Raw genomic sequence first — 56,046 nt, 5'->3', positions numbered from 1 at the left:
GCGTCGCCCCCGGCGGCCAGCTCCGCGAGGTAGCGCGAGCGCGCCATCGGCTCCGCCCCCAGGCTGCGCACGTGCGGTCCGTCCCACTGCGCGTCGAGCAGCCGCCCGCCGGCCGCACCGAACCGCGCGCCGAGGTCGGCGACGGCGACCCGGGCGGCGTCCGGGCGGCGGTGGAACATCGAGTCGAGGCTCAGCACCGGCCCGACCGCCACCCCGAACACCCCGCCGATCAGCTCCTCCCCCTCCCACACCTCCGCGCTGTGTGCCGCCCCGAGCGCGTGCAGCTGTGCCATCATCGACGCCAACTCATCGGTGAGCCACACCGGTTGACGCCCATCGGCGCAGGCCGCCAGCACCTGCCCGAAGGCCCGGTCCGCGCTCGTCCACCACGCCGACCGGTTGCGCAGTCGCCGGGCCAGCCGGCTCCCGAGCCGTACGCCGTCGGCCGCGATCACCGGCCGGGGGTCGGGCGACCACCACGCCAGCGCGTACGGGTCCTCCGCGCCCGGCAGCAGCGGCAGCTCCCCCGCTTCGACGGCGTCCCCGTACACCGCCTCGTTGTACGCGCTCGCGTACATGTCCGCGGCCGGCAGCGGGAACAGTCCGCGCCGGTACGCCGCCAGCAGCTCCCGCGGCCCGAGTGCGCCGCCGAACGCCACCGGGCCGTCGCCCGGGGCGAGTCGGAGGTCCAGCGCGTCGAAGGTGGCGGCGGCGTCGGGGCGGCCGCTCATCGCGCCTCCCCCAGATATCCTTCCGCCTCCAGCTCCGCCAGGTAGTGGTCGATCAATTCATCGCCCACCGGCGGTAGTTCGATGCCGCTCCCGACCAGCGCCGCGTCCGTGTTCGCCCGGTCGAACAGGGGGAACGTCGGCCGGAAGTACATCTCGCTGATCGACAGCTCCGACCCGGGCGCGCGATCCACGAACAGGGGGACGAACGGCGCGATCGGATGGGTCGGGTTCCCGGCCGCGAACCGGACCAGGCCCTGCACCCATTCCCCGTAGGGCAGTTGGACGATCCGGTGGCCGCGCGCCCGCAGCCGGTCGGCGAGGTCGGCGAGGACGCCCGGCTGCGGCGAGGTGAGGTGGTAGACCTCTCCGTCGGCGGGCGCGTGGGCGGCGATGTGGGCGATGGCGTGGGTGAAACGGTCGGCCGGGACGAAGTCGAGCAGCAGCTCGACGTCCGGGCATGTCCCGCTGTCCGCCAGGTACTTGATCAGCGCGCACAGTTCGGTACCGGTGTTCATCACGCCGTTGGTCAGGTCCCCGGTGACGTCGTTGGTGCGCAGCACGGTGACCGGCAGCCCGACGTCGGCCGCGTTGTGCAGCAGCTGCTCGGCCACCCATTTGCTCTCGACGTAGCCGACGCCGATCCGTTCGGGGTGGGCCAGCTGGGTCCGCTCGGTGACCTTGCCGACGCCCGCCGCTCCGAAGCCGGCCAGGACGGCGAGGGTGGAGAGGTAGTGCACGGGGATGCCCCGACTGTGCCCGGCGAGCCGGACGATCTCGCGGGTGCCGCCGACGTTGGAGTCGCGCAGCTGGCGGTACGGGTAGAGGAAGTTGACCTGCCCGCCGAGGTGGTGGATCGCGTCCAGGTTGCCCGCCATCCAGTGGAACCGACGTTCTGTGAGCCCTATTCGGTCCTTGGTGAGGTCGCCCACCAGCGGCACCACCCGGCTGTCGGCGAGGTCGTGCCGCAGGAAGCGCTGCTGGGTGGCCCGCAGCCGTTCCAGGGCGTGCTCCTCGTCGGGCGCCCGAACCAGGCAGTGGATCCGGGCCCGGGTGGTGGCGAGCAGCGCGTGCAGCAGGTGCGCGCCGCAGAAGCCGGTGGCGCCGGTGAGCAGGATCTCGGCGGGTTCAGCGCGGGAGGGCGCGGGGCTCCAGGACTGGCCGACGGGGTCGGTGAGCCGGGCCTCCGCGAACCAGTCGACCGGTGCTTCCCTGGCGCTCGGGCCGCCTCCGCCCGGTTCCGTGTGCGCGCCGCCGCCCACGCCACCGCCGCCCCTACGCGCCTCCTGCAGCGCCGCCGCGAAGGGCCGCAGCTCGGGCTCGCGCAGCAGCGCGCGGGTGAGCGTCCGCACCCGGCCGACGTCGACGCCGAACATGATCCGGGCGCGCGCCAGCATCTCCATCGCCAGCAGCGAGGTGCCGCCGAGTGCGAAGAAGTCGTCGTCGGGGCCGACGGTCTCGACGCCGAGCAGCTCCGCCCAGAGGTGCCCGACCGCCTCCTCGATCGGATAGCCCTCGCCACCGCCCGCGTCCGCCGCCTTGGGCGCCGTCCGTACCGGGGCGTCCGGCAGCCGGCGCCGGTCGATCTTGCCGGCCGCCGTGAGCGGCATCGCCTCCAGCGGCACGAACTCGGCCGGCACCAGGTACTCCGGCAGCCGCTCGGCCAGGAACGCCCGGATCCCCGCGGCGCCGTCCACCGCCCCGGCCGCGAGCGTGTAGTAGGCGGTGAGGGCCCGGCTGCCGTCCGCCGCCGTCCCGCCGGCCGAGACCCGGGCCTGCCGGACGTCCGGATGCGCGGCCAGCACCGCCTCGATCTCCGCCGGGTCCACCCGGTGGCCGCGCACCTTCATCTGGTCGTCGAAGCGCCCGAGGATCTCCAGCTGGCCGTCCGCCCGCCACCGTCCGGCGTCGCCGGTGCGGTACATCCGCTCGCCGGGCAGCGGCGCGTACGGGTCGGGCAGGAACGTTTCGGCGGTGAGCCCGGGGCTGCGCCAGTAGCCCCGGGCGAGACCGGGCCCGCCGAGGTGGATGTGTCCCTTCTCGCCGGGCCGGACCGGGCGCAGCCGCGAGTCCAGCACGTGCACCCGCACGCCCGGCAGCGGCCGCCCGATCGGCACCGGCGCGGCCGGGGCCCCGCCCGTGCCCGCGCCGTCCAGCAGCTCCGCCGTGACCTCGCAGAGCATCGAGGTGACGGCCGCCTCGGTGACCCCGTACGCGTTGAGCAGCCGCGTGCCCGGCAGCCGCTCCAGGCAGCCTCGGCAGTCGGCGGCGTGCACGACGTCCCCGCCGACCACCACCAGGCGCAGCCTGTCCGGGCCGCCTCCGCCGGACGGGAGCAGGTCGAGCACGTGGTGCCAGTAGGCGGGGGTGAAGTCGGCGACGGCCAGGCCGAGCCCGGGCAGCCGGCCGACCAGCTCGGTGGGCGCCCAGGTGCCGCCCCCACTGCCGCCGCCCAGGACGACCGTCGCGCCCGCGAGCAGCGCGCCCAGCACCTGCTCGAGCGCGGTGTCGGAGCCCAGTGCGGCCAGCTGAAGGACGCGCTCGCCGGGCGCGAGCCGGTATGCGTGGACGATCCGGTCGAGGGTGAACACCAGCGCACGGTGGGTGACCGGGACGCCCTTGGGGCGGCCGGTCGTGCCGGAGGTGTAGATCAGGTACGCGAGGTCGTCCGGTACGACGCCGTCGCCGAGCCGGGCTTGCCCGACCTCGGTCCCGGTCCTGGTGCCGGTGCCGGTGCCGGTCCCGCTGAAGTCGTCGGGCCGGGGCTGCCCGGGCCCGGCGCCGCCCTTCGACGGGGACGGGGCCGAGGCCGGGGCGTCCCCCACGCCGCCGCCGTCCACCCGCACCGCCGTCACCCCCGGAAACTCGTGACCGTCGGTGATCACCACCCGGGCCCCGCTGTCCTCCACCAGCCGCGCCAGCCGCCGCGGCGGATGCGCCGGGTCCAGCGGCAGGAAGGCCCCGCCCGCCTTGAGCACGCCCAGCCAGGCGGTCACCAGCCCGGCCCCGCGTTCCAGGCAGATCGGCACCACCTGCTCCGGCCCCGTTCCGTACGCCCGCAGCTCGGAGGCCAACCGGTCGCTGCGCAGGTCGAGTTCGCGGTAACTCAGCGTGGTGCCCTCGGCGATGACGGCGAGCGCCTGCGGGTCGTGCGCCGCCCGCGTGCGGAACAGCCCGTGCACCGTGTCGGCGAACCCGGCCGGGGCCCGCCGGACGCCCTCGGAACCCGCGAACCCCAGCTCCGCCGGCCGCCACTCCCGCTCCACCCAGGCCCGGCAGTCGGCCCGCTCGGCCGGGCCGTACACCTGCCGCCACCCGCCGGGAACGGTCAAGTCCCCCGGCCAGACCGCGTACTGACCGTTGTCGTTGCGGACCACGGCGTGACGTCCGGAACTCGCATCCGTTCGTACGCCCTGTGCGCTGTCTGCTGCGTCATCCACCGGCTTGACCTCGTGCTGTGGCGGCAGAATGCTTGGGGGTGCGACATTTCCGACTATACGCACTCACGGCACATTGAGTAACGTCCGGTCGCCCACCGACCGGACGCCGCGCACGTGCGCGAAGAAGCGCCGGTCCGAGCACGAGTACGCGCCCGGTCCCGACCGCCGACACGCGCCCAGTCCCCAGCCCTCGGACGCCCGGTGACACCCGGACCGCCCGGGCCCCGCCCTCGCCCGAACTCCCCCGCCCGACCGGCGGGGCGATGTCGCGGAGGAGGTAGCCTCGTTGACACGCCGGCGACAACGCCTGATGGCCTGTTACCTGCTCTGGATGGTGCTGTTCACCGGCATCTACTACACCAACCCGGGCCAACGGATCATCTGGTGGACGGGCATCGGCCTCGGCGGCGTCGCCGCCATCGTGGTCGGCATCCGCCTCAACCACCCCGCGCACGCGCGCTTCTGGTACCTGCTGGCGCTCGCCAACCTGAGCTTCACCGCAGGCGAAGTGGTGCAGGCGGTCCAGCTGGACATCCTGCACCTGCCCAACCCGTTCCCCTCCGTCGCGGACGGCTTCTACCTCGCCGAGTTCGTGCTGTACGCGGCCGGCGTGCTCGGCTTCATCCGCTGGCGCACCGCCCGTCAGGACCGCGCCGGACTGCTCGACGCGCTGATCCCCACCATCGGCCTGGCCCTGCTCTCCTGGATCTACCTGATCCTCCCGTACACCCACAGCCCCGACCTGACCTGGTTCCAGCGGGCCGTCTCGATGGCCTACCCGCTCGGCGACGTGGTCGTCCTCGCCCTGCTGCTGCGCCTGCTGACCCCGCGCGGCGGCAACTCCCGCTCGCTGCAGCTGCTCGCCGTCGGCACCGTCGGCCTGCTCGTCTCCGACGTGCTGTACGGGCTGATCCAGCTGCACGGCACCTGGCGCATCGGCACGCCCGTCGAACTCGGCTGGGCCGCCTTCTACACCGCCTGGGGCGCGGCCGCCCTGCACCCGTCGATGGTCGAGCTGACCAGACCCGTCCCCACCCAGCAACCGGACCTCAGTGCCGCCCGGCTCGTCCTGCTCACCCTCACCTCGCTGATCGCCCCGGCGATCCTGATCATCGAATCGCTGAACGGGAACACCGGCAACGCGGGCGTGATCGGCGCCTTCTCCGCGCTCCTCTACCTGCTCGTACTCGCCCGGCTCGCGGTGGTCGTCTCCGCCCGCAGACAGGCCATCGCCCGCGAACGGGCGCTGCGCGAGGCGGGCGCCCGGCTGACCGCGGCCGTCACCGTGGTGGAGGCCGCGGACGCCGTCCAGTCCGCGGCCTCCACCCTGATGCCCGCCGAACCCGGGCACGTCGCCCTGCTCGCCGTCGCCGAGGCCGGCGTGCTGCACGTCCGGCACGCCGAACACGACGCGGCCGAGCATCGGCTGGGAACCGCCTCCGACTCCGACCAGGTGCTGGCCCTCGCCGCCTACCGCGAGAGCCGACTGCTGCCCGTCGAGTCCGTCGACCTGCCCGGCCACGAGCTGACCGGGCACCTCGACAGCCTGACGTACGCCCTGATCTGCCCGCTCACCCTCGCCGAACGCCCCTCCGGCGACCCGCTGATCGGCGCCCTCATCGTCACCGGCACCGAGCAGGAACTGGCCAGCCTCTGGAGCTCACTGGAGATCCTCGCCGCGCAGGCCGCCCTCGCCGTCGAACGGGTCGTACTGAGCCAGGAGGTCAACCGCCGCAACAGCGAGCTGTACTTCCGCACGCTCGTCCAGAACGCCAGCGACGTCATCCTGATCCTCGACGCCGACGACGGCGTGCGCTACGCCTCCCCCTCCGCCGAGTCCGTGCTCGGCAACCCCGCACTGGAAGGCACCCTGCTCATCGACCTCGTCCCGCCCGAGGACAGCCGGGACGTCAGCAAGGCGCTCGCCCGGATGCGCGGCTCGACACCCCCGCCCCGCGGCGAGCAGCCCCGCGAACAGTCCAGGGAACAGCTGCGCGAGCACTGGCGGCTGCTGCGCCAGGACCGCACCCCGATCGAGGCCGAGGTCCGCTTCAACGACCTGCGCGCCGACCCGACCGTCGGCGCCCTGGTGCTCACCCTGCGCGACGTCACCGAGCAGCGGCAGATGGAGCGCGAGCTGACCCACCGGGCCTTCCACGACTCCCTCACCGGCCTTGCCAACCGGGTGCTGTTCCAGGACCGGGTCGGGCACGCGCTGTCCCGCGGCGAGCGCAGCGGGTCCGTCACCGGGGTGCTCTTCATCGACCTGGACGACTTCAAGGTGGTCAACGACACCCAGGGTCACGCGGTCGGCGACGAGCTGCTGGTCGCCGTCTCCCTCCGGATCTCCACCACGCTGCGCTCCTCCGACACCGCCGCCCGGCTCGGCGGCGACGAGTTCGCGGTGCTGGTGGAGGACGCGATGCGGACCTCGGACGTGGACACCATCGCGGCCGGCGTGCTGGAGGTCTTCACCGAGCCGTTCAAGCTCAAGGCGGGCGCGGTCCGGGTGAACGCCAGCATCGGCGTGGCGACCACCGAGGACAGCGTCGACGCCGCCGAACTGCTCACCCACGCCGACCTCGCGCTCTACTCCGCCAAGGCGGCCGGCCGCCGCCAGTGGTGCCACTACCGGCCGGCCCTGCAGGCCGGGCTGGTGGAACGGCACGAGATGAACGAGCACCTCGACTCCGCGATCGCGGAATCGGCGTTCCAGCTGTACTACCAGCCGATCGTCGACCTGCGCACCGGCGACCTGGTCGCCTTCGAAGCCCTGGTCCGCTGGCCGCACGACCGGCGCGGCATGGTCCTGCCCGACGAATTCATCGCCCTCGCCGAGGAGAGCGGCCAGATCGTCCCGCTCGGCGCCTGGGTCCTCGAACGCGCCACCCAGGAGGCCGCCGCCTGGCACGCCGCCAGCTCCACCGCCCGCACCACCGCCGGCCGCCTCCCGCTCCGGGTCAACGTCAACGTCTCCGCCCGCCAGTTCCGCGACGCGGGCTTCGTCGACGTGGTCCGCCACGCCATCGCCACCTCCGGCATCGACCCGCACACCCTCGTCCTGGAACTCACCGAATCCGTCCTGATGCGCCGCGACGACCGCATCCACGCCGACATGGCCATCCTCTCCGGACTCGGCGTCGGCATCGCCATCGACGACTTCGGCACCGGCTACTCCTCGCTCTCCTACCTGCGGGAGTTCCCGATCTCCCTACTCAAGATCGACAAATCCTTCATCGACGGCCTCGGCCACTCCCACCAGCAGTACGCCCTGGTCGAGGGCATCGCCCGCATCGCCGACACCCTCGGTGTCCAGGTCATCGCCGAGGGCATCGAACACCCCGAACAGCGCGACCTCCTCGCCGCCATGGGCTGCCCCCTCGGCCAGGGCTACCTCTTCGCCCACCCCATGGACTCCCCCCACGCCCGCTCCCTCGTCCGCAACACCACCTACGAACCGGCGTGAGGGGCCCGCGTGAGGGGAAGGCTCGTCGGGAGGCCCGCCCGGTGATCCTCGTGCAGCGCCCTCGACAGCACCGTCAGCAGCGCGAGCGTCGGCATCGCGTGTCCGGCCTCGATCGCGCGCAGGTGGGTCTCGGGCAGACCGGAGCGGGTGGCGAGGTCGGCGAGGGTGAGGCCGAGGGCGGCACGGCGGTCCCGGACGGCGCGGGCCAGGGTTGCGGCGGGATCGCCGTCGGGATGGGCGGGGAAGTCCTCGATCAGGGGGCGCGCGTGGTCCACCGGGGTCTCCTCATCGTCCTGTGAGGGCGCACAGTTTGACACACCGTCACCAGCAGGAGAGGCCAAGGGGCGGTCAAGGTTCCTTGACCGCCCCTTGGTTCCGGACGCCCGCCCGGAGAGCTCAGGGGTTCGCGCGGCTCAGGGGTTCGCGCGGCTCAAAGATTTGCGCGGCTCAGGGATTTGCGCGGCTCAGGGATTTGCGCGGATCAGGTCGAGCAGTCCGGGGAAGCGCTTGTCCAGGTCCTCGCGGCGGAGGGTGGCCGCGCGACTGTTGCCGCGGTCGACCTGACGGACCAGGCCGGCCTCGCGCAGGACGCGGAAGTGGTGGGTGATCGTGGACTTGGAGACCGGAAGGTTGAAGGAGGCGCAGGTGCGTGCCGCCCCCTCGGCTTCCTGCAACAGGGCGGAGATCACCCCGTAGCGCAGCGGATCGGCGAGTGCGTTCAGGACCATCCGCAGATCCATCTCCTCGGTCGAGGGGTGGCCTTCCGGGTCGGGCATCGGATCCTCCTTCCTCAGACATCCTCAGGTATGGGTTGCATCGTACCTCGCCCGCATGGCACCGTAAGGTTCGAAAAATTCCTTACCTGGCCGTTCCGCGGTCGGGCCGAGCCTGGAGTTGTGCCCCATGAGTACGCAGACCACGTCGTCTGCCACGCCGCCGGTGGTAACGGAAGCGCAGCAGCCCGGCCGAACGCTGACACTGGCCGCGGTTCTCCTCGCAGTGTTCGTCGTGCCCATGTCCATCTCCGGCACGGCGGTCGCCCTCCCCGACATCGGCACCAGCACCCACGCCGACCTCGCCCCGCTCCAGTGGGTGGTGAACGCCTTCAACGTCGCGTTCGCCTGCTTCACCCTGGTCTGGGGCTCGATCGCCGATGTCATCGGCCGGGTCAAGGCCTTCGCCGCCGGTGTCGCCGTCTACGCCGTCGCCTCGCTCGCCAGCGCCGTCGCCACCGACGTCATCTGGCTGGACGCCGCCCGCGCCCTCACCGGCATCGGCGGCGCCGCGATCTTCTCCTGCGGAGCGGCGATCGTCTCCACCGTCTTCGACGGCCCGGCCCGCGCCAAGGCCTTCGCCATGTTCGGCACCATCGCCGGCATCGGCGTCGCCATCGGACCCTCCCTCGCCGGCGTACTGGTCCAGGGCCTCGGCTGGCGCTGGGTGTTCGCCGTCCACGCCGTCGCCCTCGCCGTCGTCCTGCTCGCAGTGCCCGCGATCTCCCGCGCCATGCCCTCCGACAGCGGCAGCGGCGGACGGATCGACGTCCCCGGCAGCGCACTGTTCGTCGTCGCCATGGTGCTGCTCACCACCGCCATCGTGCAGGGCTCCCAGTGGGGTTGGGGCAGCGTCGGAGTGATCGGCCTGTTCGTCGGCGCGGTCGTCGTGCTGGCCGTCTTCGCGGCCGTCGAGAACCGCAGCGCGCACCCCATGCTGGACCTGAGCGTGCTGCGCAACCGCCGCTTCGTCGGCCTGTGCCTGGTGCCGGTCGCCGCCTCCTTCGGCTTCGTCACCATGCTCACCTACCTGCCGAGCTACCTGACCGCCGTCACCGGCCGCAACACCGGCGCCGCCGGCGTGCTGATGCTGCTGCTCACCGCCCCCGTGCTGGTCTTCCCGATGCTCGCCGTCAAGCTCGTCACCCGCGGCGTCTCGGCGCTCACCCTGATCTACGTCAGCCTGGTCTGCCTGGTCGTCGGCGACATCGCCCTCACCCTGCTCTCCCCCTCCGTCACCGTCCTGGTGCTCGCGGCCCCGATGCTGATCACCGGCGCCGGCATGGGCCTGTCGGCCGGCCTGGTCGACGGCCAGGCACTGGAACTGGTCGACCCCGCCAAGGCGGGCATGGCGGCCGGCTTCCTCAACACCCTGCGCCTGGGCAGCGAGGCCGTCGCCGTCGCGGTGTACGGCTCCGCGCTGGCCACCGTGCTCGGCACCCGCATCACCGACGGCATCGGCGCGCACGAGGGCGCCTCGCAGGCCGACAAGGTCGCCGACCAGGCAGCCGGCGGCGACCTCTCGGGAGCGGCCGACCTGTCCGGCGCCACCGACCACAAGGGCTTCGTGGACTTCCTCGCCAGCGCCTACGACTACGCCTTCCACTCCGTCCTGTGGGGCCTCGCGGCCGTCGGCGTGGTGCTGATCGTCGTGATCGCGGCCATGCTGCGCGGCGGCGGGCAGAAGGCTCAGGCCTGACGGTCCGGGCCTGACAGCCCCCGATGACCACGGCCGTGAGGCCGTTCCGAGACGCGGGAGGGCGGCTACCCCCGGGCCGCCCTCCCGCACCATCGCCCCGAGACCGGGCCCGGCGCCGACACCCCCGAACGGCGCCGGGCCCTCACCCATGCGCCGACCGCCATGAGCTCCGCTCATGCGCGCGGCCATGAGCGGAGCTCATGCAGTTCGCCCATGAACGCCACTCATGTCGCCTTGCCCATGAACGCCACTCATGTGGACCCGCCCATGAACTCCGTTCATGCCGCCCACCCATGAGCGCCGCTCATGTCCGCGCCTACCCCACCCGGAAAGGACCTCCGCACCCATGGATCCCGCCACCACTTCCCGTGCCCAAGTCGTCGTCATCGGGGGCGGCCCCGTGGGCATGCTCGTCGCCGCCGAGCTGGGCCATCACGGCATCTCCACCGTCGTTCTGGAGACGAACCCGGAGACCGTCGACCAGCCCAAGGCCGGCACCCTGCACGCCCGTACCGTCCAGGGCCTGGCCCGCCGCGGCCACCTGCGCGCCCACCAGGCCACCGACACCGGCCTCGCCCGTCCGAACGCCGACGCCTTCCACTTCGCGGGCTTGCCCGGCCTGGTCATCACCGCCCCCGGCACCGAGCCCGCGCCGATCTACGGCCGCTCCCAGGCCGACCTGGAGCGGGACTTCGAGGCCCGGGCCCGCGCCCGCGGCGTCACCGTCCTGCGCGGCCACACCGTGACCGACCTCGTCCAGGGCCCGGCCACCGTCGAGGTCGTCGCCGAGGGCCCGGACGGCGTACGGCAGCTGACCGCCGAGTACGTCGTGGCCGCGGACGGCGCCCGCAGCACCGTGCGCGACCTGCTCGGCTTCGCGAGCGAGACCCACCCGGCGACCGTCTCCGCCCTGCTCGGCCTGGTCCGCCTCAGCGACCCCCACCGGGTGCCCTCCGGCTGGAACCGCACCCCGCGCGGCTGGACGATCGCGGGCGTGAACCCGTACGGGCACAGCCGCTTCTTCACCATCGACTTCCGTGGCCCGCACCGCGACCGCCACGCCCCGCTCACCCTAGGCGAGCTGCGATCCGAGGCCGAGCGCATCCTCGGCCACGCGGTGCCGATGACGGACCCGGTGTTCTTCTCCAAGTTCAACGACTTCTCCCGCGTGGTGTGCGACTACCGCAAGGGCCGGGTCTTCCTGGCCGGCGACGCCGCCCACGTGCACTTCCCGGTCGGCGGCCAGGGCCTCAACCTCGGCCTGCAGGACGCGCTCAACCTCACCTGGAAGCTCGCCCACACCCTGGCCGGCACGGCGGGCAAGGACCTGTTGGACACCTACAGCGCCGAGCGCCGCCCGGTCGCCCGCCGGGTGGTCGACAACACCCGCGCCCAACTCGCCCTGATGCGGCCCGATCCGGGCCTGGACCCGCTGCGCGACCTGGTCTCCGAACTGCTCGGCGTCGAGGGTGCCAACACCCACCTCGGCAACATGATCAGCGCCCAGGACACCGTCTACCCGGCGCGCATCTCGGACGGCTCCCCCTGGGAGGGACACTTCCTTCCCAACCTCCCCCTCACCACCGAGGACGGCCCCACCGACGTCATCCGTCTACTGCTGGACGGACGCCCGGTGCTGCTCCTGCTCGGCGCCGACGAGGAGGCGCACCGCAAGCAGGCCGAGGGCTGGTCGCACCTGCTGCGCGTGGTCCGGGCCGAGGGCAACCGCAAGCTGCCGTGGGACGCCGTCCTGGTCCGCCCGGACGGCTACGTGGCCTGGGCGTCCGACGGCGGTCCGCTGGCCGGCACGCTGCGCGAGTGGTTCGGCGAGCCGTAGCGGACGCCGGCCCGACCGGCCATGCCCGAAGGGCGGGTACGGCTTCCCGTACCCGCCCTTTCACGCACCTACCGGACCGCCACCGCGACTACCGGCGCGGCTACCACCGCACCGGCAGCGAGGTCGGCCGCCGCAGCACCGTGCCGATGTCCCACGGCACGTCCGCCGGCTCGACGGCCAGTGCCAGCGTCGGGAACTCCTGCGCCAGGCGGGTCAGCACGGACACGATCTCCATCCGGGCCAGCGCCGCGCCCATGCAGTGGTGCATCCCGTACCCGAACTGCAGGTGCCGCTTGGCCGGTTGGCGGTCGGGGTCGATCACCAGCGGGTCCGGGAACACCTCCGGGTCGCGGTTGGCGGCGAAGGCGTCCGGGTAGACGACGCTGCCCTCGGGCACCAGGCCGACGCTGGTCTCCAGGTCCCGGCCCGCGATGCGCGGGAAGGCGGAGATGGTGCCGAGCGGGATGAGCCGGATCAGTTCCTCGGCCAGCCGCGGCGCGATCTCCGGTTCCTCGGCGAGCCGGCGCCACAGCGCCGGGGCGGCCAGCAGGGTGTAGAGCGACTTGGTGAGCACGGACACGATGTTCTGGTCCGCGCCGAGCAGGGAGCCGAAGAAGATGCCGGTCAACTCGGCGTCGTCCATGGCGGGTTCGACGCGGTCGCGGTTGGCCCGGAACTGCTCGATCAGGCCGCCGGGCAGCACCGGCCGGGCGCCGGTGACCAGGTCCTGGACGTAGCCGTAGACCTGGTAGAAGTGCTGGACGAGGTCGGGCACGTTCTCGTGGGAGGCGATCTGCACCACCCGCGAGGACGGCCGGAAGTAGTCGACGTCGTCCAGCGGCACGCCGAGGAAGTGGCAGTTGACGGTGATCGGCACGCGGTCGATCAGGTCGCTGAACAGGTCCGGGGATTCGGCCGTGCGCAGCCGCGCGATCCCCTCCTCGATCACCCGGTCGAGCACCGGGCGCAGCCGCTCCACGCCGGTCGCGCTGTAGTCGGCGGCGACGAAGCCGCGCACCCGGGCGTGGTGCGGGGCGTCCAGGTTGAGCAGCAGTTCCTTCGGCATCACGGTGGGCAGGAAGCTCGGCCCGCCGTCGACGTTGGTCTCGGTGCGGCCGGAGGCCGGGTCGGTGAGCAGCTTGTGGACGTCGGCGTAGCGGGTGAGGTGGACGGCGGAGTGGCCGCTGGGCAGCTCGATCAGCGGCACGCCGTTTGGTCCGGGCTCGGTCAGCGGGGTGAAGGCCGGGACGGGGTCCAGGTGCGGGATGTCCGTGACGGTGGCGGTCGCGGACGGGACGACGGTGGTCATGCGTTCTCCGGTGGGAGGTGGGGGTGAGGGAGCGCGGCCGAGGACAGCCGATGAGCGGTCAGGTGAGCGCGGGCAGTCCGATCAGGCTGGTCAACTCCCGTACGGCCTGGGCACTGTTGCGGAAGTGCACCGCGCGCCAGCCGCAGCGGCGGGCGGCGACGCAGTTCTCGGGGAGGTCGTCGATCAGCACGCACTCCTCGGGCGTCACCCCCGCCTGCTGCTCGGCGAGGCGGAAGATCTCCGGGTCGGGCTTGCGGAACCCGACCTTGCAGGAGTCGACCACGCAGTCGACCTCCCCGGCGGGCGCCACGATGGCCTGCCAGTACGGCTCCCACTCCACGACGTTGTTGCTGAGGATGCCGACCCGGAAGCCGTTCTCCTTGGCGTGCCGCACGGTCGCGGTCATCACCGGGTTGGCGTTGACCCCCTCGAACCACTGCTCGCCGAAGCGCTCGAAGCGGGCGCGGGTCAGGTCGATGCCGGGGTTCTCGTCCCGCAGGACGCGGACCATGGCGTCGCCCCACTCGGCCTCGGTGAGCATGGCGAGTTCGATGGGCGCGAGCGGTTCGACGCCGAGCTCGCCGGCGACGGTGCCGAGGGCGGTCTTCAGCTGGCGCGGGGTGATGCCGGTGCGGGTGTGGTACGAGTCGAAGAGGTCGTCCAGCGGCGGCGAGAGCACACCGCCGAAGTCGAACCAGATCATGGGCTTGGACATGGCGGTGTCTCCTTGCGGTGCCGTGACGTGGCGGCGCCGTGACATGGCACAGTGACGTGGCGCCGCGACTCGGGCTGTTCGGGCTGTTCGGGCTGTTCGGCTTTTTCGCGCTGCTCAGGCTTCTCGGGCTGCTCAGGTTTTTCGCGCTGCTCAGGCACTGGCCGCGGCATAGGCGAAACGATTCTCCAGAGCACCCGTGATCGGGCTGGTACGGGCGAGGTGCACCCGGGCGCGGGCGATCTGCTCGTCCTCCTGCACCATGCTGATCTCGAACGCGACGGTGTCCGCCGCCGGCGACTCCACGACCCGCACGACACAGTCGGTCGGCAGCTCGAACTCGCCGAAGCGGGTGAAGTCCGTCTCCACCCGGGAGAGCAGCAGGCTGCGCGACGAGAGTCCGAACAGCTCCTGCGCCGCATACATCGCGGACTGGCGGAAGCCCTCGAAGATCAGCGCGCCCGGGATGTGGTCCAGCGGGTGGTCGAACAGCGCCGGGTTGCCCTGGTCCACGACGACCTGGGCGCGCAGCTCGTGGCCCCCCAGCTCGACCCCGGCCAGCACGACGTTCTGCCCCGAGGCGCGGCCGACGGAGATCGACGGCACCCGGCGCCCGGTGTGGTGCGGCCGGGCCGGGGCCAGGGTGAGGGCGGCGCGGCCCTTGTCACGCATCCGGTCCCAGGCGGCACCCGGCATCCACTGGCACACGGTGCGCATGGTGGCGGCCTCGTCGCCGTCCACCGAGAGGACCAGGTCGAGGGTGCTGCCGGTGACGACGCCGTCCCGGCGCTTCAGGTCGACCTGGTGGGCCCGGATCTCGGCCTGGCCGGGGCGGGCCCCGATCCGCAGAGCCTCCGGGTCGGTGATGTTGAGTTCCCCGCTGACGAAGATGAACTTGTTGTCCAGCGGCGCGTCCAGGAAGGTGTGCGCGGCGTAGATGGACGCCTGGCGGAAGACCTCGACCAGCAGCAGCGGGTCGTAGGCGGCGGGCGCGGTGACGTTGTCGCTGTAGTAGCTGTGCACCCGCGGCAGCTGCGCGGCGATGAGGTACTCGCCCTCGGCGACCCGGGCGGAGTCGGTGAGGAAGACCTCACAGATGGCGGCCCGGTGGACGGTGGCACGCGGGACGGTGTTCGAGTAAGTGAGAGTACCGTCCAGGATTGCGGACATGACTGAGCTTCCCCCTCTGGGCTCTTGCATGTAGGTACCCCTCCGATCGGAGGTGCGAGCGTGATCGTACCTCTGTTCGCGGCGAGGTTACTGTGGCGTAGGCCACGTGAAAGCGAACAGGTGTGTTAAAAGTTCGCGTGGACCTTGTTGCGGGGATTGCCCAGGTCAGCGGCCGATCCAGGACGGCGACCAGGAGAACGCCAACGGCCCGCCGCAGGTTGGCGACGGGCCGCTGACGGAACAACGGGTCAGCCGAGCGGCAGCTCCAGGCTCGCCTCGCCGCCGGTCTGCGAGCTGATCGTGGTGGTGCTGCCGTCCACGCTCGCGAAGGAGTACAGCTGGTCACGGCTGTTCACGACCAGGGCGAGGCGGTGCCCGGCCGGCAGGTCGTAGGCGGCCGGCTGCAGCTCCCAGCTGACGGCACTGTTGACGTTCGGGGTCAGGTTCGTCGCCGTGTACGGCTCGTGGGTGATGATCCGCGCGGTGCCGTCCGGCGCGACGTCGTACAGGTAGGCCACCAGCGTGGTGGCGTCAGCCGTGCTGCGCACGGTGAGCTTCACGGTGGCGGCGCCGCGGATCCGCCGCGCCACCTCGCCCTGGCCGGTGAGCGGGTCGGTCGACCAGACCAGCAGCTGCGCGCGGTCGAACTTGGCGACGTCGTAGACCTTGGGATTGCCGAACCACTCCTGCTGCCCGGTCGCCATGAGGGCGTTCACCGCGGTGGCCTCGGTCAGGTTCCCGGCGGTGAAGTCCCGCGACCACCCGGCGGTCGGCTTGTCGGACAGCGCGCCGTCGCCCGCACCACCCGTGCCGGTGAGATACCAGGACTCGCTGCCGGTGGTGACGTCCTCCCAGGCCCCGTGCGGCTCGCGGCGCGCCGGGACGGTGATCAGCTTGGTGCCGCCGGGGATGACGATGGTCCGGTAGGTGAACATGGTCTGGTTGTTCACCGCCGTCCAGCTCGGCACGTCGTTGTCCGCGCCGAGCAGGTGGCGGTCCAGCCACTCGTAGGCCTCCCGCATCGGCACCGCCAGACCGGGGAACGGCAGGCCGCCGACCAGACCGGCCAGCCCCGGGCCCTCGGGGGCGCCGTGGTCGCCGATCCACAGGTTGAGGCGCTTCGGGACGGTCAGCCGGGTGAACGTGTCGATCACCGAGGCGACCGGGAACAGCGTCTCGTGCCAGGTGTTCGAGACGAAGGTCGGAATGTCGCGCTCGTTGGTGATGTCCAGGTAGGCCTCCGGGGAACGCTCGGTGCCCCAGGCGACCACGCCCTCCAGGTTCTGCCCGCTGAGGAAGTCCTTGAGGAGTTGCTGGGTGGCCTCGTCGAACTTCTCCTCCAGCGCGCCGCCGGTGAAGCCGATCAGCGCCTGGACGGCCGAGAGGTGCCGGGTGTCGTTGTGGAACAGGCTGGTGGCCAGGTTGCCCCAGGTGCTCAGCGCGACGACGGCGTCGACCCGGTCGGCCGGGTCGTGCGCGGCGACCAGCTGGCTGATCCCGGAGCCGTAGGACTCGCCGAGGAAGCCGATCCGGGAGGGGGTGAAGTGCTCCTGCGCGTAGTCGATCACGGCCGAGCCGTCGGCCCAGTCGTTCGGCCCGGCCACGTCGATGAAGCCCTCGGAAGTGGACAGCCACCCCGCGATGCCGATGCCGCGCGGCGAGTAGGCCAGCACGTGGTAGCCGCGCCGCGCCAGCGTGAGGTACGCGTAGAGGAACGGCAGCCAGCCGTACGGGTTCCAGCCGGCGGGCACGATCACGACGGGGTGCGGGTTGCCGTCGTTCAGCTTGATGCTGAGCGCCGACAGACGGACGCCGTCGGGCGCCGTGATGCGGGGCAGCTCGACCGTGGCGGCCTGCCGGATATCGGCCACCAACTCGGAGAGCTCCGACGGGAGTTCGCCGACGGGCTCCCCCCGGAGGGCCGCCAGCAGCGCCTGGGCCACTTCGACGACGGACGGGTTGACGGTGAGACCGGCGCCCCAGATGCCGTTGGTGGCGATGTCAGTGAGTGTCGCGTCGGTGATCGACGGGGTCTGGTCGGTCATGCGGAACCACCCTCTCGTGAACGGATACCGAAGCGCTTCTTGGCCACAAGGGACGTATCCAAACTGATGGCATGGCAGCTTCGCCCGAACGAATGAGCCGCAGAGACCCTCACCCACGGACCTCCCCGGCCTGTGGTAGTCGCCGCCTCCGAGGCCATGCCATCCGCATGCCTCATCCGCTGCCGCGACACTCGCGGTCACTCGTGCGAGTGAGATGCCGTGCCGTCGCCCCGAGTCGTCCGCCCGGTCGGAAGACTGGCCCGCGCCAGTAGGACCGACCGAAGGATGTGCCATGGCAGAAGAGCTGTACGCGACGCTGAAGACCAACCAGGGCGACATCGTGATCCGGCTCCTGCCGCATCACGCCCCCAAGACCGTCCGGAACTTCGTGGAGCTCGCCAAGGGCGACCGGGAGTGGATCAACCCGGAGACGGGGCAGAGGACGACCGACAGGCTGTACGACGGCACGGTCTTCCACCGGGTCATCGAGGGCTTCATGATCCAGGGCGGCGACCCCCTGGGCAACGGGACCGGCGGGCCCGGCTACAAGTTCGCGGACGAGTTCCACCCGGACCTGGCGTTCACCAAGCCGTACCTGGTGGCGATGGCCAACGCCGGGCCGGGCACCAACGGGTCCCAGTTCTTCATCACCGTCACGCCGACCACCTGGCTCACCGGCAAGCACACCATCTTCGGCGAGGTCGCCGACGAGGCCGGCCGGAAGGTCGTCGACGGCATCGCCGAGGCGGAAACCGGCCGCAACGACCGCCCGGTGAAGGACGTGGTCATCGAGTCGGTCGCCATCGAGGCCCGCTGACCGGCGGAGGCCCACCACCGCCCGGAGTGGGAGGTCGACCCCGCCGACTTCCCACTCCCACCGCCGACGGCTGATCGGCGACCGGCTGCGCGAGCGTGAACCCGGCCCACTGCCCCGGGGGGACTGCCCCGGGGGGACACTCCTGCCTCAGCACATCACCGGGTCGGTAGTCGTGACTCATGGGCGGGCCCCTCGTACAGTGGACCCGCCGACGCCGAGGCCGCGTTCGGAGCAGCGACAGCGCACGTCCCAGCCGATCCGAAGGCCGAAGGAGCCACGCCATGGGCATCGCACGTCGTGATCTTCTCAAGTGGGGCGCGGGAGTCGGCGGGGCAGCCGCCCTGGGAGGCGGCCTCGTCCTGCCGTCCACCACCTGGGCCGCCGCGCGGACCACTCCACGCGGACTGCCGACCGACAACTGGATGAGCCGCCTGGACGGAAACGCCTCCCTGCTCGGTCTCACCATCCCCGGCACCCACGATTCGTGCTGCGAGAACCCCGGCTACGGCACCGAGTGGTCGCACACCCAGAACTGGGGCATCCCACAGCAGTTGCAGGAAGGCGTTCGCTTCCTCGACATCCGCTGCAACGGCCTGCAGGGCGCGCCCGACGAACTCGGGATCTACCACTCCGACAACTACCAGCACATCCGGCTGCAGGACGTCCTCGACCAGTGCCGGTCCTTCCTGCAGGCACACTCCGGCGAGACCATCGTGATGCGCCTCAGGAACGAGCGGGCGGGCGGACAGGCCCTCGGCGACGACGAGTTCATGCGACGGGTCAACTACTACTTCAACGAGTTCGGCTTCCGGAGCCTGTTCCACCTCTACGGCTGGCCGACGCTCGGCACCGCGCGCGGAAAGGTCGTCCTGCTCGCCGACTTCGCCAACCCCTGGGGTCTGATCGACTGGTCCAGCGGCCAGAACGAGTACCTCGACACCCAGGACGTCTGGGAGATCGGCGGCAGCGACCCGCTGGGCAAGAAGGGCCAGTACATCGTCACCCAGTTCGACAAGGCGTTCCTCAACCCGAACTACTCGAAGATGTTCGTCAACTTCCTGAGCTACGCCGGTGGTTACTGGCCCAAGAGCAGCTCGCAGAGCCTCATGGACCGCACCGTCTACCCGTACCTGAACGCCCGCACCCAGCAGCGCGCCCGGTTCGGCATCGTGCCGATGGACTTCCCGGACTTCCACGTCAACGTGCTGCAGATGCTGATCGACAAGAACTTCGTCTGACCGGGACAGGCACACGGTGAACACCGAGCCCGAGCCCGAGCCCGAGCCCGAGCCCGGTGCGCCGGCGCACCGCCAGGCTGTCGCTTTCCGGTCCGCATCAGCCCAAGGACGTAAACCCGTGGGCCAATACCCGGTGACGGAGGATCAATCGGCGGGCTGATGCTGCCCGCCCGCCCCGCGTGACAGCGTTCAGCGCATGGACACCACGCCGTTCGCAAGCCGTACCGGACTGACGCGCCGCCGCATGATGGGCACCGCCCTGGCCGTGGGCACCGCCGTGCCGCTCGGCCTCGCCGGCGCCGCCTGGGGCGCCCCGGCCTCCTCCGGCGGTCCGGCCACGCCCACCGGGTCCGCCCCCGCCCGACTCACCCTTCCCGCGCCCACCGGCCCGTGCCTCGTGGGCATGGTGCCGCTCCACCTGCGTGACACCTCCCGCCCGGACCCGATCGCCGGCCCCGGCCGCTACCGCGAGCTGATGGCCACCGTCTGGTACCCGGCCCGGAGCGCCGACACCCACGCGTACCCGCTCGCCCCCTGGATGACCGACGGCGCCCTGCGCGCCTTCCTCGACGACGCCGGCTACCCGCTCGACCCCTCCGTCGCCCCGCTCACCGCCGGCCACCAGGGCGCGCCCGTCCACCGGACCGGCCACCGGCTGCCCGTCGTCGTCTTCTCGCACGGCTCCGGCAGCCACCGCGCCGACCACACGGTCATCTGCCAGGAGCTCGCCAGCCACGGCTACGCCGTCGTCACCGTCGACCACACCCACGACGCGTTCACCGAGTTCCCCGACGGCACCGTCTCCACCCCGTCGGACCTCGTCCCGATGGCCCCGAAGGACTACGCCGCCGACGTCCGCTTCCTCCTCGACCGCGTCGACGACCTCGCCGCCGGCCGCAACCCCGACGTCGACGGTCGCACCCTTCCGGTCGGCCTGCTCGGCGGCCTCGACCCCGACGCCGTCGGCGCGTTCGGCTGGTCCAAGGGCGGCACCGCCACCGCCCTCGCCATGGCTGCCGACCAGCGCATCCGCGCCGGACTCTCCCTCGACGGGCCGATGATCGCCAACCCCGCCCCCACCACCGACCTCGACCGGCCGTTCATGATGATGACCGCCGTCTGGGCCCGGGCCACCAACCCCGCCGCCGAAACCTTCTGGACCCACCTGCGCGGCTGGCGGCTCGACATCCAGGCCACGGGCGCCATCCACGCCTCGTACGGCGACAACATGACGCTGATCCCCCAGGCGGGGAAGCTGCTCGGCATGACCGAACAGCAGATCCAGTCCCAGGTCGGCACCCTGGACCCCGACCGGGGCATCCGCATCCAGCAGGCCTACCCGCTCGCCTTCTTCGACCTCCACCTGCGCCACCGAGGCCGCCAACTCCTCGACGGGCCCTCGCCGGCCTTCCCGGAGGTCACCTACCACCCGTAGGCCGCAAGCCCGGACGGGAGGGGTCCAGGTGAGAGGAGCCCGGGGCGAAGGTCCGAGTGGGAGGGGCCCGGGTGGGAGGGCGGCCGCCACGGGGGTGCGGCCGCCCCTCTCACCGGCTGCCCGCCAGCCGCTCACCCGTGCGGTACAGCTCCACCAGCAACGGGCGCAGCGCCTCCCCCGCCGGCGTCAGCCGGTACGAGGTCCGCACCGGAAAACCGGTCAGCCGCTCCCGCACCACCAACTCCCTTTCCCCCAGGGCCTGCAGCCGCTCCGCGAGCACCTTCGAGCTGATCTCCGGCAGCCGCGCCCGCAACTCCCCGTACGAGGCGGGGCCGTGCATCAACTCCCGCAGCACCAGGGTCGTCCACCGGCCCGCCACCGCCGCGAGCGCCACCTCCACCGGGCAATCCGTCTCCGGTCGCACCGTACGGCCGCGCTCGCCGGGCACCAACTCCGCGTCCCAGCTCCGGCTTTCGGCGCGCGCGTCGCTTCCCGTTTGGTGACCTACGGCACGCCCGTCTTCACTGCTCACATGACTCACCCCACCAGCCTCCCCGCGAGCACCGACCCGGCACAACACCCGGCAGCCTTCGCCGCCGCGTTCAACTCCGGCGACCCGGGCCTCCTCGCCCAGGTCTACGAGCCCGGCGCCGTCTTCGTCCCCTCCCCCGGAGCCGCCGTCACCGGATCCGAACTCCACGGCGCCAGCGCCGAGTTCCTCGCTCTCGGCCTGCCCATCACCGTCCGCCCCCGGCACACCTACGTCGCCGACGACATCGCCCTCCTCATCGTCGACTGGGAGATCACCGGCACCGCCCCGGACGGCACCCCCGTCCACCTCACCGGCACCGCCACCGACGTCGCCCGCCGCGACCCGGCCGGCCACTGGCGCTACGTGATCGACAACCCCTTCGGCACAGCGAGGCCTTGAGAGGCGAGGCCTTGAACGGCGCGGCTTTGAGAGGCGCGGCTTTGAGAGGCGGGGCTTTGAGGGGCGGGGCCAGTCGACTCGCACCCTCCGGTTCACCGCGCAGGAGCAGACCTGGCCGGTCTGCGGGTCGAAGGAGAAGCTACCCAGGTACCGGCCCCGGGTGACCGACCGGTCGAACAGCTCGCTGTGCTACCAGTTCCTGGGCCCCAGTGGCCGTAGCCGACGTCCTCCACCGCGCCGTACCGCCAGGTGTCGGCGAGCGTCACCGCCGTGCACGATGTGTCCCCACCGCACGCGGCGAGGCACGCGGCGGGGAGCAGGGCCACCTCGAGCACACGTCCTTCAGGAACCCGACCGAAGTCAGACCCGCATGCCCTGGGTGGCCACGACGGTGGGCGGGGTGGTGCTGCCGGCGGTGGTGCCGAGGGTGCGCTCGACCTTGGCCACGGCGGTGCGGTACTGCATCGAGGCGGTCTGCGAGGAGGCGCCCTCGCGCTGGAAGTAGCCGAAGGCCATCGCGACCGTGCCGAAGCGCTCGATGCCGATGAAGGCGTTGAGTTGGACGCCGGCCAGGGTGCCGTCGAGGCGAACCGCGGGGGCGTCCTGGCGGTCGCCGAGGGTGATCGGGGTGACGGTGAAGGTCACCGTGTCCTCGGTGCCGGCGTTGAAGGTGATGTTGTGGCAGCTTCGGAGGGCGTCGGCCACGCTGTTGAAGTCGGCGGCGAGCCGATCGGGCGCCTCGGCGGCGAGGGCCTCGGTCACCATCGGGTTGCCGTCCGGGCCGTCGAGTTCGGTCTCGGCGCGCGGGTTCGCGAGGCCGGGCTGGGTGGCGTGCATGTTGATCAAGGCACTGAGCGCGTCACAGCCGCTGACCGGGCTCGGGTTGTCGCCCGGGCTGGGGCTCTGGGTGGCGGGTGCCTCGGTGAAATCTGGGCCGAGGTCGGCCGCGGTGAGCAGGGCAGATTTCAGCTGGTCGGCGGAGGGGAGCTCCTGGGTGGGCGCGGCCGACGCCAGGTGGGCCGGGCCCAGAGCGACCGCCACGACGACGGCCGCGGCGGTGATGGCGTGGAGAGGCCTAGGAAGAGACATACGGGCCCCCGGTCGAGAGTTCGGGCAGGGACAAGGCAACCAGTGTCCCACCGGCGGCTGGGCGCGGCGCGCGGGGCGGGCATCTTCGCAGGTCAGGGCCGGGTGCGGCGAGGGTCAGGCATGGTCCGGGGAGAGGGCTTCGAGGGTCTCGGCGAGCCACTCCAGCCAGAAGGTCTCCAGCCCGATCCCGGCCCGCAGCACCGCGTGCTGGAGCCGGTTCTCGCCGTCCGCCTTCTCGGCCGGGAAGTCGCGTCGCTCGATCTCCAGGTAGTCGGCCAACTGCGCGCGGTGAAGCGCCAGATGGCGCTCCAGCTCGGCCGTCAGGCCGTCCGCGCCGACCACCGCCGCCGCCCGCAGCCGCAGCAGCAGCGGCTCCCGGACGGCGCGCGGGGCGGCGCCCTCGGCCGTCCAGCGGACCAGTTCGGCACGGCCCTCCGGCAGGACCTCGTACTCCTTCTTCTGCCCGCGCACCGGCGCGTCCGGCCGAAGGGCCCGGATGTGACCGGAGGCCTCCAGCCGGCCCAGCTCGCGGTAGATCTGCTGGTGGGTGGCGGGCCAGAAGAAGGCGATCGACTTGTCGAACCGCCTGGTCAGTTCCAGCCCCGAGGACGGCTTCTCCAGGAGGGCGGTGAGGATGGCGTGCGGCAGCGACATGCGGACGATCCTAGGGGCGCATGAGCGGGTCGGATGGCTGCGGGCCGTGAGCGGGTCTCATGGAGCGAGGCCATGAGCAGGCCTCATGGGGCACGCTCATGAGAAGGTCTCATGGCCGCGCGCATGAACAAGTCTCATGGGGCACGCCCATGAACGGATCTCATGACCGCCCCCCATGAGCAGGTCACATGGCCCGGTCACATGAGCGCGTGCATGAGCAGCCCTCATGCACGCGCCCATGAGCCGCTCAGAGCGAGGCGGCCAGTTCGGTGCCCTGCTTGATGGCCCGCTTGGCGTCCAGCTCGGCGGCCACGTCGGCGCCGCCGATCAGGTGCACTGCCAGGCCGCGCTCGCGCAGCGCCTCGTACAGGTCGCGGCGCGGCTCCTGGCCGGTGCAGAGCACCACGGTGTCGACCGGGATCAGCTGGCGCTCACCGTCCACGGTGATGTGCAGGCCGGCGTCGTCGATCAGGTCGTACGTCACGCCGGGGACCATCACCACGCCGCGGTGCTTGAGCTCGGTGCGGTGGATCCAGCCGGTGGTCTTGCCGAGCCCGGCGCCGACCTTGCTGGTCTTGCGCTGCAGCAGGTGGACGCTGCGCGGGGGCTTCGGGCGCTCGGGGGCGCGCAGGCCGCCACGCTCGCGGTATTCCGGGTCGATGCCCCACTTGGCCTGGAACACCGGCGGGTTGAGGCTCGCCTGGTCGCCCTGGTCGGTGAGGAACTCGGCCACGTCGAAGCCGATGCCGCCCGCGCCGAGGATGGCGACCCGCTCGCCGACGGGCGCGCCGTCGCGCAGCACGTCGAGGTAGCCGACCACGCTGGGGTGGTCGATCCCGGGGAGGTCGGCGGGGGTGCGCGGGGTGACGCCGGTGGCGAGGACGAGGTCGTCGTAGCCCGCTTCGGCCAGCTGTTCGGCGGTGGCGGTGGCCCCGAGGTGCAGCGTGACGCCCAGTTCGGCGAGCCGGGTGCGGTAGTAGCGCAGCGTCTCGTCGAACTCCTCCTTGCCGGGGATGCGCCGGGCCACGTTCAGCTGTCCGCCGACCGTCTCGGCGGCGTCGTACAGCGTGACCTCGTGGCCGCGCTCGGCGGCGGAGACGGCGAAGGCGAGGCCGGCCGGGCCGGCGCCGACGACGCCGACGCGCTTGCGCACCTTGGTGGGCGCGAGGACGAGTTCGGTCTCGTGGCAGGCGCGCGGGTTGACCAGGCAGGAGGTGATCTTGAGGCTGAAGGTGTGGTCCAGGCAGGCCTGGTTGCAGCCGATGCAGGTGTTGATGGCGTCGGCGCGGTCGTCGCGGGCCTTGGCGACGAAGTCGGCGTCGGCGAGCAGCGGGCGGGCCATCGAGACCAGGTCCGCGTTGCCCTCGGCGAGCAGGCTTTCGGCGATCTCGGGGGTGTTGATGCGGTTGGTGGTGACCAGCGGGATGCCGACCTTGCCCATGACCTTCTTGGTCACCCAGGCGAAGGCGCCGCGCGGCACCGAGGTGGCGATGGTCGGGATGCGGGCCTCGTGCCAGCCGATGCCGCTGTTGATGATGGTCGCCCCGGCGGCTTCGACGGCCTGGGCGAGCCGGATCACCTCGTCCAGGGTGGAGCCGCCCGGCACCAGGTCGAGCATGGAGAGGCGGTAGACGATGATGAAGTCGTCGCCGACCCGCTCGCGGACCCGGCGGACGATCTCCACCGGGAAGCGCATCCGCCGCTCGTACGGGCCGCCCCACTCGTCGTCGCGCCGGTTGGTCGCGGCGACGATGAACTCGTTGACCAGATAGCCCTCGGAGCCCATGATCTCGACGCCGTCGTACCCGGCTCGGCGGGCGAGTTCGGCGCAGCGGGCGAAGTCCTCGATGGTCTGCTCGACCTGTTCGGCCGTGAGCTCGTTGGGCACGAAGGGGCTGATCGGGGCCTGGAGGGCGCTGGGGGCGACGAGGTCGGGGTGGTAGGCGTAGCGGCCGAAGTGCAGGATCTGCAGGGCGATCTTCCCGCCCGCGGCGTGCACCGCGTCGGTGACCAGGCGGTGCCGGTCGGCTTCTTCCTCGGTGGTCAGCATCGCACCGCCTTCCCAGGGGCGTCCGGCCTCGTTGGGGGCGATGCCGCCGGTGACGATCAGGCCGACGCCCCCACGGGCGCGCTCGGCGTAGAAGGCGGCCATCCGCTCGTAGCCGTGGGGGGCTTCTTCCAGGCCGACGTGCATCGAGCCCATGATCACGCGGTTGGGCAGGGTGGTGAAGCCGAGGTCGAGTGGGCTGAGCAGGTGCGGGTAGCGGCTGCTGCCGGGGGTGGCGCTCATCGACGTCTCCTGGGGCGCGGGCTGGGTGTCGTGGTTACCGCAGGGTAAGGGGACGGGTCGATCGGTTGCAACTAGTTGCATAAAGCGGGGGAAGCCCAGCGGCCACGGCCCGAACCGGCCGCCCTGCGGCTCGGACCTGCCGCCCCGGACCGAACCGACCGAACGCCGCGCGGACGGCGGGACGCCCGCGTATCGTCGTGTCCCGGACATCGCGGGCTCGGGAGAGGGGGCGGCCGTGCGGGGTGGTTCGGTGGCCGTGGTCGGGGGCAGCATCGCCGGGAGCGCGTTCGCCGGGGCCGCCGCCCGGCTGGGCGCGGAACGGGTCGTGGTGCTGGAACGCAGCCCGGGCCGACTGGAGGACCACGGCGTGGGCATCTGCACCCACAACGACCGCTTCGACGAACTGGTCCGCGCCGGGCACCTCGCCGCGGACACCCGCCGCCACCGCCTCACCGTCCGCCGCTGGACCACCCGGGGACCGGCCGACGAGGGCGACGGCCCGGACGGGCGCGGGCGGGTGCTCTGGGACCAGCCGTTCCCGTTCCACTCCCACCACTGGGCCGTCCTCTGGCAGGCCCTGCGCGAGCGCAAACCCGAGCAGGTCGAGTACCGGCTGGGCACCACCGTCACCGCGGTCGGCGGCGACGAGCAGGGCGCCTGGGCCGAGGACGCCGACGGCGGCCGCCACGCCTACGACCTGGTGATCGGCGCGGACGGCTACCGCTCGGTGGTCCGCGCCGCCGTCTGCCCGCAGGCCGCGCCCGAGTACGCCGGGTACGTGTGCTGGCGCGGCAGCTACGACGCCGCACTGCTCGACGGGCTTCCCGGCGGGGCCGCGGTCTGGCCGGAGGAGGAGTGCATCACCGTCTGCTACCGCGGCGGACAGGTCGTGATCTACCGCATCCCCGGGCTGGACCCCGGCCGCACCCAGGTGAACTGGGTCTTCTACGCACCTACCCCGGCCTGGCTGCGCCTGGACGGCCCGACCAGCCTCCCGGCGGGCGCCCTCACCGACGGGCGGCTGGACGAGCTGCGGCAGCTCGCGGAGCGGCACCTGCCGCCGTACTGGGCTGGGCTGGTCACCCTCACCCCGCGTGAACGGACCTTCCTGCAGCCCGTCTACGACCTGGCGACCCCGCGCCGCACGGCCGGGCGGCTGCTCATCGGCGGGGACGCGGCCACCGTCGTGCGCCCGCACAACACGAGCGGGGCGGTGAAGGCTATGCAGGACGCACACGCCTTCGAGCAGGCCGGACGGGCCGCCGGCTCCTGGTCGTCCCTACTGGCCGCGTACGACCGCGAACGGAGCGCGGCCGGCCGGGAGTTGGTGGACCTGGGCCGGACGCTCGGCCGGGCGCAGGTCACCGAGGCACCGGACTGGTCGACCATGGACGAGCCCGCGATGACCGCCTGGTGGCAGCACCAGCTCACCGGCAGCGGGGGTTTCGGCGGCCACGCGCTCGGACGGACCGAACCTTCCGCGTGACCACCGAAACCCGCCGGCTCCGGCGCGAGGATCAGACGTTGACGCCATAGTCGGTCGCGATGCCGCGAAGGCCGGAGGCGTAGCCCTGGCCGATGGCGCGGAACTTCCACTCGGCGCCGTTGCGGTACAGCTCTCCGAAGACCATCGCGGTCTCGGTCGAGGCGTCCTCGGACAGGTCGTAGCGCGCGATCTCCTGGCCGTTGGCCTGGTTGACGATCCGGATGAACGCGTTGCGGACCTGACCGAAGCTCTGCAGCCGGGCGTCGGCGTCGTAGATCGACACCGGGAAGACCACCTTGGCCACGTCGGCCGGCACCCGGTCCAGGTCGACCTTGATCTGCTCGTCGTCGCCGTCGCCGCCACCGGTCAGGTTGTCGCCGCTGTGCTCGACCGAACCGTCGGGGCTGCGAAGGTTGTTGAAGAACACGAAGTGCTGGTCCGAGATCACCTTGCCGAGCGCGTTGCACAGCAGCGCACTGGCGTCCAGGTCGTAGTCGGCCCCGGTGGTGGTGCGCACGTCCCAGCCGAGACCCACGATCACGGCGCTCAGACCGGGCGCCTCCTTGCTCAGCGAGACGTTGCCGCCCTTGGCCAGTGAAACTCCCACAATGCCCTCCTCTGATCTCTCCCTGCGGACGAATCTACAACACTGTAGAGATCACGAGAATCCGCCTGAAGGCGGGCTCCGCCCCGGGAATTTCTCCGGGTCCTTTTCAGGGACTCCGACGGGAACCGATCGAGGGGAACCCGAGGCCGGACCGACCGGACCGACCGGGGCGCCGGGGCGGTGCGGCCGACCTAGACTGGCGGTGGTTCCCCGATTCCCGGTTCCCCCGGCTGCGGCGCCCTCGCGGGAGGTTCCCATGCGCCAGCGGTACAGCTTCCACGTCGACCAGGGCGGACACTCCGTGACCGTCAACGTCCGCTCCGGCTGGATCACCGAGACCGAGCTGCTGGTGGACGGCAAGGAGTGCGCCTTCCACCGCGTCCACGGGCACGGCAGCTACCCGCTGACCCTCGCCGCCCAGCTCGCCGAGGAACCGCCCCGGCCGCTCGCGGTGACCCTGGACCGCACCGGCAGTGCCGAGCAGCCGCTCTCCTGCGTCCTGGAGCTCGCCGGCACCGAACTCCCCATGCCGGAGCACGCGGCCCGCTGAAACCGTCCGTGCGGGTGGTTTGCCCGTGAATGCGCCGAAACCCTACGATCTCCCATTCGCATGTTCCACCCTCCCCCATGAGAGCCCCGCATGCCCTCCTCCGCGACCCCCCACGCCTCGGACTCCCCGGACGCCTCGGACGCCCCGGGCTGCCCCGACGCCCCGGACTCCCCCGACGCCTTCGCCGTCTTCGACGACCTGCTGCGCGAAGCGATGACCGGAGCCGAGCGCTTCGGCCACCGCCGGCACGTCCGCCTCACCTGGCTCGCGGTCCGCCGGCACGGCGCCGCCACCGCCCTCGGCCTGATCGGCGACGGCATCCGGCGCACCGCCACCAAGGCCGGGGCGCCGCAGAAGTTCCACGTCACCATGACCCGGGCCTGGGTCGAGCTGGTGGCCCACCACGCCGACGGCGCACCGGTTTTCGAGGAGCGCGAGGACTTCGAGGCGTTCGCGGCCCGCCATCCCGAGCTGCTCGACAAGGAACTGCTCGCCCGCCACTACCGGCCCGGAACGCTCGCGAGCGAGCAGGCCCGGACCAGCTGGGTCGAACCGGACCTGACGCCCTTCCCCTGGGCCGATCAGCCGTCCTGACACTCCGTCAGAATCTCTTCGACCACCTTCCGTGCCCGTTCCGCGTCCTCCGCGACCAGCCCGATCCGGGTGCGGCGGTCGAGCACGTCGGCGGCGTCCAGCGCGCCCTCGTGGGTGACCGCGTACGCGATCTCGGCGCGCGTGACGTCCAGACCCTCGGTCACCGGCACCGACTCCCCCGCCGCCAGCACCTCGTGGGCGGCGCCGCCGTGCCGGGCGAGCAGTGAGGAGGGCGCCTTCTGCGCGGGCAGGGGTCGGCTGTCCCGGTGTCCGGGGGCGCCGACCAGTGGCAGCCGCGCCGTCCAGCAGGTCCGAGCGGGCAGACCGCGCAGCCGGACGGCGGCATCCACCGCGTCCTCGGCCATCCGGCGGTAGGTGGTGAGCTTGCCGCCGACCACGGTGACCAACCCGGACGGGGACTCCAGCACCGCGTGCTCGCGCGAGATGTCGGCGGTGCTGCCGCCCCCGGTGTCGATCAGCGGGCGCAGCCCGGCGTAGGCCCCGCGCACGTCCGCCCTGGTCAGCGCGGTGGCGAGGGCGGCGTTGACGGTGTCGAGGAGGAAGGTCAGCTCGGCCTCGGCGGGCTGCGGCTCGTCCGGGATCGGGCCCGGGGCGTCCTCGTCGGTCAGGCCGATCGCGACCCGGCCGAGCTGCTGCGGCAGGGCGAACACGAAGCGGCTGGTCGAGCCGGGCACCGGCACGGTGAGGGCGGCGGTCGGATTCCCCAGCATCCCCGCATCCACCAGGACATGGGTGCCACGGCTCGGACGCAACGTGATCGAGGTGTCCACCTCACCCGCCCAGACGCCGGTGGCGTTGACCACCGCGCCCGCCCGGACGGCCAGTTCCTGTCCGGTCAGCGTGTCGACGAGCCGGGCGGAGGTGCCGGTCACCGCCTCGGCCCGGACCCTGGTCAGCACGCTCGCGCCGTACTGCGCGGCGGTTCGCGCCAGGGCGACCACCAGCCGTGCGTCGTCCACGAGTTGGCCGTCGTGCGCGACGAGCGCGCCGCGCAGGCCCGCGGTCCGGACGCCCGGCACCAGCTGTCGCGTGCGGGCCGCGTCGATCCGGCGCATCCGGGGCAGCAGCGCGCCCGGCGTGCCGGCGCTGACCCGCAGCGCGTCGCCGGCGTGGAAGCCCGCGCGGATCAGCGCGCCCTGCCCGGGGCGCAGCAAGTCCGGTAGCAGCGGCACCAGTTGGGGCAGCGCGCGGATCAGGTGCGGGGCGGTGCGGGTCATCAGCACGCCGCGCTCGACCGCGCTCTCCCGGGCCACCTTGATCCGGCCGGAGGCGAGGTAACGCAGTCCGCCGTGCACCAGCTTGGAGCTCCAGCGGCTGGTGCCGAAGGCCAGGTCGTGGGACTCGACCAGCACCGTGCGCAGGCCGCGCGAGGCGGCGTCCAGGGCCACCCCGGCGCCGGTGACACCGCCACCGATCACCAGCAGGTCGATGTGCGGGTCGTCGCCGAGCGCCTCGAGTTCCAGCGTGCGGCGTGCGGCGTTGAGTCGGCTGGTCCCCGCGAAGGGGCCGACGGCGGGCGTCGTCATGGTGCGAGGTATCCGTTCAGCGCTCTGGCCAGTTCGCGCCGCCAGGCCGCCTCTGGCAGCAGGGAGGCGACCATGCGGTGCGACTGGACGGTGGACTGGGCGATCAGCAGGACCATGGCGGCCAGTTCGAGCGGCTCCCCGGCGCGGACCGAGCCGTGCGCCTGGCCCCGCTCGATGCCGCTGCGCAGCGCCTCCAGCAGGCCGCGCTGGCTGGCGCCGAGCCGCTCGACCACGTACTCGAGCAGCAGGTCGGAGTCCTCGGAGTGGAGCAGCGCGCCGAGCACCGGGTGGTCGCGCAGCCGGACGGCGACCTCGACGACCCGTTCCACGAGGGTCTCCCGGTCCTGGACGTCCAGCGAGGCGCCCTCCAGGGTGGCCAGGATCTCCCGGGTGAGCAGCGCGCCGATCACCGCCCGGACGTCCGGCCAGCGCCGGTAGACGGTCGGCCGGCTGACCCCGGCGCGGCGCGCGATCTCGGCCAACTGCGTGCGGCGCACGCCGAGGTGGACGAGCAGGTCGGCGGCGGCGTCCAGGATCGCGTCGTCGGTGCTGCGGGGCTGCCCGGCTGCTGCCGCCGGCTCGGCGTTACTACTTGACATGATGTGTGAAACTGTAACGCATGGCACCTGAGACGCAAGCGGGACCGGCGGGCGCCGCTCTTCCGCTCCCCCCGATGAAGTGGGACGCCTGGGGCGACCCGGCCCTGGCCAAGGAGCTGTCCGCCGACATCAAGGGACTGCTCGCCGCGGCCCTCGGCGTCACCGGCGACGCAGCCCCCGGGCCGAGCGCCGAGGAGGTCGTACTGCACCCGTCCCGGACCTCCGCCGAGGACCTCAAGGCACTCGCCGCCGCCGTCGGCGAGACCCACGTCAGCACCGCCGACGCCGACCGCCTGCCGCGCGCCGGCGGCAAGTCCACCCCCGACCTGCTGCGCCGCCGCAGCCGCGAGCCTCAGGACGCGCCCGACGCCGTCGTGCTGCCCGGCAGCGAGCAGGAGGTCGCCGCCGTCCTCGCGGTGTGCGCCGAACGCCGCATCGCCGTCGTCCCCTTCGGCGGCGGCACCAGCGTCGTCGGCGGCCTCGACCCCGAGCGCGGCCCCTTCCACGCCGTCGTCTCGCTCGACCTGCGCCGCTTCGACGAACTGCTCGACCTGGACGAGACCTCCGGCGAGGCCGTCCTCGGCGCCGGCCTCACCGGCCCGGCCGCCGAAGCACTGCTCGCCGAACGCGGTTGGGAACTCGGCCACTACCCGCAGAGCTTCCGCTACGCCACCATCGGCGGCTTCGCGGCCACCCGCTCCTCCGGCCAGGACTCCGCCGGGTACGGGCGCTTCGACGAGATGGTGCGCGGCCTGCGGGTGGTCACCCCTGCCGGGGTGCTCGACCTCGGCCGCGCCCCCGCCTCCGCCGCCGGCCCCGACCTGCGCCAGCTCTTCCTCGGCTCCGAGGGCACCCTCGGCGTGATCACCGCCGTCCGGCTGCGCGTCCACCCGCTGCCCGCCGTCAAGGCCTACGAGGCGTGGAGCTTCCCCGACTTCGCCACCGGGACGGCCGCGCTGCGCGCCGTCGAGCAGCAGGGCACCGGCCCGACCGTGATCCGGCTCTCCGACGAGGCCGAGACCATGGTCAACCTCGCCATGACCGAACAGATCGGCGGCAGCCCGACCGTCAGCGGCTGCCTGGCCGTCACCGTCTTCGAAGGCAGCGCCGAACAGGTCGCCGCCCGGCACCGTGCCACCCGCGAGGCGCTGCTCGCCGCCGGCGCCACCTCGCTCGGCGAAGCCCCCGCCCGGGCCTGGGAACACGGCCGGTTCAACGCGCCCTACCTGCGCGACTCACTGCTCGGCGCGGGGGCGCTGTGCGAAACCCTGGAGACGGCCGCCGGCTGGAGCCGACTGCCGGCCCTGCGGGCCGCCGTCACCGAGGCACTCACCGCCGCCCTGCCCGGCGCGCTCGTGCTCTGCCACATCTCGCACGTCTACCCGACCGGTGCCTCGCTCTACTTCACCGTCGTCGCCGCCCTCGGCGAGGACCCGCTCACCCGCTGGGGCGCCGCCAAGCGCGCCGCCGGGGACGCCATCGTCGGCGCGGGTGGCACCATCACCCACCACCACGCCGTCGGCGCCGACCACCGGCCCTGGATGACCGACGAGGTCGGCGACCTGGGCGTCCGCATCCTGCGCGCCGTCAAGGCCGAGCTCGACCCGGCGGGCATCCTCAACCCCGGCAAGCTGATCCCATGAACCGGGCTCATGGGGCGGACGGCCCGAGAACCGTCCGCAGGGTCGCCGTTCTCGCCAACCCGGCGGCGGGCGCCGGCCACGCCGGCCCCGCCGCGGAGCGGGCCGTCGCCCGCCTGCGCTCCCTCGGCATCGACGCCGAACCCCACGCCGGGCGCTCCGCCGACGACGCCGTCCGCCTCGCCCGCGAAGCGGCCGCGGACGGTGTGGACGCGGTCGCCGTGGTCGGCGGTGACGGCATGATCAACCTCGCCCTGCAGGCCCTCGCCGGCACCACCGTCCCGCTCGGCGTGATACCGGCCGGCACCGGCAACGACCACGCCCGCGCGTACGGCCTCCCGCTCGACGCCCCCGAGGCCGCCGCCGACATCATCGCCGCCGGCCGCATCCGCACCGTCGACCTCGGCCGGGTCACCGGTCCGGACGGGTCCGTCCGCCGGTTCGGCTCCATCCTCGCCACCGGCTTCGACTCCCTGGTCAGCGACCGCACCAACCGCCTGCGCTGGCCACGCGGCCGGATGCGCTACAACCTCGCCATCCTCATCGAGTTCGCCAACCTGCGCCCGCTCCCGTTCCGGATCACTCTCGCCGACGGCACCGTCATCGAACGCGACCTCACCCTCGCCGCCGTCGGCAACACCCGCAGCTACGGCGGCGGCATGCTCATGTGCCCGGACGCCCTCCCGGACGACGGCCTACTCGACGTCACCCTCGTCGACGCCATGCCCCGCCTGCGCATCGCCCGGTTCTTCCCCACCCTCTTCAAAGGCACCCACACCACCCGCCCCGAGGTCACCACCCTGCGCACCGAGTCCCTGCGCATCGATTCCCCGGGCATCACCGCCTACGCCGACGGAGAATTCATCGCACCCCTGCCGGTCGAGGTCGCGGTGGAAAGGAACGCCCTGCACCTGCTGGTGCCGTGACCCGATGCCGCGGTCCGGTCCGCCGACCTCCTGGCCTGCTGGTCGGCCGGACCGGGGCACCGGTCATCCGTCCTCATGGGAAGAGGCGCGCCGGCCGCTCGAACGCCGACCGGTCCGGCTGCCAGGACGGTCCGCCGGGATCACCGACAGGACGTCATCGCTCACGTCCCGGCTTCCTTCCTCACGGCCGCCGCACCGGGTTGGCCGCCTCGACCCGCCGCGCCCAGCGGCGGACCAGCGGGTTGGCGTCGTGGTCCGGGGAACCGTCGAGGATGTCCACGCCCGCCGTGGCACCCGGGCCGGCGCTCATGACCGCGTTGAGCAGGTAGCCCAGCAGCGCGCCGAGGTCCCTTCGACGGGCGTCCGGGGTGCCGAGCACCTGCCAAGCCCAGCCGACGGCCACCGCCGCCACCCGCCGGTCCTCCCAGGCCCGCCCCCGCCGGGCGTCCGCGATCACCTGCCGCCGCACACTCCTCGGCAACGCCCCCCACAGCTCCCGCGCGTTGCTCCGCGGCACCTTCCCCCGCTGCATCATGCTGCTCCCCCGTTCCGTCGAACGTTACCGAACACCGTCGGACGCCGTCGGGCACCGTTATCGGCCCCGGAGGATACGGCAGTTCAGGTCCGATCACCCGCCCAGGCGGCGGCGCCAGAGCAGGGGGCGTATCTCGATCGCGTGCGACGGGTCGCCGTTCCAGACCGTGGGCAGGCCGGCGGCGGTGAGGGCGGCGACAACCTCGTGGCCGACGGCCGTGGCGGTCGACGGGGAGCCGTCGAAGCCGCCGTAGAGGAGAGACAGGCCGTGGCCGGCGGCGGCGGATTCGGTGCACTGGGAGTGGAAGTAGACGAAGCCGCGGGCGTCCGGGGCGCCGGCCGCGCCGATCTCTGCCTCGCCGCAGGACCGGCAGCAGGTGAAGTCCTCCCGGGCCGTGATGCCGCTCGCCTCCAGGGCGGCGAAGGCGTGGGCGAGGCGCTCCGGATCGGTGTCGCCGATCCAGCCGGTCTGCTCGCCGACGCGCTCCAGCCAGAGCCGGTCGGCGAGTTGCTCGGCCTGCGCACGCGAGAGGGGACGGAGGCCGCCCGACACCAGGTACTCCTCGGCCTCCTCGGCCAGCCGGGCGCGGTCGGTGTAGCCGCAGGCCAGGGTCAGGCGCAGCCGGTCCTCCAACTCCCGCCGCTCGCCCGCTCCCAGCTCCACCGGCGGTACGGGCTCCGGCACCGGGCCCATGTCGAGTAGCTGCCAGTCCAGGCCGTCACCCCAGCCCGCCTCGCCGCGCGCCCAGGCCGTCATCGCCTCGGCCACCGGCCCGGGCCCGTCCAGCCGCACCTCGAAGTGCCGCTGGGCGGAGCCGTCGCGGTGCTCCAGCGTGTAGCCCTCGCCGTCGGAGTGCCACACCTGGATGTATACGTCCGGCAGGTCCGGTATCCGCTCCAGGACGAGGAAGCGGTCGTCCTCCGCGCCGATGCCCCGGACCAGTCCCGCCAACTCGTCCGCGCTCGGTCGGGAACGCCGCTTCCCGTCGTTCGTCTGCACCGTGATCGCCAGCATGGGGCCACCCTTGCACACCCCACTGACAATCGCGCCGCCCGATCCCGCAGTTCAGGCCCGGTGCGAGCGGGGCCGGTCGGCCAGGTGCGCGACGGCCTCCGCCGCCTGGGCGGCGAACCTCGCGCCATCCACGGCCAGGCGATCGGACGGCGCCGACGCTCTTGGTGCCGGTGGGTTCGCCGGCTCCCGGTCGGCGCTGAGGACCCGTGACCCGGTGTCGGTGATATCGGTGACGTCGGTGCTGACGGTGATCCGGTCGGAGGCGGTCCACACGGCCGACCGGAAGGCCCGGTCCCCTCCCCTAGGACAGACGGTCCTCGCGGCGCAGCCGGAAGACCACGTTGCGGCGCAGCGGACCGTCCGGGGCGGCGGGGTCGTCGAAGTCCTCAGCGGGGTCGTGGGTCATGCCGAGGCGGCGCATCACCGACTGGGAGCGCTGGTTGGCGGCCGTGGTGATGGCGAGGACCTCGGGGAGGCCGAGGGCGTCGAAGCCGTACGCCAGGACGGCGCGGGCCGCCTCCGTGGCGTAGCCGTGTCCCCAGGCGGAGCGGGCCAGGCGCCAGCCGATCTCGACGCCGTCGACCGGGTCCGTCTCCTCGATGTCGTCCAGGCCCACGAAGCCGACGAACTCGCCGCTGTCCCGTACTTCGACGGCCAGCCAGCCGTACCCCCGCCGCTCGATCGCCGCTTCGAAGCGTGCCACCGACGCGTCGCTCCGCTCCCGGGTGAGCGGGCCGCCCAGGTGCTCGCGGACCTCGGGGTCAGCGTTCATCGCGGCCCACGGGACGAGGTCCGACTCGCGCCAGCGGCGGATCAGCAGGCGTTCGGTGCGCAGCTCGGTCAGCGGTCGGTTCAGCGGTTCGGCCTGCGGTCGGTTCAGCGGTTCGTTCATGCGGCCAACCCAACGGCATCCTGACCTCTCGGGCAAACGGAAATAACTCCGGTGCCGGGACGGCCGCCCGTCGGGTAGCGTACGGAGCATGTCGAGCCCTGAGGCATCCAGGGTGGGGACTTTCGGTCACGCCGTCAGCCCCCTGAACCCCCGCAGCCGTTGAAGCGCTGAGCGCTGAAATGCCGTGCGCGAGCGCGGGCCCGGCCGCGAAAGCGTGCGCCCTCGGGGGCTGAGCGCGGTGACGAGACGCCGTTCCTCGTTGCTTCTCCTCGTTCCGGAGCCCCTCGATGCCCCTTCCGCTCTATCTGCTCGCCCTGGCCGTCTTCGCCATGGGCACCTCGGAGTTCATGCTCGCCGGTCTGCTGCCGGACCTCGCCGACGATCTCGGAGTCACCGTCGGCACGGCGGGCGGCCTCACCTCGGCTTTCGCGGTCGGGATGGCCGTCGGCGCGCCGCTGATGGCCGCGCTCGCCCGCAGCCGGCCGGGGCGCGGCAGCCTGCTCGGGTTCGTCCTGGCGTTCGCGGCGGCTCACGCCGTGGGCGCCCTGACCTCGAGCTTCCCGGTGCTGTTGTCGACCCGGGTGGTGGCCGCGCTAGCCGACGCCGGGTTCCTCGCCGTGGCGATGACCACGGCCGCCGCGCTGGTCCCGGCGGACCGGAAGGGGCGGGCGCTCGCCGTACTGCTGTCGGGGACGACGGTGGCCACGGTCGCCGGGGTCCCGGGCGGTTCGGTCCTCGGCGCGCTGTACGGGTGGCGCGCCGCGTTCTGGGCCGTCGCCGTGCTCTGCCTGCCCGCCGCCGTGGGCCTCGTCTGGGCTCTCCCCGCCCGTCCCACGACCGCGCGCGGGCCCCACGCCCCGTCCCTGCGCACGGAGTTCCGGCAGCTGGGCCGTCCGCGACTGCTCCGTGCGATGCTGCTCGCCGCTCTCGTCAATGCGGCGACCTTCGGTGGCTTCACCTTCCTCGCCCCTGTCGTGACCGGCCCCGCCGGGCTCGGCGCACTGTGGGTGCCGGTCGTGCTGGTGCTGTTCGGCGCCGGGTCCTTCGTCGGCGTCACCGCCGCGGGACGGCTGGCGGACCGCCGCCCCGGTCTGGTCCTCGCCACCGGCGGCCCGCTGCTGCTGGCCGGCTGGCCCACGGCGGCCGTCCTCGCGGACCGACCGGCCGTCCTGCTGCCCCTGGTGTTCCTGCTGGGCGCGCTGTCCTTCGCCGTCGGCGGCACGCTGGTCACCGGGGTGCTGTACGAGGCGGCCGGAGCGCCCACCATGGCCGGCGCCTACGCGACCGCCGCCCTCAACCTCGGCGCCACCGCCGGCCCGCTGCTCGCCGCGACCACGCTCGGCTCGGCGGCCGGCGATCTCGGCCCGCTCTACACCGCCGGCCTCCTGGTGGCGACGGCCCTGCCGATCGCCGCCGTCCGGCCGGGAGCCGGTTAGCGGTACCGTGCCGCCGTCCGACCACGGCGGCACGGCGCGGGTCCACGGGGTCGACCGCGGACCGCTCGAAGGAAGCTCGAGGGGCCCGCGACCTCCCGCCCGTGGGCCGCCCGGCCGGGCCGCCGACCGACGATGCCGCCAACCGGCCATTCCCCGGCGGGAATTGTCCGACTGCGGGGCCGTCCCCAGGATGGGTCGCACCGAGACCGGCCGAACACCACAGGAGTCCGCCATGACCACCGGTACGCCCATCGCCACCGGCACATCCATCGCCACCAGCGCCCAGCAACTCGCCGACCGCTACGCCGCGTTGTGGACCGAGCCCGACGCTGTTGCCCGCCGGTCGGCGGTCGAGCGGTTGTGGGCCGTGGGCGGCGTGCACCTCCTGCACCCGCCTGTCGAAGCCCGGGAGGCAGCCGCGCGGGTCGGGTTCGCGGAGCCGGTCCTGGAGGCGCGCGGCTACGAGGAGTTGGAGTTCCGGGTGGCCCGCGCCCACGAGGAGTTCGTGGCGCCCGGCGAGTTCACCTTCCGGGCCCGGCCGGACGCCGTGCGGCTGCGGGACGTCGTCCGCTTCACCTGGGAGATGGTGCCCGTCGGCGGTGGCGAACCGGTCGGCAGCGGGGTGGAGTTCGTCGTCCTGGACACCGACGGCCGGATCACCGCCGACTACCAGTTCCCGGGGCTCTGAGCGGCCGCTCCCGCTATGCCGCGGCCGCTCCCCGCAACGCCTCGGCGGTGGCCGCGTCCGCCGGCAGGAAGGCTTCCAGTTTCAGTTCGGCGAGGGTGACGTCCACGGCGGTGGCGAAGGTGGTGACCGTTGTCATCAGACGCAGCTCGCCGAGCGAGGTGCGCAGCTCGAGCGGGACGGCGAAGCCCAAGTGCTGTTCTCCCACCTCGGTTTCTGGAACGTACGAGCTCAACTCCGCGTGCAGTTCGCCGAGATGCCGGGTGCGTTCGACGATGTGGCGGGCCCAGGCGGCGAAGTTGAGGATGCGCGGGGCGAGGCCGTCCGGGTGCAGGGCGAGCCGGTAGGCGTTGGTGCCGGGGCCGACGAGCCGCGGGTCGGCGCCTGCGGTGATCACGTCCAGGGCGGCGTTGGCGGCCACCACGTCACCTCGGTGGTCCACGACGAGTGCCGGGTACGGGAGGTGGCCGGCCAGGATGTGGCCGATCGCTTCCCGCACCGGTGCCAGCGTCGGCCCGTCCAGCGGTGTCTCCGGGTAGACGGGTGCGTAACCGGCGGCCAGCAGCAGCTCGTTGCGGTCCCGCAGCGACAGGTCGAGCGATTCGGCGAGCCGGACGACCATGCCCCGGCCCGGCACGGAGCGGCCGGACTCGATGAAGCTCAGGTGCCGCTGGGTCGTTCCCGCTCGGGTGGCGAGGTCGAGCTGGCTCAGGCGGCGGCTGGTACGGCGCTCACGCAGCGTTTGGGAGAAGTCCACGGCACCAGCCAACCGCGGGCGGCCGCGGCCCGCCATTCCCCCGGGGGAATTGAGGCCATTCGCCCCGGCCGCCAGCATCGACGCCATGGACATCGGTGTTTTCCTCCCCACCGGCCAGGACCAGTGGGCCGCGCACGGCCCCCGCGACCTGGTCGCATTCGCCTGCCGCAGCGAAGAGTTGGGCTTCTCCTCGCTGTTCGTCAACGACTCCCTGCTGAGCCCGAGGATCGAACCGCTCACCATGCTGGCGGCCGCCGCCGCGGTGACAGAACGCGTCCGGCTGGGCACCGGCGCCCTGCTGCCGGTCCTGCGCCGCCCGGTGCAGGCCGCGCAGACGCTGGCCTCGGTGGACCAGTTGTCCGGCGGCCGGCTGACGGTCGCGGTCGGCGCCGGCTTCCCGGGGCGCTTCGGCCGCCCGCTGCACGAGCTGTCCCAAGTGCCGTGGGAGCGCCGCTTCGCCCGGCTGGACGAGACGGTCGCCCTGTGGCGGGCGCTCTGGGCCGGGGCGAAGGAGTTCCACGGCGAGTTCCACTCCTTCGCCGAACTCCCGCCCACCACCAGGCCGTTCCACGAGCAGGGGCCGCCCGTCTGGCTCGGCGGCGCGACCCCGGCGGCCCTGGCCCGAACCGGGCGCCACTACGACGGCTGGCTGCCCTATCCGCCCGACCCGGCCGACTACGCCACCGGGCTCGCCGCCATCCGGGCGACGGCCCGCCAGGCCGGACGCACACCGGAGGCCGTCAGCCCCGCCCTCTTCGTCAACGTCCGGATCGACCGCGACACGGAAGCCGCCCGCCGGGCCATGGACGCCTACACCCGCTCCAACTACGGCCTGCCGCTGGCCGAGACGGAGCAGATCCAGGCGTTCGCCCTAGGCACGCCGGACGAGGTGGCCGCCAAGCTCACCCGGTACACGTCGGCCGGTGCCCGGCACCTGGTGGCCCGCCTCGGGGCGCTCGAACTGGCGGATCAGCGGGAGCAGTTGGAGAGGCTGGCCGCTCTCACACTCCCCGGGTCGCCGTGATCCTCCCGTCCGCGACGGCGGCCACCAACTCGCGGTGATCCACCTCCGTCCGGTCCGCGTACCGCACCGCGAACTCGGCCACCGCCTCCGCGAAGGTGTCCGCGCTGCCGAGGTAGCCGGCGATGGCGAGGCGGTCGCCGGTGCGGGCGTGGGCGCGGGCGAGGGTGCGGCCGCAGAGGTCGGCGTAGGCGCGCAGGCCGGAGGGCTTCATGTCGCCGACCTCGACCGAGCCCTTCATGTCACGCAGTTGGCGGCCGTAGAAGTGGCGCCCGGCGGGGCCGGTGGTCCAGCCGAGGAAGATGTCGCTGGCGGCCTGCATCAGGTGCTGGCCGGTGACCACCCGGCGGCCGCCGTGGTGAGGGGCGACCTCGGCGTCCACCTTGGCGGGCGGCAGGTGGTCCTCCAGTACCGACCGGCCGGCCTCTTTGAGTTGCAGGAACAACGGGTCGCGGCCGTCCCGGCCCTCCAGCAGGACGATGAAGCAGCGGGTGCCGACGCTGCCGACACCGACCACCTTGGTGGCCGCGTCGACGAAGCGGTAGCGGTCCAGCAGGACACGGCGGCTCTCGGCGAGGGTGCCCCGGTAGTCGCTGAACACCTTGCCGATGCCGCGCAGTTCGGTCTTCTTCAGCGGCTCGATCAGCGGTGGCGCGCTGATGATCCGGCGCCGCCCGTCCCGTTCCTCGGTGAGCTTGCCGAAGGCCTGCAGGCTGGTACGGCGCCGGGCGTGCGCGAATTGGGCCTCGGCGCGCTTGCGCTGCCGGGGCTTGCCCAGCAGCGGCAGCAGCTGCGCGGTGTCCACCCGGGCGTACCAGACGTCGAGTTCGCCCAGCCCCGCCAGGCGTCGCATCGCGGTCGCGTAGCCCTCGACGGCGGTGCGGGCGGCGCGGCGCACGCGCTCCTCGTCCTGGCCGTTGTCGCGGGCCGCGACGGCGACGCTGGCGGCGAGGCGTTTGACGTCCCACTCGAAGGGGCCGGGGTAGGTCTCGTCGAAGTCGTTGACGTCGAAGAGCAGGGCGCGTTCCGGCGAGGCGTACACGCCGAAGTTCACCAGGTGGGCGTCGCCGCAGAGTTGGACGGTGAGACCGGTGTCGGGCACGGCCCCGAGGTCGGCGGCCATCACGGCGGCGGCGCCGCGCAGGTAGCTGAACGGGCTTTCGGCCATCCGCCCGTAGCGGATAGGCAGCAGCCGGGTGACCCGGTCCTCGCCCTGCCGTTCCAGCACGCCGAGCGGGTCGGGCCGGTCCGCGGCCGGGATCCACCGGCCGTGGTCGGAGCGGGAGACGCGGTCGCGGGCGGCCCGGCCGCGGCGGCGGCGTTCGGCGGGAGTGGTCATGCGGCGGCTCCATCCGTCGGTGGGCGCTGCCCGCGACGCCGGGCGGCCGGCGGGTGCCCCTCTCCGCGACGCTAGGACACGAGTGCCGGAGGGCGCAGCGCACGCCCTCCGACACTCGGCCGTCCGAGTGAAACCGGGCGGTTCACCGCAGGACGGCTCACCGCACCGATCACCCCGCCGCTCACCGGGCCGACTCACCGCACGGTTCACTGCACCGTGAAGTCCGCCATCATCGCCATGTCCTCGTGCTCCAGGTTGTGGCAGTGCAGCATGTACGCCCCCGCGTAGTCGGTGAAGCGCACCAGTAGCTCCACTGCCTCGGCCGGGCGCAGGTCCACGGTGTCCTTCCACCCCGCGTCGTAGGGGCCCGGGTTCGCGCCGTTGCGTCCGATCACCTGGAAGTGGTCCAGGTGGACGTGCACGGGGTGGTGCAGGTCGGACGAGAAGCGCCAGCGCTCGATCGTCCCGAGGGCGGGCGTGGCGATGTTCTGGCCTGGGTGGTAGGGCTCGCCGTTGATGGTCCAGCCGTCGCTGCGGCTGCGGCGGAAGGTGAAGTCGCGGGTGGTGACGGCGGCGGAGGCGTCCAGGCCCTCGACGGCGGCGAGCTTGTCGGGCACCGTCGCGTCGTCGTTCACCTGCTTCGAGGAGACGTCGAACCGCATGACCTCGGCCGTCCGACCACTGCCGAAGCGGTTGACCAGGCGCACCAGGGTGCCGGGCGCGTAGCGCGAGAAGTCGACCACGACGTCGAAGCGTTCGGCGGGAGCGATCTCGATGCCGTCGTGGGCGACCGGGGCGGCGAGCAGGCCGCCGTCGGAGCCGATCTGGACCAGGGCGCCGCCGCCGGGGGGCTGCGGGTCGAGTTCGAGCCGGTAGAGGCGGGCGTTGGAGGCGTTGAGCAGGCGCAGCCGGTAGCGGGCGCGGTCGACGTCCAGACGGGGCCACGGCGCGCCGTTGACCAGGATGACGTCGCCGAGCACGCCGTTGGCGTAGCCGGCGGTGACGCCGGGCTCGCCGAGCGCGGGGTCGGTGGAGGGGTACTGAAAGGACCCGTCGGCGGCGAAGGAGCGGTCGGCGATCATCAGTGGCAGGTCGCGCTCGCCGCGCGGCAGCGGCAGGGCGCCCTCCTCGTCGTCCTGGACGAGGTGGAAGCCGGCCAGTCCGCGCCAGACTCCGGGGCCGGTGAAGCCCATCCGGTGGTCGTGGTACCAGAGGGTGGCGGCGCGCTGCCTGCCCGGGTAGGTGTGGCTTCGCTCGCCGACGATGCTGCGGCCCCCCGCGTGGCGCATCCCCGGCATGCCCTGCATACCGGCCATGCCCTGGGCGGCGTCGGCCGACGACCCGACGGGCAGCAGCAGGTCCACCGGGTAGCCATCGCTGTCCGCCGGGGTGTGCCCGCCGTGCAGGTGGGTGACGGACGGCACCGGCAGCTCGTTGCGGTGCTTGACCACCGCCGCCCGCCCGGAGCGGGTGACCAGGGTCGGCCCGGGGAAGCTGCCCCCGTACGTCCAGGCCTCGGTCTTCACACCGGGGATGATCTCCAGTTTGGCGACCTGCTGGGTGATCTCGTAGTAGTCGCTGGTCCCGTCGGTGCGCACCGGATTCAGCACGGCCGGCACCGGAAGCGGGACCTGGAACGCCTCGGGCAGGTCGAGCCCGCTGCTCAGGAGCTGCCCGGGGCGGCCCTCGGCGAGCAACCGGGCGGCCGAGGGGACGGCGACGGCGGCCAGCGCGCCCGCGCCGAGGACGGAGGCGCCGATGCCCAGGAACCGGCGACGCTTCACTTGGACACCTCCACTGGCCCGCCGGGGCGCGGCAGCAGTCCGCTGCCGTCCGGGCCCGCATCAGGCTGCCCCGTCCGGGCGGGCAGCGGCAGCCGCCAGGCTTCGACCAGGCCGAACAGGATGCCGCTGACCAGCAGCACGCCGAGGGTGACGTGCACGCCGACGGCCCGGGCGTAGCCGGCCGCGATCTGGCCGATGACCGCGACGTTGAGCAGGAGGGTCGTCCACAGCGGCCACAGCGGGCCGCGCCCGGGCCACCGCACCGCGACGGCGACCACCAGTTGGAGCACCACCACGGTGGCCAGCGTCATCGCGTTGCCCTCGTGGTCCTTCAGGGAGTCGAACGTGCCGTTGAGGAAGCTACTGGCCAGCATGACCTGGAGCAGGGCCAGCAGGGCCAGCGCGGTGGCGGTGGTGCGCAGCAGGATCAGCGGCCAGCGGGCCGCGGGGACGGCAGGGGGACTGCTCATGTCGGGCTACTCTCTGCTTCGGCGGTCGGGCGGGGCGGGCGAGAGCGTAGCTGATCCGACATCACGATCAGTTCCAATAAAGTCCTTTGGGGCTTCCGGTTACCCCATTGCGCCTGCTCGTCCCGCCTTTGTCACCCGGACGAGTGATGCCCTTGAGTGGTTCTCAAGGGCATCCGTCATGAGCTTCTCTCCAGTGCGTCTCATGGGCTTCTCGCCGGGGCGCCTCACGAGGCGGTCTCATGGGGGACGCCATGAGACCGCCTCATGAGGACCTCATGCACTCCTCTCATGGGAGGGCCTCATGAGCTCGTCTCACGGGGCGGCCCCATGAGTCCCGCTCATCGCCCCACCGGCCTACTGCCGCGCCGCTCCCAGCGCCGCCGGACGGGTCCGCAGCAGCGCCCGGACCGGCAGCCCGGTCGCGCCGAGGCAGAGCAGCACGGCCCCTGCCGCCAGTGGCAGGGCGAGCATCGGCGGGACGTACGGGGAAGCGTTGGCGACGCCACGGGTGACCGGCACCAGCGTGATCCAGGCGATCACCGCGCCGACCGCCAGCCCGGTCGCGGCCACCAGCAGAGCCTCCCAGCGCATCATGTCGCGCACCTGGCGCCGGGTGGTGCCGGCCAGTCGCAGCAGCGCGACCTCGCGGCGGCGGTCCAGCACGGTCATCACCAGGGTGTTGGCGGCGCTGACGGCGGCGAACCCGCCGAGCACGCCGGCCATCACGGTGTTGGCCCAGCCGCTGAGCTCCATGTCCTTGTCGGCCTGGGCGACGAACCCGGCCCGGTCGGTCACGCTCGTCCCGGCCTGCGTGCCCAGCCCGGCGGCCACCGCCGTGCGGTCGGCGCCCGGCACGTCGGCGACCAGCACCTGGCTGTCGTACCCGGTGGTGACGTGCTCGGCCAGGGCCGCCCGGGGCAGCACCGCCTGGCCGACGCCGAGCCCGCGTTCGTACACGGCGACCACGGCGGGCCGGACGGCGGTGCCATCGCCGAGGCGCAGCGGGACGCGGTCGCCGACCTTGGCATCCAGGGCGTCGGCCAGGGTGGTGCTCAGGGCGATGGTGTCGGTGGCGCGGCCGAGGTCGGCGAGTGAGCCGCTGCGTACGCCCAGGTCGAGCACCTTGGGCAGCCGGGCCGGGTCGCCGTCGACGCCGAGCGCGGGGGCGGAGCTCAGCCGGCCGCCGCTCTCGAGGACCAGGCCGGTGCGGAGCACGCCGACGGCGGTGTCCACGCCGGGCACCTTGGCCGCCCGCTCGGCGGTCCCGGCGGGCAGGCCGGGGCCGGTGGTGCCGATCACGTGGTCGGCGGTGATGCCGGCCCGGACGTTCTCGCCGGTGGTGTGGCGCAGGGTGCTCTGCAGGATCAGCAGGGTGCCGCAGAAGGCGGTGACCAGGACGATCGGGGTGATCGCGGAGGCCAGCCGGCGGGCGTTGGCGCGGGTGTTGTCGGCGGCCAGCGAGCCGGGCGCGCCGCCGGCCCGCAGCGGGGCGCCGAGCACGGCGGCGGCGATCCGGGCCACCCACGGGCCGAGCAGGGCGACGGCCGTCATGAAGCACATGACCACGCCGAGCGCGGTCTGGGCGGCCTTGGCGCCGTCGAGGGAGGCGGCGAGGGCGGCGACGGCGATGCCGCCGCCGGCGAAGACCAGTCCGAGGAGGGTGCGCACCTTGCCCGGGCGGGGCGCCTCGACGGCGGCCTCGCCGAGTGCCTCGGCGGCGCGCAGCTTGGACGGTCGGCGGGCGGCCAGGAAGCCGGCGGTCAGCGCGGCGAGTGTGCAGGTGAGGACGGCGGCGAGCATCGGCAGTGGGCCGACGTCGAGGCGGATGCCCTCGGGGACGGCGCCGCGTTCGGCCAGCTGGCCGAACCACCAGCGGGCGAGCGCGAGTCCGGGCAGGATGCCGAGCGCCGCGGCGACCGGGGCGATCAGCATCGCCTCGGCGGCGATGGTTCGGCGGATCTGGCGCGGGGTGGCGCCGATGGCGCGCAGCAGGGCGAACTCGCGGGCGCGCTGGCCGGTGGCGAGGGCGACGGTGCTCATCACCACGAAGATCGCGGTCATGGTGGCGTAGCCGCCGAAGGTGCCGCCGAGGGCCATCAGCGTCGTCCGGGCCTCGCCGAGAGCGGGGTGCTCGACGGTGCCCCGGTCGTCTCCCGAGAAGACCTTCGCCTCGCCGCCGACGGCCTGGCGCACCTGTGTGGCGAGCGCGGCGGCGGTCACGCCCGGGCGGGGCTGGACGGCGATGGCGTCGATCCGGCCGGGGTGGCCGGAGAGGCGGTCGGCGGCGGTGTCGGCGAACCAGGCGGTGGGCCCGGCCGTCTGGGCGGCGGCGAGGCCGGAGACCCGGTAGCTCGCGGTGCCACCGGGCGCGGTGAGCGTGAGGTTCACGCCGGGCGCGAGGTGGGCGGCGCGCGCGGTGTCGGCGTCGAGCACGACCTCGTTCGCGCCGGGTGCACGGCCCTCGGTCAGCTTGTCGGCCGGTCCCGCGATGCCGAGGGCGGCGTAGCCGCGGCCGGTCAGGGCCGGGGTGTCGTTCGCGGCGGTATGCGGGAAGGCGGTGAGCGGGAAGGCGGTGAGCGGGAAGGCGGTGTCCGGCCGGGCGACCGCGACCCCGGGCAGGGCGGTCAGCCGGCCTACCAGCGCAGCGTCCGCACGGGCCCGCTCCGGGGTGGCCTGCTCCTGGGTCTCGGTGTCCTCGCCGACCTTCTTCTGGATCTTCACCGTCTGCTCGGCCGCGACCACCACGGGCGCGGAGGCGTACCGGTCGGGTTCGAGGCCGGCGGTCAGGCCGGTCTGCAGCAGCACGCCGCAGGCCGTCACGACGGCGGCGCCGAGCAGCAGGGCGACCAGGGTGCCCACGAAGGAGGCGGGACGGAAGCGCACCGAGGCGCGGGCGAGTCCGTTGGTCATGCCGCCGCTCCCACCCGGCGGGCGGTGAGCGCGACCATCCGGTCGGCGACGGCCTGCGGGCTGGGGTGCGGCAGGTCGTCCACGATCGTGCCGCCGGCCAGGAACAGCACCCGGTCGGCGAAGGAGGCGGCCACCGGGTCGTGGGTCACCATGACGACGGTCGCGCCGAGGGAGTCCACGGCCTGCCGCAGCAGGGCCAGCACCTCGTGTGCGGTGCGGGTGTCCAGCGCGCCGGTGGGCTCGTCGGCGAACAGCACGTCCGGGCGGGTTATCAGCGCGCGGGCGATCGCGACCCGCTGCTGCTGGCCGCCGGAGAGCTGGCCTGGCCGCCGCCGGGCGTGCTGCCCGAGGCCGACCCGTTCCAGCAACTCCCGCGCCCGGGCGCGGTCCTGGCGCTCCCCGGCGAGCCGCTGCGGGAGCAGCACGTTCTGCTCGACGCTCAGCGAGGGCAGCAGGTTGAAGGACTGGAAGACGAAGCCGATCCGGCTGCGGCGCAGCTTGGTGAGCCGGTTCTCGCTCAGCGCGGTGATCTCCTCGCCGCCGAGCCGGATCTCCCCCGCCTCCGGGCGGTCCAGGCCCGCAGCGCACTGCAGGAAGGTCGACTTGCCGGAGCCGGAGGGGCCCATCACGGCGGTGAAGCTCCCGCGGGCGAGCGCCAGGTCGATCCCGCGCAGCGCCTGCACCGCCGCCTCGCCGCGCCCGTAGGTGCGGCGTACGCCGCGCAGTTCGATCGCGGGGGCCGCCGACGGTGCGGCGTGCGGGGCACCGTCGTACGCGTCGGTGGCGTACGGGTGGGTCACCCGCTCGTCGGTCCTGCGGCGGTCGTGGCGGCGTGCCATGGAGGGGCCTTCCTTCGGTTCTGCGTCGCTCGTCGTCAACGTGTTTCGCTCGTCGTCAACGTGTTCAACGCTAGGAAGTCCGGGCCCCGCGGGCCATGGAGGTCACCGGCGGAACGGGGGTGGGGTTATCCCTACACCGCTTCGGCGGTGGTCCCGAGGTAGGCCGCGCGCAGCTCGGCGAGCACCGGGTGGGCGGGGTCGAGGGTGGTGCCGTCGACGGCCGCCAGCGGCCGGACGCCGATGCCCGCGTTCACCGCGAAGGCGGCTGCGAAGCGGCCCAGCGCGGCGGCGGGCAACGGCTCGCGGGACTGCGGGCCCCGGTACGCCCGGGAAAGCAGGGACTCGGTGACGCCAGGCAGGCTCGGGCCTTCCGGCCAGACCAGCCTGTCCTCGTCCAGGAAGCCGACGTTCCAGGTCGCGCCCTCGGTCACCCGGCCGTCCGTGTCGATCAGCAGCACGTCGTCGTAGCCGGCGAGTTGGGCCTGCCGCCGGTGGTGGACCAGGCCGAACAGGCCCACGTGCTTCACCGCCGGCAGTTCCCGCCGGTACACCGAGGTGCGCACCCGCAGCGGGGCGGGCTCCGCCGTCGCGGCGGGGCGGGTGGTGACCAGCAGGGCGGGTGCGGCCGGGGCGGCGGGGCGTTCCAGACCGAGGGCCGGGTCGTACACGGTGACCCGGACGATCACCGGTTCGCCGCCGGCGGGCAGCACCGCGCGGATCCGCTCCCGCACCGCCGCCCTGTCCAGCTCGACGGCGAACAGCGTGCGGCAGTCACGGACCAGCCGGTCCAGGTGCAGCGTCAGGCCGCGGACCCGGCCCGCCTCGGCGCGCAGGGTGGTGAAGTGCCCGTAGTTGAGCAGCCCCAGCGCGGCCAGCCGCGCCGGGTCGGCGGGGGCGCCGTCGATCTCGATCTCAGCCATCCCCCGAGTCTGCCAGCTGCGACGACGGGACCGAGGCCTGCGACGGGGCCTGCGTCGCCGCCCGCTCCGGGGCTTGTGCCGGGTCCCGCTCCGGGTACTGCACCGAACCCTGCGTCGGGCTCTGCGGAGCGGGGACCGGCGCAGGGCCGTACGGGGAGGACGCCGGGCGGGGGGCGGCCCGCTCGAACTCCTCGATCCGGTATGCCAGTCCCTCCGGCTCGCCCGCGTCCGACCAGCGCCACGCCTCCGCCCACCACTGCGGGCCGCGCACCAGCGGGAAGCCCGCCAGCGCCAGGTGCAGGGCCAGCGTCGAGCGCGCGTAGTCGTGGACCCAGCCGTCGGCGCCCCGGTAGTCGGCCGTCTCGTCCAGCCGCAGCCAGCGGCCCTCGCGGCCGGCGGTCAGTATCGGCACCCAGCCGCGCAGCCGGTCGGCGACCAGCAGGAGCAGCCGCCCGTCCTCCTCGCGCACCCGGTAGGAAGGGAGTTGGGGCATCCGCGCGAGCGCGAGCGAGCGTTTCCAGCCGACCGCCCACAGCCCTCGGCGCAGGTAGTAGCGGACAGCCGGCTGCCAGGTCCAGTGCGCCTCGAGCCGGAATCCGGGCAGGCCCTCGGCGGTGGCCGCCGCGTACACCTCGTCCAGCGTGGCGGCGGCCAGCCCGCGACCGCGCGCCGCCGGGCTCACATAGAGGGAGGAGACGGCGGGTTGGCCCGGGCCCTTGGTCCAGTTGTCGACCGCGACGGTGCCCACGACGGCGCCGTCGTCGCCCTGGATCCAGTACCTCCGGCGGTACAGCTCCCCGCCGGGCCACTCCCGGCCGCTCTCGCCCAGCCGCTCTCGCCAGCCGCGCTCCGCCGACGGCGCCAGCCCGTCCGGGTCCACCAGCGCGCCCAGCTCGCCCTCCACAAGAGACGCCAAGTCCCAGAGGGCGAACCGCCGTTCGTCCCCCTCGGCGACCGCCCTCAGCCGCGGCCCCGCCGCCAGCCGGTCCTGTGCCCGCTCAACCGCCGCATCCCACGCCCTCACCACGCCGCCACCCTAGCGGGGCCCGAAGACATTCCGTAATTCATTGGACACCGAACGTCAGGTCGGGTACGAATGCGCTGTCCGATCAGCCCGGTTCCCGCCGGCTTGTCCCGGGTGGGCCCGTTCAGGGAAGGAGATCCCCATGCGCGGCATCTTCGTACGCGCCGTCGTCGGGGCGGCGCGTGCCCTATCCAACGGTCTGGCCCGCCTTCGGGGTCTGGTCCGCCGCGCCGGTCGCGGTCCGGGGGCGGGGGCGGGGGCGGGTCAGCGCCACCGCCGCGATCACCAGGACACCACCGGCCAGGGCGTTCCAGCCGACCGGCTCCGCGAGGAACAGCGCACCGATCGCGGTGGACCACAGCGGCATCACGTAGGCGACGGCCGAGGCCACCCCGGTGCCCGCGGTCCGGACCAGGCCGAGGTTGAGCAGGTACGCCAGGCCGGTGCCGACCACGCCGAACACCAGCAGGGCGACGGCCGGGCCGGCCCCGGGCCAGTGCGGGGCGCCCGCGGCGAACGGCACGATGACGGCCAACTCGGCGGTGGCGCAGCCGATCTGGAGCGCGGAAAGGGTGGTGACCGACTCCGGCCGACCGGACAGGAAACGCCGCAGGTAGGCGAAGCCCGCCCCGTAGCAACAGGCGGCGGCCAGGCAGGTGAGGCCCCCGACGGCCGCACCGGATCCGATGCCGCGCCAGACCCCGAGCACGGTGAGCACGCCGACGAAGCCGAGGGCGAGGCCGGTGAGCCGGCGGGCGCCCGGGCGGCGCTCCTCGGGGACGGTGAGCACCGTGAGCAGCAGGGCGAACAGCGGAGTGGTCGCGTTCATCACCCCGGCGAGCACCGAGCTGGCCCTGGTCTCGCCGAACGGGAACAGGATGAACGGCACGGTGTTGAGCAGCACCGCGACCACCGCCGAGTGCCCCCACAGCGCACGGTCACGCGGGACCTTCTCACCGCGCAGCACCAGGACCGCGCCCAGCGTGGCCGTGCCCAGCAGGCACCGCCACAGCGCCACCCAGACCGGGGGCACCCCCGCGTCGACCGCCACCTTGATCAGGGCGAAGCTCGCACCCCAGATCGCCGACAGTGCCGCAAAACCCGGCAACCAGCGCCGCACCGCAACCACCCCCGCATTCCTCCGGTGTTCCCTGCACCTGGACAGAGGATGGTGCGACGTTCGACCATGAGTCCAACAAGTGGCATTCCGACATGGATGAGGAAGTCTCATGACCCGAGGTCACACGCCCCAGGGCGTCCGATGACCACGGAGGTCAACCTGGCCCAGCTCAGGGCTCTGGTCGCGGTTGCCGACACCGGCGGCTTCGGCGCGGCCGCCGACGAACTGGGTATCAGCCAGTCCGCCGTCTCACACGCCGTGGGCGCGCTGGAGCGGGCCCTCGGCGCACCCGTCCTGATGCGCGGCACCCCCTGCCGGCCGACCCCGCTGGGCGAGCAGGTCCTGCCGCACGCCCGTACGGCCGTCGCCTCCGCCACCGCCGTCCGCCTCATCGCCACCCAGCACACGGGCGGCCTGACCGGCACCGTCCGGCTCGCCGCACCGACCACCGTCTGCCAGGCGCTGCTGCCCGGGCTGCTGCGGGACTGGAAGGCCGCGTACCCGGAGGTCACCGTCCGGGTCTTCGAGGGTGAGGACGCCGAGCTGACCGCCTGGCTGGAGGCCGGCACGGTGGACGCCGCCGTCCTGGTGGACGCCGGGCCGCTCCAGCCCGGGGCGGTCGCGCTCGGTGCCGACTCGATGCACGCGCTGCTGCGCCGCGACCACCCCCTCGCCGGTCAGGAGACCATCCACGTCACCGAGTTGGAGGACGACGACTTCCTGCTCTCCGAGGGCGGCTGCGAGCGCCACATCCGCGAGGCCTACCGGCGGGCCGGCACCCGCTTCGCACCCCGGCACCGGATCCGCGACCTCAACACGCTGATCGGCATGGTGCACGCGGGCGTCGGAGTCTCGGTGATGCCCGCGCTGGCACTGACCATGCTCCCGGCCGACTGCGTGCTGGTCCCGATCCGGCCCGCCGTCCACCGGACGCTGACGCTCACCGGACCGGCGAGCCGGCCGTGGTCCCCGGTGGTCAGCGGGCTGCTCGCAGGAGTGGGGGCGATGACGAAGGGCAAGGCTCTGGCCGGGTCGCCGGCCTGAGTGGAGTTTTTCGGCTCTGCGGGCAGGGTTAATGGAACTTCCCGTCGATACGGGCGGCAGCAGCTGGTCGGCACGGGCGTACGGCCGGAGGGTGACGGCATTCCGGCCGTACACCCGAGGGAGGACCCGTTGTCCGCACACCCGCTGCCCCCGCCGTCCGCACGCCCGACAACCGAGCAGCCGACAACCGAGCAGCCGACGCCCGTGAACCCGCGCCGCTGGTGGGCGCTCTGCGCGCTGCTCACCGCGGAGGCGATGAACCTGCTGGACGCGACGATCGTGCAGGTCGCCGCGCCGCGCATGCGTGCCGACCTCGGCGGGCCGGCGGCGGCCGTGCCCTGGCTCACCACCGCGTACACCCTGCCGTTCGCCGTACTGCTGCTCACCGGCGGGCGGCTCGGCGACCGGGCCGGACGGCGGCGGGTGTTCCGGATCGGGGTCGCGGGCTTCCTGCTCGCTTCGCTGGCCTGCGCCTGCGCGCCCACGCTCGGCGCGCTGCTCGCCTTCCGGGCCGTCCAGGGCGCGGCCGCGGCCGTGATCGTCCCGCAGACCATCGGCCTGATCAAGGCCATGTTCCGCGGCCCGGAGACGGCCCGGGCCCTCGGCACGATCGGGCCGGTGATGGGGCTGGCGGCCGTCGCCGGCCCGGTGCTCGGCGGGGTGCTCACCCACGCCGACCTGTTCGGCTCCTCCTGGCGCGCGGTCTTCCTGGTCAACCTCCCACTCTCGCTCGCCGTCCTCGCCCTCGCCCCGCTGCTCGCCGAGGACCGCGCCCCGCGCCGCCCCGGCCTCGACCCGGCAGGCAGCGCGCTCGCGGCGCTCGCCACCGGGCTGGTCGTGCTGCCGCTGCTGGCCACCGGAAGCACCCCGCCGGTGTGGACGGCTGCCGGAGCGGTCGCCGCGGTGGTCTTCGCCGTCCACCAGCGGCGCGGGGCCCGGCGCGGCACCGACACCCTGGTCGAGCCGAGCCTGTTCACCTCCGTACGGTTCCCGGCCGCGATGGTCGTCCTCTCGCTCGCCTTCGCGGCCACCACCGGGCTCACCCTGGTCGTCGTGCTGCAGCTCCAACTCGGCAGTGGAGCCGACGCGTTGGCCTCAGGCCTGACCCTGCTGCCGATGTCGGCCGGGCTTGCGGTCGGCTCCCTGTGGGCGGGCGCCTCCCTGGTCCGGCGGTACGGGGCGCGGGTGATGCCCGTCGGGCTGGCCGTGATGGCGGTCGGGGTGGTGTCCGCCGTCGGCGCCTACCGCACGGGCCAGCGGCCGGAGGCGCTGCCCTACGCGCTCGCCCTGGTCGGGCTCGGGCAGGGGCTGTTCACGCCAGCCTTCTTCACCACCGCCCTGAAGCCGCTGCGGCCGCAGGAGACCGGCTCGGCGGCAGGCCTTCTCAACGCCGTGCAGCAGCTCGGCTCCACACTCGGCGTCGCCGTGCTCGGACGGATCTACCTGGCCGCCCCGGACACCGCCGGGGCGCAGCGCGCCTGCTGGCTGGCGGTGGGGGTGCTGGCGGCCGCCGCCGTGGCGGTCCGGCTGATGAGCAACTCTCATGGCACTCGCACCGCCAGCCACACGGCAGAATCGGACGGTGTGTCCGACCACCGGGAACCCACACATGCTCGATGACCTCGACCGCGCGCTCGTCCACGCCCTGCGCGTCGACGGGCGCGCCCCGTTCAACCGGATCGCCGCTGTCCTCGACGTCTCCCCGCAGACCGTGGCACGCCGCTACCGGCGGCTGCGCGCCGAGGCCGGGCTGCGGGTGGTCGGGCTCGCCGACCCGCACCGGGCCGGACGGTCCCAGTGGCTGCTGCGCCTCACCGCCGGGCCGCACACCGCCCAGAACCTCGCCCAGGCGCTGGTCCGGCGCGCCGACACCGCCTGGGTGAAACTCACCTCCGGCGGCACCGAGATCACCGCCATCGTCGACACCGGTCCCGGCCCCGACGGCCACAGCCTCCTCCTGCGCGACATCCCCGCACCGCCACCGTCACCGGTGTCTCCGCCCACTGCCTGCTGCACACCTATCGGGGCGGCCCGTCCGCCTGGCCAGTCAGCACCGAGGCACTCAGCGAGGAACAGCAGGACCGGCTCCGCCCGGTCGCCGTGAGCCCTCCGTCCGGCGGCCTCGACGAGGCCGACCACGCCCTGCTCGGCGCGCTGCACCGTGACGGCCGCACGCCCCTCGGCGACCTCGCAGCCGCGACCGGCCGCACCCCGGCCACCGTCGCCCGCCGGCTCGCCGAGCTCCGGGCGGACGGCACGGTCTTCCTCGACGTGGAACTCGACGCCCGGCTCCTGGGCGCGGACATGCAGGCACTGCTCTGGCTGAGCGTCGCGCCCGCCCACCTCGACCACGTCGGCCGCGCCCTCGCGACGCACCGCGAACTCGCCTTCGTCGCCGCCACCACCGGCCCCAGCAACCTCACCGCCCTCGCCCTGTGCACAGACCCGGCCGACCTCCACCGGTACGTGACACAGCAGTTGGGCGCGGTCAAGGAGATCACCGCCCTGGAGTCCTCCCCCGTCCTGCGCACCCTCAAGGCCGCCGGCCCGGTCCCGGCACCGCCGGGGCACGGACGCCCCTGACCGCGCCGCGACCGAGTGGGTGGCCCCACCCTCACACCGGCGGGTGGAACAGTCGACACCCTCCCGGCCGCGGGCGAGCGCCCGCCGGGACCGAAGCCGGACGTTCTCGCCGACCTCCCGGACGCCGCCCCCCAAGGCGACGCCCGCCACGGGACGGGATCTCGCCAGACGCCGCCCCACCTCCCGGGCAAGCGCCCGAACCACCCCGGACCCCGAACCATCCCGAGCCCCAGGCCGCCCCGGACCGTACGACCGGCCGCTCAGCCCCGCAGCCGGACGCCGTCGAGCACCACGCCCACGACGCTCCGCGCCGGGACGGCGCCCCACGTCCGGGAGTCCGTGCTGAACTCCGGGCTGTCGCCCAGCAGCACCACGTGCCCGCCCGGCACCGTCCCGCCCGCCACGACCGGGCGGACGGACTGCGGGACCGGGTCACCGGGCAGCGCCGCCAGGCGCTTCACCAGCAGACGGTCCGGCCGGCTGCCGCCGGGCCGGGCCACCGCCGGGCGCGGCGAGCCCGTCCGGGGAGACCACCACGATCCGCCCCGCACGCAGCCGGGCCAGGCCTCGGCGCAGCACCGGGACGCGCTGGCCGGGCCGCAGGGCCGGGCTCATGCTCGGCCCTGACACCACGACCACCGACAGCGCCACCCGCAACAGGACGACGAGGGTCATCACCGCCGCCAGCACCGCACCGCCGACCACCGACCACAGCCCCACCGGCACACCTCCTCCGCTCAACGGGCCGACCGGCCCGACATCCCGGCCCGCCGCAACACCGCGACGGCCGACGGCCGTTCCCGTCCCCACCTGCCGGCCACTGCCCCGCACCTCCCGGCAACTGCCTCGCACCTTCCGGTCACTGCCCCGCGCGACCCGACACCACCGCGTCCTGGTAGCCGGAGGCCTGCAGGGTGAACGGCTCCGCGTAGCGCCCGCCGAGGGCCATCAGCGCGTCGTGGGTGCCTTCTTCGACCACCTGGCCGGCGCCGAGGACGACGATCCGGTCGGCGTCGCGGACCGCGCTGAGCCGGTGGGAGATGACCAGGCTTGTGGCGCCCCAGCGCAACTCCCGCACGTTCTCGTGGAGTTCCTGTTCGGCTTCCGCGTCGAGGCCCGCACTGGGTTCGTCCAGGATCATCAGGTCGGCGTCGCCGCGCATGAACGCCCGGGCCACGGCGAGGCGTTGCCACTCCCCGCCGGACAGGGAGTGGCCCCAGCCCGCCTCCGTCACGCCTTCGGGCAGGAAGATCCGGCTGAGCAGGGCCCCGTACCCGCCGTCCAGCCGCTGCACCCGTTCGTGGATGCCGGCCGCACGGGCCGCGTCGGCGACGCGGGCCCGGTCGTCAAGGTGGGCGAGGCGGCCGAGGCCGATGTTCTCGCCGGCGGTCAGGTCGTAGCGGCAGTAGTCCTGGAAGACCACGCCGATCCGCTGCCGGTACTCCTCGGGCGGGAACTCCCGGATGTCGACGCCGCCCCAGAGCACCCGGCCCCGCGGTCCGGGTCGTAGAGCCGGCAGAGCAGCTTGACGAGGGTGCTCTTGCCCGCGCCGTTGAGTCCGACCAGGGCGGTGACGGAGCCGGCCCGCAGGGTGAGGTCGACGCCGCGCAGGATCCACGGCGCGTCGGACGGGGGCACCGGCGGCCGCGTGTCAGCCGGCCGGTTCGGTCAGCAAACCGGGGCGGGTCAGCAGCCGCCGACGATGACGTAGGTGACACAGGACGGCTTGACCGCACAGTTCCAGGAGCAGCACTCCGTGACGTACAGGTTTTCGCCGCTGCAGTGGGTGGTGGTGCCGGCCGGGCAGGCGCAGTAAGCGTCCGCGACATTCGTGTTGCGGCCGCCGGAAACCACGCGGTCGACCAGGTTGAGAACCGCCTGAACCATTGTGTTCCTCCGCTCGGGAAGGTGGATTGGAGAGGCTGTGCACTTAGGGCGTCCGCCAGTAGGTCATCGGATGCGGGGGCTTCGAGGCCGGGTATCCCAGCGGTAGAGGGTCCAAGCCCGTCTGATTAGGCAGCGGACAGTGATGATGATGCTGGCCAGGGCGATGAAGAACTCGACGATGGTTCTTCGTCGCTCGGTGCAGCG

Annotated in this window: 51 protein-coding genes and 1 pseudogene (1 of these 52 only partly in view); 19 read left to right on the top strand and 33 right to left on the bottom strand. The window is 73.3% G+C overall.

Annotated elements, in window-relative coordinates; all coding sequences use genetic code 11:
* Together ACZ51D_RS11980 and ACZ51D_RS11975 are read right to left on the bottom strand one after the other, a co-directional pair.
* Window positions 1-731, bottom strand: the 5' portion of a protein-coding gene (locus ACZ51D_RS11980; RefSeq protein WP_465621992.1) for a leucyl/phenylalanyl-tRNA--protein transferase. Its footprint begins 133 nt before the window's first position; the window shows 731 of its 864 coding nt (coding positions 1-731); its start codon is at window positions 729-731; its stop codon lies off the left edge, out of view.
* Entirely contained in the window at window positions 728-4,168 is a 3,441-nt protein-coding gene (locus ACZ51D_RS11975; RefSeq protein ID WP_465662097.1) for an amino acid adenylation domain-containing protein, read from the bottom strand. The genes ACZ51D_RS11980 and ACZ51D_RS11975 overlap by 4 nt, the downstream gene beginning before the upstream one ends.
* 286 nt (window positions 4,169-4,454) lie before the next feature.
* Here ACZ51D_RS11975 and ACZ51D_RS11970 point away from each other — a divergent pair, with 286 nt between their 5' ends.
* Window positions 4,455-7,634 (top strand): putative bifunctional diguanylate cyclase/phosphodiesterase, encoded by a 3,180-nt coding sequence (locus tag ACZ51D_RS11970; RefSeq protein ID WP_465621996.1) that lies wholly within the window; start codon window positions 4,455-4,457, stop codon window positions 7,632-7,634.
* On the opposite strand, the gene ACZ51D_RS11965 is transcribed toward ACZ51D_RS11970, so the two are convergent.
* Window positions 7,619-7,909, bottom strand: coding sequence for a helix-turn-helix domain-containing protein (locus tag ACZ51D_RS11965; RefSeq protein WP_465621998.1), 291 nt, complete (start codon window positions 7,907-7,909; stop codon window positions 7,619-7,621). The two genes, ACZ51D_RS11970 and ACZ51D_RS11965, sit on opposite strands and share 16 nt — an antisense overlap.
* 189 nt (window positions 7,910-8,098) lie before the next feature.
* Window positions 8,099-8,410 (bottom strand): ArsR/SmtB family transcription factor, encoded by a 312-nt coding sequence (locus ACZ51D_RS11960; RefSeq protein WP_465622000.1) that lies wholly within the window; start codon window positions 8,408-8,410, stop codon window positions 8,099-8,101.
* A gap of 127 nt (window positions 8,411-8,537) precedes the next feature.
* Here ACZ51D_RS11960 and ACZ51D_RS11955 point away from each other — a divergent pair, with 127 nt between their 5' ends.
* Both ACZ51D_RS11955 and ACZ51D_RS11950 read left to right on the top strand, forming a co-directional pair.
* Window positions 8,538-10,106 (top strand): MFS transporter, encoded by a 1,569-nt coding sequence (locus ACZ51D_RS11955; RefSeq protein WP_465622002.1) that lies wholly within the window; start codon window positions 8,538-8,540, stop codon window positions 10,104-10,106.
* A 346-nt stretch (window positions 10,107-10,452) separates the two neighbouring features.
* The gene (locus tag ACZ51D_RS11950; protein WP_465622004.1) at window positions 10,453-11,943 is read left to right on the top strand and encodes an FAD-dependent monooxygenase; all 1,491 of its coding nucleotides are present in this window, start codon (window positions 10,453-10,455) and stop codon (window positions 11,941-11,943) included.
* Window positions 11,944-12,043: 100 nt separating this feature from the next.
* Here the strand turns inward: ACZ51D_RS11950 and ACZ51D_RS11945 are convergent, their stop codons facing one another.
* The 4 genes from ACZ51D_RS11945 to ACZ51D_RS11930 form a co-directional block, all read right to left on the bottom strand.
* Entirely contained in the window at window positions 12,044-13,252 is a 1,209-nt protein-coding gene (locus tag ACZ51D_RS11945) for a cytochrome P450 (RefSeq protein ID WP_465622006.1), read from the bottom strand.
* A gap of 58 nt (window positions 13,253-13,310) precedes the next feature.
* Window positions 13,311-13,967, bottom strand: coding sequence for an HAD family hydrolase (locus ACZ51D_RS11940; RefSeq protein WP_465662095.1), 657 nt, complete (start codon window positions 13,965-13,967; stop codon window positions 13,311-13,313).
* A 150-nt stretch (window positions 13,968-14,117) separates the two neighbouring features.
* Window positions 14,118-15,134: a ScbA/BarX family gamma-butyrolactone biosynthesis protein gene (locus ACZ51D_RS11935; RefSeq protein ID WP_465622011.1), complete on the bottom strand. Its 1,017-nt coding sequence runs from the start codon at window positions 15,132-15,134 to the stop codon at window positions 14,118-14,120.
* A gap of 248 nt (window positions 15,135-15,382) precedes the next feature.
* Window positions 15,383-17,179 carry an alpha/beta fold hydrolase gene (locus ACZ51D_RS11930; protein ID WP_465622013.1) on the bottom strand — a complete coding sequence of 599 codons (1,797 nt, stop codon included), beginning with the start codon at window positions 17,177-17,179 and terminating at the stop codon, window positions 15,383-15,385.
* Between the two features lie 292 nt (window positions 17,180-17,471).
* On the opposite strand from ACZ51D_RS11930, the gene ACZ51D_RS11925 reads away from it, so the two are divergent.
* The 3 genes from ACZ51D_RS11925 (at window position 17,472) to ACZ51D_RS11915 (ending at window position 20,669) form a co-directional block, all read left to right on the top strand.
* A complete protein-coding gene (locus ACZ51D_RS11925; RefSeq protein ID WP_465622015.1) occupies window positions 17,472-17,996 on the top strand; it encodes a peptidylprolyl isomerase in 525 nt (174 codons plus the stop codon).
* 281 nt (window positions 17,997-18,277) lie between these two features.
* Window positions 18,278-19,234 (top strand): phosphatidylinositol-specific phospholipase C, encoded by a 957-nt coding sequence (locus tag ACZ51D_RS11920; protein WP_465662093.1) that lies wholly within the window; start codon window positions 18,278-18,280, stop codon window positions 19,232-19,234.
* A gap of 196 nt (window positions 19,235-19,430) precedes the next feature.
* A complete protein-coding gene (locus ACZ51D_RS11915) occupies window positions 19,431-20,669 on the top strand; it encodes an alpha/beta hydrolase family protein (RefSeq protein WP_465662091.1) in 1,239 nt (412 codons plus the stop codon).
* Between the two features lie 109 nt (window positions 20,670-20,778).
* Here the strand turns inward: ACZ51D_RS11915 and ACZ51D_RS11910 are convergent, their stop codons facing one another.
* Complete coding sequence (locus tag ACZ51D_RS11910) at window positions 20,779-21,069, bottom strand: winged helix-turn-helix transcriptional regulator (RefSeq protein WP_360490477.1); 291 nt, start codon at window positions 21,067-21,069, stop codon at window positions 20,779-20,781.
* 132 nt (window positions 21,070-21,201) lie between these two features.
* Between ACZ51D_RS11910 and ACZ51D_RS11905 the strand changes: the two genes are divergently transcribed.
* Window positions 21,202-21,600, top strand: coding sequence for a YybH family protein (locus ACZ51D_RS11905; protein WP_465662088.1), 399 nt, complete (start codon window positions 21,202-21,204; stop codon window positions 21,598-21,600).
* A gap of 360 nt (window positions 21,601-21,960) precedes the next feature.
* On the opposite strand, the gene ACZ51D_RS11900 is transcribed toward ACZ51D_RS11905, so the two are convergent.
* From ACZ51D_RS11900 to ACZ51D_RS11890, 3 genes are all read right to left on the bottom strand, one after another.
* Window positions 21,961-22,689, bottom strand: coding sequence for a hypothetical protein (locus ACZ51D_RS11900; protein WP_465622024.1), 729 nt, complete (start codon window positions 22,687-22,689; stop codon window positions 21,961-21,963).
* Window positions 22,690-22,803: 114 nt separating this feature from the next.
* Window positions 22,804-23,343, bottom strand: coding sequence for a PadR family transcriptional regulator (locus tag ACZ51D_RS11895; protein ID WP_465622026.1), 540 nt, complete (start codon window positions 23,341-23,343; stop codon window positions 22,804-22,806).
* Window positions 23,344-23,590: 247 nt separating this feature from the next.
* The gene (locus tag ACZ51D_RS11890; RefSeq protein WP_465662086.1) at window positions 23,591-25,633 is read right to left on the bottom strand and encodes an oxidoreductase; all 2,043 of its coding nucleotides are present in this window, start codon (window positions 25,631-25,633) and stop codon (window positions 23,591-23,593) included.
* Window positions 25,634-25,883: 250 nt separating this feature from the next.
* Here ACZ51D_RS11890 and ACZ51D_RS11885 point away from each other — a divergent pair, with 250 nt between their 5' ends.
* Window positions 25,884-27,119: an FAD binding domain-containing protein gene (locus ACZ51D_RS11885; RefSeq protein WP_465662084.1), complete on the top strand. Its 1,236-nt coding sequence runs from the start codon at window positions 25,884-25,886 to the stop codon at window positions 27,117-27,119.
* Between the two features lie 31 nt (window positions 27,120-27,150).
* On the opposite strand, the gene ACZ51D_RS11880 is transcribed toward ACZ51D_RS11885, so the two are convergent.
* Window positions 27,151-27,726, bottom strand: a complete 576-nt coding sequence (locus tag ACZ51D_RS11880; RefSeq protein ID WP_360490494.1) for a TerD family protein — start codon at window positions 27,724-27,726, stop codon at window positions 27,151-27,153.
* 256 nt (window positions 27,727-27,982) lie between these two features.
* On the opposite strand from ACZ51D_RS11880, the gene ACZ51D_RS11875 reads away from it, so the two are divergent.
* Together ACZ51D_RS11875 and ACZ51D_RS11870 are read left to right on the top strand one after the other, a co-directional pair.
* Window positions 27,983-28,276 (top strand): hypothetical protein, encoded by a 294-nt coding sequence (locus ACZ51D_RS11875; protein WP_465622031.1) that lies wholly within the window; start codon window positions 27,983-27,985, stop codon window positions 28,274-28,276.
* 90 nt (window positions 28,277-28,366) lie between these two features.
* On the top strand, window positions 28,367-28,870 hold the full coding sequence (locus tag ACZ51D_RS11870) for a hypothetical protein (RefSeq protein ID WP_465662082.1): 504 nt from the start codon (window positions 28,367-28,369) through the stop codon (window positions 28,868-28,870).
* Here the strand turns inward: ACZ51D_RS11870 and ACZ51D_RS11865 are convergent.
* Together ACZ51D_RS11865 and ACZ51D_RS11860 are read right to left on the bottom strand one after the other, a co-directional pair.
* On the bottom strand, window positions 28,858-30,417 hold the full coding sequence (locus ACZ51D_RS11865) for a glycerol-3-phosphate dehydrogenase/oxidase (RefSeq protein ID WP_465662080.1): 1,560 nt from the start codon (window positions 30,415-30,417) through the stop codon (window positions 28,858-28,860). The genes ACZ51D_RS11870 and ACZ51D_RS11865 overlap by 13 nt on opposite strands.
* On the bottom strand, window positions 30,414-31,016 hold the full coding sequence (locus ACZ51D_RS11860) for a TetR/AcrR family transcriptional regulator (RefSeq protein ID WP_360490506.1): 603 nt from the start codon (window positions 31,014-31,016) through the stop codon (window positions 30,414-30,416). The genes ACZ51D_RS11865 and ACZ51D_RS11860 overlap by 4 nt, the downstream gene beginning before the upstream one ends.
* Before the next feature lie 74 nt (window positions 31,017-31,090).
* Here ACZ51D_RS11860 and ACZ51D_RS11855 point away from each other — a divergent pair, with 74 nt between their 5' ends.
* Window positions 31,091-32,659, top strand: coding sequence for an FAD-binding oxidoreductase (locus ACZ51D_RS11855; RefSeq protein WP_465662078.1), 1,569 nt, complete (start codon window positions 31,091-31,093; stop codon window positions 32,657-32,659).
* Window positions 32,656-33,582: a diacylglycerol kinase gene (locus tag ACZ51D_RS11850; RefSeq protein ID WP_465662076.1), complete on the top strand. Its 927-nt coding sequence runs from the start codon at window positions 32,656-32,658 to the stop codon at window positions 33,580-33,582. The genes ACZ51D_RS11855 and ACZ51D_RS11850 overlap by 4 nt, the downstream gene beginning before the upstream one ends.
* A 181-nt stretch (window positions 33,583-33,763) precedes the next feature.
* Here the strand turns inward: ACZ51D_RS11850 and ACZ51D_RS11845 are convergent, their stop codons facing one another.
* From ACZ51D_RS11845 to ACZ51D_RS11835, 3 genes are all read right to left on the bottom strand, one after another.
* Window positions 33,764-34,117 carry a hypothetical protein gene (locus ACZ51D_RS11845; protein WP_465662074.1) on the bottom strand — a complete coding sequence of 118 codons (354 nt, stop codon included), beginning with the start codon at window positions 34,115-34,117 and terminating at the stop codon, window positions 33,764-33,766.
* 93 nt (window positions 34,118-34,210) lie between these two features.
* Complete coding sequence (locus ACZ51D_RS11840; RefSeq protein ID WP_465622041.1) at window positions 34,211-35,131, bottom strand: DUF6891 domain-containing protein; 921 nt, start codon at window positions 35,129-35,131, stop codon at window positions 34,211-34,213.
* A 301-nt stretch (window positions 35,132-35,432) separates the two neighbouring features.
* Window positions 35,433-35,975, bottom strand: coding sequence for a GNAT family N-acetyltransferase (locus ACZ51D_RS11835; RefSeq protein ID WP_465622219.1), 543 nt, complete (start codon window positions 35,973-35,975; stop codon window positions 35,433-35,435).
* A gap of 335 nt (window positions 35,976-36,310) precedes the next feature.
* Here ACZ51D_RS11835 and ACZ51D_RS11830 point away from each other — a divergent pair, with 335 nt between their 5' ends.
* Window positions 36,311-37,459, top strand: coding sequence for a Cmx/CmrA family chloramphenicol efflux MFS transporter (locus ACZ51D_RS11830; RefSeq protein ID WP_465662072.1), 1,149 nt, complete (start codon window positions 36,311-36,313; stop codon window positions 37,457-37,459).
* A 232-nt stretch (window positions 37,460-37,691) separates the two neighbouring features.
* A complete protein-coding gene (locus ACZ51D_RS11825; RefSeq protein ID WP_465622044.1) occupies window positions 37,692-38,147 on the top strand; it encodes a hypothetical protein in 456 nt (151 codons plus the stop codon).
* A 13-nt stretch (window positions 38,148-38,160) separates the two neighbouring features.
* Here the strand turns inward: ACZ51D_RS11825 and ACZ51D_RS11820 are convergent, their stop codons facing one another.
* Window positions 38,161-38,901 carry a helix-turn-helix domain-containing protein gene (locus tag ACZ51D_RS11820; protein WP_465662070.1) on the bottom strand — a complete coding sequence of 247 codons (741 nt, stop codon included), beginning with the start codon at window positions 38,899-38,901 and terminating at the stop codon, window positions 38,161-38,163.
* Window positions 38,902-38,986: 85 nt separating this feature from the next.
* Between ACZ51D_RS11820 and ACZ51D_RS11815 the strand changes: the two genes are divergently transcribed.
* Window positions 38,987-39,925: an LLM class flavin-dependent oxidoreductase gene (locus tag ACZ51D_RS11815; protein WP_465662069.1), complete on the top strand. Its 939-nt coding sequence runs from the start codon at window positions 38,987-38,989 to the stop codon at window positions 39,923-39,925.
* Here the strand turns inward: ACZ51D_RS11815 and ACZ51D_RS11810 are convergent.
* The 8 genes from ACZ51D_RS11810 to ACZ51D_RS11775 all read right to left on the bottom strand — a co-directional run bounded on the left by ACZ51D_RS11810 (window position 39,903) and on the right by ACZ51D_RS11775 (window position 50,337).
* Window positions 39,903-41,261, bottom strand: coding sequence for a DUF2252 domain-containing protein (locus ACZ51D_RS11810; RefSeq protein WP_465622049.1), 1,359 nt, complete (start codon window positions 41,259-41,261; stop codon window positions 39,903-39,905). The genes ACZ51D_RS11815 and ACZ51D_RS11810 overlap by 23 nt on opposite strands.
* A gap of 206 nt (window positions 41,262-41,467) precedes the next feature.
* The gene (locus tag ACZ51D_RS11805) at window positions 41,468-43,045 is read right to left on the bottom strand and encodes a multicopper oxidase family protein (protein ID WP_465622051.1); all 1,578 of its coding nucleotides are present in this window, start codon (window positions 43,043-43,045) and stop codon (window positions 41,468-41,470) included.
* On the bottom strand, window positions 43,042-43,515 hold the full coding sequence (locus tag ACZ51D_RS11800) for a hypothetical protein (protein WP_360490536.1): 474 nt from the start codon (window positions 43,513-43,515) through the stop codon (window positions 43,042-43,044). The genes ACZ51D_RS11805 and ACZ51D_RS11800 overlap by 4 nt, the downstream gene beginning before the upstream one ends.
* 354 nt (window positions 43,516-43,869) lie before the next feature.
* Complete coding sequence (locus ACZ51D_RS11795) at window positions 43,870-46,425, bottom strand: FtsX-like permease family protein (RefSeq protein ID WP_465662067.1); 2,556 nt, start codon at window positions 46,423-46,425, stop codon at window positions 43,870-43,872.
* Window positions 46,422-47,264, bottom strand: a complete 843-nt coding sequence (locus ACZ51D_RS11790; protein WP_465622057.1) for an ABC transporter ATP-binding protein — start codon at window positions 47,262-47,264, stop codon at window positions 46,422-46,424. Before ACZ51D_RS11790 ends, ACZ51D_RS11795 begins: the two co-directional genes overlap by 4 nt.
* A gap of 131 nt (window positions 47,265-47,395) precedes the next feature.
* Window positions 47,396-48,184 carry an aminotransferase class IV gene (locus tag ACZ51D_RS11785; protein ID WP_465622059.1) on the bottom strand — a complete coding sequence of 263 codons (789 nt, stop codon included), beginning with the start codon at window positions 48,182-48,184 and terminating at the stop codon, window positions 47,396-47,398.
* A complete protein-coding gene (locus tag ACZ51D_RS11780; RefSeq protein ID WP_465662065.1) occupies window positions 48,177-49,100 on the bottom strand; it encodes a GNAT family N-acetyltransferase in 924 nt (307 codons plus the stop codon). The genes ACZ51D_RS11785 and ACZ51D_RS11780 overlap by 8 nt, the downstream gene beginning before the upstream one ends.
* A 295-nt stretch (window positions 49,101-49,395) precedes the next feature.
* Window positions 49,396-50,337 (bottom strand): DMT family transporter, encoded by a 942-nt coding sequence (locus ACZ51D_RS11775; protein ID WP_465662062.1) that lies wholly within the window; start codon window positions 50,335-50,337, stop codon window positions 49,396-49,398.
* Window positions 50,338-50,469: 132 nt separating this feature from the next.
* Between ACZ51D_RS11775 and ACZ51D_RS11770 the strand changes: the two genes are divergently transcribed.
* The 4 genes from ACZ51D_RS11770 to ACZ51D_RS11755 all read left to right on the top strand — a co-directional run bounded on the left by ACZ51D_RS11770 (window position 50,470) and on the right by ACZ51D_RS11755 (window position 53,955).
* A complete protein-coding gene (locus tag ACZ51D_RS11770; RefSeq protein ID WP_360490554.1) occupies window positions 50,470-51,372 on the top strand; it encodes a LysR family transcriptional regulator in 903 nt (300 codons plus the stop codon).
* Between the two features lie 129 nt (window positions 51,373-51,501).
* Window positions 51,502-52,992: an MFS transporter gene (locus ACZ51D_RS11765; RefSeq protein WP_465662060.1), complete on the top strand. Its 1,491-nt coding sequence runs from the start codon at window positions 51,502-51,504 to the stop codon at window positions 52,990-52,992.
* On the top strand, window positions 52,982-53,476 hold the full coding sequence (locus tag ACZ51D_RS11760) for an Lrp/AsnC family transcriptional regulator (protein WP_465662058.1): 495 nt from the start codon (window positions 52,982-52,984) through the stop codon (window positions 53,474-53,476). The genes ACZ51D_RS11765 and ACZ51D_RS11760 overlap by 11 nt, the downstream gene beginning before the upstream one ends.
* On the top strand, window positions 53,473-53,955 hold the full coding sequence (locus ACZ51D_RS11755) for an Lrp/AsnC family transcriptional regulator (RefSeq protein WP_465662056.1): 483 nt from the start codon (window positions 53,473-53,475) through the stop codon (window positions 53,953-53,955). Before ACZ51D_RS11760 ends, ACZ51D_RS11755 begins: the two co-directional genes overlap by 4 nt.
* A 260-nt stretch (window positions 53,956-54,215) precedes the next feature.
* Here ACZ51D_RS11755 and ACZ51D_RS11750 read toward each other — a convergent pair whose 3' ends face one another.
* The 6 genes and pseudogenes from ACZ51D_RS11750 to ACZ51D_RS11725 form a co-directional block, all read right to left on the bottom strand.
* Entirely contained in the window at window positions 54,216-54,416 is a 201-nt protein-coding gene (locus tag ACZ51D_RS11750; RefSeq protein ID WP_465662053.1) for a S26 family signal peptidase, read from the bottom strand.
* Window positions 54,388-54,675: a S24/S26 family peptidase gene (locus ACZ51D_RS11745; RefSeq protein WP_465662052.1), complete on the bottom strand. Its 288-nt coding sequence runs from the start codon at window positions 54,673-54,675 to the stop codon at window positions 54,388-54,390. Before ACZ51D_RS11745 ends, ACZ51D_RS11750 begins: the two co-directional genes overlap by 29 nt.
* Window positions 54,676-54,814: 139 nt before the next feature.
* The gene (locus ACZ51D_RS11740; protein ID WP_465662050.1) at window positions 54,815-55,441 is read right to left on the bottom strand and encodes an ATP-binding cassette domain-containing protein; all 627 of its coding nucleotides are present in this window, start codon (window positions 55,439-55,441) and stop codon (window positions 54,815-54,817) included.
* Window positions 55,345-55,593 carry an ATP-binding cassette domain-containing protein gene (locus ACZ51D_RS11735; protein WP_465662048.1) on the bottom strand — a complete coding sequence of 83 codons (249 nt, stop codon included), beginning with the start codon at window positions 55,591-55,593 and terminating at the stop codon, window positions 55,345-55,347. The genes ACZ51D_RS11740 and ACZ51D_RS11735 overlap by 97 nt, the downstream gene beginning before the upstream one ends.
* A 48-nt stretch (window positions 55,594-55,641) precedes the next feature.
* The gene (locus ACZ51D_RS11730; RefSeq protein WP_360490572.1) at window positions 55,642-55,842 is read right to left on the bottom strand and encodes a hypothetical protein; all 201 of its coding nucleotides are present in this window, start codon (window positions 55,840-55,842) and stop codon (window positions 55,642-55,644) included.
* 63 nt (window positions 55,843-55,905) lie between these two features.
* A pseudogene (locus ACZ51D_RS11725) lies at window positions 55,906-56,046 on the bottom strand (IS5/IS1182 family transposase); the annotation flags it as partial.

This window comes from Kitasatospora sp. NPDC033851 (assembly GCF_055576085.1).
Note: the sequence above shows the minus strand (reverse complement) of the source record. Positions and strands in the feature narration are given on the sequence as shown.

Coding starts and splice junctions, on each gene's coding strand:
- ACZ51D_RS11960 (WP_465622000.1), bottom strand. CDS start 8,410: ATGCCCGACCCGGAAGGCCACCCCTCGACCGAGGAGATGGATCTGCGG.
- ACZ51D_RS11955 (WP_465622002.1), top strand. CDS start 8,538: ATGAGTACGCAGACCACGTCGTCTGCCACGCCGCCGGTGGTAACGGAA.
- ACZ51D_RS11950 (WP_465622004.1), top strand. CDS start 10,453: ATGGATCCCGCCACCACTTCCCGTGCCCAAGTCGTCGTCATCGGGGGC.
- ACZ51D_RS11945 (WP_465622006.1), bottom strand. CDS start 13,252: ATGACCACCGTCGTCCCGTCCGCGACCGCCACCGTCACGGACATCCCG.
- ACZ51D_RS11940 (WP_465662095.1), bottom strand. CDS start 13,967: ATGTCCAAGCCCATGATCTGGTTCGACTTCGGCGGTGTGCTCTCGCCG.
- ACZ51D_RS11935 (WP_465622011.1), bottom strand. CDS start 15,134: ATGTCCGCAATCCTGGACGGTACTCTCACTTACTCGAACACCGTCCCG.
- ACZ51D_RS11930 (WP_465622013.1), bottom strand. CDS start 17,179: ATGACCGACCAGACCCCGTCGATCACCGACGCGACACTCACTGACATC.
- ACZ51D_RS11925 (WP_465622015.1), top strand. CDS start 17,472: ATGGCAGAAGAGCTGTACGCGACGCTGAAGACCAACCAGGGCGACATC.
- ACZ51D_RS11920 (WP_465662093.1), top strand. CDS start 18,278: ATGGGCATCGCACGTCGTGATCTTCTCAAGTGGGGCGCGGGAGTCGGC.
- ACZ51D_RS11915 (WP_465662091.1), top strand. CDS start 19,431: ATGGACACCACGCCGTTCGCAAGCCGTACCGGACTGACGCGCCGCCGC.
- ACZ51D_RS11905 (WP_465662088.1), top strand. CDS start 21,202: ATGACTCACCCCACCAGCCTCCCCGCGAGCACCGACCCGGCACAACAC.
- ACZ51D_RS11900 (WP_465622024.1), bottom strand. CDS start 22,689: ATGTCTCTTCCTAGGCCTCTCCACGCCATCACCGCCGCGGCCGTCGTC.
- ACZ51D_RS11895 (WP_465622026.1), bottom strand. CDS start 23,343: ATGTCGCTGCCGCACGCCATCCTCACCGCCCTCCTGGAGAAGCCGTCC.
- ACZ51D_RS11890 (WP_465662086.1), bottom strand. CDS start 25,633: ATGAGCGCCACCCCCGGCAGCAGCCGCTACCCGCACCTGCTCAGCCCA.
- ACZ51D_RS11875 (WP_465622031.1), top strand. CDS start 27,983: ATGCGCCAGCGGTACAGCTTCCACGTCGACCAGGGCGGACACTCCGTG.
- ACZ51D_RS11870 (WP_465662082.1), top strand. CDS start 28,367: ATGCCCTCCTCCGCGACCCCCCACGCCTCGGACTCCCCGGACGCCTCG.
- ACZ51D_RS11865 (WP_465662080.1), bottom strand. CDS start 30,417: ATGACGACGCCCGCCGTCGGCCCCTTCGCGGGGACCAGCCGACTCAAC.
- ACZ51D_RS11860 (WP_360490506.1), bottom strand. CDS start 31,016: ATGTCAAGTAGTAACGCCGAGCCGGCGGCAGCAGCCGGGCAGCCCCGC.
- ACZ51D_RS11855 (WP_465662078.1), top strand. CDS start 31,091: ATGAAGTGGGACGCCTGGGGCGACCCGGCCCTGGCCAAGGAGCTGTCC.
- ACZ51D_RS11850 (WP_465662076.1), top strand. CDS start 32,656: ATGAACCGGGCTCATGGGGCGGACGGCCCGAGAACCGTCCGCAGGGTC.
- ACZ51D_RS11845 (WP_465662074.1), bottom strand. CDS start 34,117: ATGATGCAGCGGGGGAAGGTGCCGCGGAGCAACGCGCGGGAGCTGTGG.
- ACZ51D_RS11840 (WP_465622041.1), bottom strand. CDS start 35,131: ATGCTGGCGATCACGGTGCAGACGAACGACGGGAAGCGGCGTTCCCGA.
- ACZ51D_RS11830 (WP_465662072.1), top strand. CDS start 36,311: ATGCCCCTTCCGCTCTATCTGCTCGCCCTGGCCGTCTTCGCCATGGGC.
- ACZ51D_RS11825 (WP_465622044.1), top strand. CDS start 37,692: ATGACCACCGGTACGCCCATCGCCACCGGCACATCCATCGCCACCAGC.
- ACZ51D_RS11815 (WP_465662069.1), top strand. CDS start 38,987: ATGGACATCGGTGTTTTCCTCCCCACCGGCCAGGACCAGTGGGCCGCG.
- ACZ51D_RS11810 (WP_465622049.1), bottom strand. CDS start 41,261: ATGACCACTCCCGCCGAACGCCGCCGCCGCGGCCGGGCCGCCCGCGAC.
- ACZ51D_RS11800 (WP_360490536.1), bottom strand. CDS start 43,515: ATGAGCAGTCCCCCTGCCGTCCCCGCGGCCCGCTGGCCGCTGATCCTG.
- ACZ51D_RS11795 (WP_465662067.1), bottom strand. CDS start 46,425: ATGACCAACGGACTCGCCCGCGCCTCGGTGCGCTTCCGTCCCGCCTCC.
- ACZ51D_RS11790 (WP_465622057.1), bottom strand. CDS start 47,264: ATGGCACGCCGCCACGACCGCCGCAGGACCGACGAGCGGGTGACCCAC.
- ACZ51D_RS11785 (WP_465622059.1), bottom strand. CDS start 48,184: ATGGCTGAGATCGAGATCGACGGCGCCCCCGCCGACCCGGCGCGGCTG.
- ACZ51D_RS11770 (WP_360490554.1), top strand. CDS start 50,470: ATGACCACGGAGGTCAACCTGGCCCAGCTCAGGGCTCTGGTCGCGGTT.
- ACZ51D_RS11760 (WP_465662058.1), top strand. CDS start 52,982: ATGCTCGATGACCTCGACCGCGCGCTCGTCCACGCCCTGCGCGTCGAC.
- ACZ51D_RS11730 (WP_360490572.1), bottom strand. CDS start 55,842: ATGGTTCAGGCGGTTCTCAACCTGGTCGACCGCGTGGTTTCCGGCGGC.